Origin of the sequence: Halomonas jincaotanensis, assembly GCF_018448785.1 — a bacterium.
In the GTDB taxonomy this organism is placed as follows: Bacteria; Pseudomonadota; Gammaproteobacteria; order Pseudomonadales; family Halomonadaceae; genus Halomonas; species Halomonas jincaotanensis.
This window is the reverse complement of sequence record NZ_JAHCLU010000023.1, coordinates 1-56,678: the sequence shown is the minus strand read 5'-3', so window position 1 is coordinate 56,678 and position 56,678 is coordinate 1. Positions and strand designations below refer to the sequence as shown.

61 protein-coding genes (1 of these 61 running past the window's edge) are annotated in these 56,678 nt (G+C 60.6%); 27 read left to right on the top strand and 34 right to left on the bottom strand.

The annotated features are described in order from the left end of the window. From KG088_RS17100 to KG088_RS17075, 6 genes are all read left to right on the top strand, one after another. Positions 1-124 carry the 3' end of an ATPase gene (locus KG088_RS17100; protein ID WP_213827454.1) on the top strand. 335 nt of this gene lie to the left of the window's left edge, so only the last 124 of its 459 coding nucleotides appear in the window; its start codon lies beyond the left edge, outside the window; the stop codon is at positions 122-124. Positions 125-361: 237 nt separating this feature from the next. Next, positions 362-772: a hypothetical protein gene (locus KG088_RS17095; RefSeq protein WP_213827452.1), complete on the top strand. Its 411-nt coding sequence runs from the start codon at positions 362-364 to the stop codon at positions 770-772. A 123-nt stretch (positions 773-895) separates the two neighbouring features. Beyond that, on the top strand, positions 896-1,531 hold the full coding sequence (locus KG088_RS17090; protein WP_213827450.1) for a Spy/CpxP family protein refolding chaperone: 636 nt from the start codon (positions 896-898) through the stop codon (positions 1,529-1,531). A 77-nt stretch (positions 1,532-1,608) separates the two neighbouring features. Beyond that, positions 1,609-4,164 carry a heavy metal translocating P-type ATPase gene (locus KG088_RS17085; protein WP_250148341.1) on the top strand — a complete coding sequence of 852 codons (2,556 nt, stop codon included), beginning with the start codon at positions 1,609-1,611 and terminating at the stop codon, positions 4,162-4,164. Beyond that, entirely contained in the window at positions 4,161-4,421 is a 261-nt protein-coding gene (locus KG088_RS17080; protein WP_213827448.1) for a DUF2933 domain-containing protein, read from the top strand. The genes KG088_RS17085 and KG088_RS17080 overlap by 4 nt, the downstream gene beginning before the upstream one ends. A 182-nt stretch (positions 4,422-4,603) precedes the next feature. Continuing rightward, entirely contained in the window at positions 4,604-5,161 is a 558-nt protein-coding gene (locus KG088_RS17075; protein ID WP_250148340.1) for a DUF305 domain-containing protein, read from the top strand. A 651-nt stretch (positions 5,162-5,812) separates the two neighbouring features. On the opposite strand, the gene KG088_RS17070 is transcribed toward KG088_RS17075, so the two are convergent. After that, on the bottom strand, positions 5,813-6,361 hold the full coding sequence (locus tag KG088_RS17070) for an outer membrane beta-barrel protein (RefSeq protein WP_250148339.1): 549 nt from the start codon (positions 6,359-6,361) through the stop codon (positions 5,813-5,815). A 474-nt stretch (positions 6,362-6,835) separates the two neighbouring features. Then, positions 6,836-8,149: an ATP-grasp domain-containing protein gene (locus KG088_RS17065; RefSeq protein WP_250148338.1), complete on the bottom strand. Its 1,314-nt coding sequence runs from the start codon at positions 8,147-8,149 to the stop codon at positions 6,836-6,838. Positions 8,150-8,319: 170 nt separating this feature from the next. Between KG088_RS17065 and KG088_RS17060 the strand changes: the two genes are divergently transcribed. The 8 genes from KG088_RS17060 to KG088_RS17025 are packed head-to-tail and all read left to right on the top strand — an operon-like array spanning position 8,320 to position 17,054. Continuing rightward, positions 8,320-8,682, top strand: a complete 363-nt coding sequence (locus tag KG088_RS17060) for an NADH-quinone oxidoreductase subunit A (protein WP_213827446.1) — start codon at positions 8,320-8,322, stop codon at positions 8,680-8,682. A gap of 32 nt (positions 8,683-8,714) precedes the next feature. Continuing rightward, the gene (locus KG088_RS19700; RefSeq protein WP_250148337.1) at positions 8,715-10,553 is read left to right on the top strand and encodes a heavy metal-binding domain-containing protein; all 1,839 of its coding nucleotides are present in this window, start codon (positions 8,715-8,717) and stop codon (positions 10,551-10,553) included. Beyond that, complete coding sequence (locus KG088_RS17050) at positions 10,550-11,446, top strand: complex I subunit 1/NuoH family protein (protein WP_213827444.1); 897 nt, start codon at positions 10,550-10,552, stop codon at positions 11,444-11,446. Before KG088_RS19700 ends, KG088_RS17050 begins: the two co-directional genes overlap by 4 nt. Next, a complete protein-coding gene (locus KG088_RS17045) occupies positions 11,446-12,003 on the top strand; it encodes an NADH-quinone oxidoreductase subunit J family protein (protein ID WP_213827442.1) in 558 nt (185 codons plus the stop codon). Before KG088_RS17050 ends, KG088_RS17045 begins: the two co-directional genes overlap by 1 nt. Beyond that, on the top strand, positions 12,000-12,311 hold the full coding sequence (gene nuoK, locus KG088_RS17040) for an NADH-quinone oxidoreductase subunit NuoK (protein WP_213827440.1): 312 nt from the start codon (positions 12,000-12,002) through the stop codon (positions 12,309-12,311). Before KG088_RS17045 ends, nuoK begins: the two co-directional genes overlap by 4 nt. Further along, positions 12,308-14,206 (top strand): NADH-quinone oxidoreductase subunit 5 family protein, encoded by a 1,899-nt coding sequence (locus KG088_RS17035; protein ID WP_213827438.1) that lies wholly within the window; start codon positions 12,308-12,310, stop codon positions 14,204-14,206. The genes nuoK and KG088_RS17035 overlap by 4 nt, the downstream gene beginning before the upstream one ends. Positions 14,207-14,220: 14 nt before the next feature. Continuing rightward, entirely contained in the window at positions 14,221-15,690 is a 1,470-nt protein-coding gene (locus KG088_RS17030; protein ID WP_213827436.1) for a complex I subunit 4 family protein, read from the top strand. Beyond that, positions 15,690-17,054, top strand: coding sequence for an NADH-quinone oxidoreductase subunit N (locus tag KG088_RS17025; RefSeq protein WP_213827434.1), 1,365 nt, complete (start codon positions 15,690-15,692; stop codon positions 17,052-17,054). The genes KG088_RS17030 and KG088_RS17025 overlap by 1 nt, the downstream gene beginning before the upstream one ends. A 201-nt stretch (positions 17,055-17,255) precedes the next feature. On the opposite strand, the gene KG088_RS17020 is transcribed toward KG088_RS17025, so the two are convergent. From KG088_RS17020 to KG088_RS16990, 8 genes are all read right to left on the bottom strand, one after another. After that, complete coding sequence (locus KG088_RS17020) at positions 17,256-17,597, bottom strand: cation transporter (RefSeq protein ID WP_213827432.1); 342 nt, start codon at positions 17,595-17,597, stop codon at positions 17,256-17,258. Between the two features lie 76 nt (positions 17,598-17,673). Continuing rightward, the gene (lgt, locus tag KG088_RS17015; RefSeq protein WP_213827430.1) at positions 17,674-18,483 is read right to left on the bottom strand and encodes a prolipoprotein diacylglyceryl transferase; all 810 of its coding nucleotides are present in this window, start codon (positions 18,481-18,483) and stop codon (positions 17,674-17,676) included. A 224-nt stretch (positions 18,484-18,707) separates the two neighbouring features. Continuing rightward, the gene (locus tag KG088_RS17010) at positions 18,708-19,460 is read right to left on the bottom strand and encodes a copper resistance protein B (RefSeq protein WP_213827483.1); all 753 of its coding nucleotides are present in this window, start codon (positions 19,458-19,460) and stop codon (positions 18,708-18,710) included. 27 nt (positions 19,461-19,487) lie between these two features. Then, entirely contained in the window at positions 19,488-21,317 is a 1,830-nt protein-coding gene (locus KG088_RS17005) for a copper resistance system multicopper oxidase (RefSeq protein WP_213827428.1), read from the bottom strand. Between the two features lie 72 nt (positions 21,318-21,389). Beyond that, on the bottom strand, positions 21,390-22,142 hold the full coding sequence (locus tag KG088_RS19695) for an ATP-binding protein (protein WP_250148335.1): 753 nt from the start codon (positions 22,140-22,142) through the stop codon (positions 21,390-21,392). Further along, positions 22,143-22,724 (bottom strand): hypothetical protein, encoded by a 582-nt coding sequence (locus KG088_RS19690; protein WP_250148334.1) that lies wholly within the window; start codon positions 22,722-22,724, stop codon positions 22,143-22,145. Further along, positions 22,705-23,370 (bottom strand): response regulator transcription factor, encoded by a 666-nt coding sequence (locus KG088_RS16995; RefSeq protein ID WP_213827426.1) that lies wholly within the window; start codon positions 23,368-23,370, stop codon positions 22,705-22,707. The genes KG088_RS19690 and KG088_RS16995 overlap by 20 nt, the downstream gene beginning before the upstream one ends. A gap of 9 nt (positions 23,371-23,379) precedes the next feature. Beyond that, positions 23,380-23,868: a cupredoxin domain-containing protein gene (locus KG088_RS16990; RefSeq protein WP_213827424.1), complete on the bottom strand. Its 489-nt coding sequence runs from the start codon at positions 23,866-23,868 to the stop codon at positions 23,380-23,382. Between the two features lie 212 nt (positions 23,869-24,080). Between KG088_RS16990 and KG088_RS16985 the strand changes: the two genes are divergently transcribed. From KG088_RS16985 to KG088_RS16970, 4 genes are all read left to right on the top strand, one after another. Next, the gene (locus KG088_RS16985) at positions 24,081-24,731 is read left to right on the top strand and encodes a Spy/CpxP family protein refolding chaperone (protein ID WP_250148333.1); all 651 of its coding nucleotides are present in this window, start codon (positions 24,081-24,083) and stop codon (positions 24,729-24,731) included. Between the two features lie 119 nt (positions 24,732-24,850). After that, complete coding sequence (locus KG088_RS16980; protein WP_213827418.1) at positions 24,851-25,153, top strand: hypothetical protein; 303 nt, start codon at positions 24,851-24,853, stop codon at positions 25,151-25,153. 77 nt (positions 25,154-25,230) lie between these two features. Further along, on the top strand, positions 25,231-25,383 hold the full coding sequence (locus KG088_RS16975; RefSeq protein WP_213827416.1) for a hypothetical protein: 153 nt from the start codon (positions 25,231-25,233) through the stop codon (positions 25,381-25,383). Continuing rightward, on the top strand, positions 25,380-25,820 hold the full coding sequence (locus tag KG088_RS16970) for a DUF411 domain-containing protein (protein ID WP_213827415.1): 441 nt from the start codon (positions 25,380-25,382) through the stop codon (positions 25,818-25,820). Before KG088_RS16975 ends, KG088_RS16970 begins: the two co-directional genes overlap by 4 nt. Before the next feature lie 376 nt (positions 25,821-26,196). Here KG088_RS16970 and KG088_RS16965 read toward each other — a convergent pair whose 3' ends face one another. The 7 genes from KG088_RS16965 to KG088_RS16935 form a co-directional block, all read right to left on the bottom strand. Continuing rightward, complete coding sequence (locus tag KG088_RS16965; protein ID WP_213827414.1) at positions 26,197-27,090, bottom strand: DMT family transporter; 894 nt, start codon at positions 27,088-27,090, stop codon at positions 26,197-26,199. Positions 27,091-27,199: 109 nt separating this feature from the next. Next, entirely contained in the window at positions 27,200-27,628 is a 429-nt protein-coding gene (locus tag KG088_RS16960) for a GFA family protein (protein WP_213827412.1), read from the bottom strand. Positions 27,629-27,730: 102 nt separating this feature from the next. After that, positions 27,731-28,747 (bottom strand): NAD-dependent epimerase/dehydratase family protein, encoded by a 1,017-nt coding sequence (locus KG088_RS16955; RefSeq protein ID WP_213827411.1) that lies wholly within the window; start codon positions 28,745-28,747, stop codon positions 27,731-27,733. Between the two features lie 69 nt (positions 28,748-28,816). Beyond that, positions 28,817-30,109, bottom strand: coding sequence for a TRAP transporter large permease (locus KG088_RS16950; RefSeq protein ID WP_213827409.1), 1,293 nt, complete (start codon positions 30,107-30,109; stop codon positions 28,817-28,819). Positions 30,110-30,111: 2 nt separating this feature from the next. Continuing rightward, on the bottom strand, positions 30,112-30,624 hold the full coding sequence (locus tag KG088_RS16945) for a TRAP transporter small permease (RefSeq protein ID WP_319941467.1): 513 nt from the start codon (positions 30,622-30,624) through the stop codon (positions 30,112-30,114). A gap of 133 nt (positions 30,625-30,757) precedes the next feature. Continuing rightward, complete coding sequence (locus KG088_RS16940) at positions 30,758-31,732, bottom strand: TRAP transporter substrate-binding protein (RefSeq protein WP_213827408.1); 975 nt, start codon at positions 31,730-31,732, stop codon at positions 30,758-30,760. Between the two features lie 45 nt (positions 31,733-31,777). Beyond that, positions 31,778-33,064: a ribulose-bisphosphate carboxylase large subunit family protein gene (locus KG088_RS16935; protein WP_213827406.1), complete on the bottom strand. Its 1,287-nt coding sequence runs from the start codon at positions 33,062-33,064 to the stop codon at positions 31,778-31,780. A 206-nt stretch (positions 33,065-33,270) separates the two neighbouring features. Here KG088_RS16935 and KG088_RS16930 point away from each other — a divergent pair, with 206 nt between their 5' ends. The 3 genes from KG088_RS16930 to KG088_RS16920 all read left to right on the top strand — a co-directional run bounded on the left by KG088_RS16930 (position 33,271) and on the right by KG088_RS16920 (position 38,262). Then, positions 33,271-34,323, top strand: a complete 1,053-nt coding sequence (locus KG088_RS16930) for a LacI family DNA-binding transcriptional regulator (RefSeq protein WP_213827405.1) — start codon at positions 33,271-33,273, stop codon at positions 34,321-34,323. A gap of 24 nt (positions 34,324-34,347) precedes the next feature. Further along, the gene (locus tag KG088_RS16925; protein WP_213827403.1) at positions 34,348-35,664 is read left to right on the top strand and encodes a four-carbon acid sugar kinase family protein; all 1,317 of its coding nucleotides are present in this window, start codon (positions 34,348-34,350) and stop codon (positions 35,662-35,664) included. Between the two features lie 270 nt (positions 35,665-35,934). Further along, a complete protein-coding gene (locus KG088_RS16920) occupies positions 35,935-38,262 on the top strand; it encodes a putative bifunctional diguanylate cyclase/phosphodiesterase (protein WP_213827401.1) in 2,328 nt (775 codons plus the stop codon). A 39-nt stretch (positions 38,263-38,301) separates the two neighbouring features. Here the strand turns inward: KG088_RS16920 and KG088_RS16915 are convergent, their stop codons facing one another. The 4 genes from KG088_RS16915 to KG088_RS16900 form a co-directional block, all read right to left on the bottom strand. Then, on the bottom strand, positions 38,302-38,481 hold the full coding sequence (locus KG088_RS16915; RefSeq protein WP_213827399.1) for a hypothetical protein: 180 nt from the start codon (positions 38,479-38,481) through the stop codon (positions 38,302-38,304). A 57-nt stretch (positions 38,482-38,538) separates the two neighbouring features. Continuing rightward, positions 38,539-39,270, bottom strand: coding sequence for an MBL fold metallo-hydrolase (locus tag KG088_RS16910; RefSeq protein WP_213827397.1), 732 nt, complete (start codon positions 39,268-39,270; stop codon positions 38,539-38,541). Beyond that, on the bottom strand, positions 39,267-40,805 hold the full coding sequence (locus tag KG088_RS16905) for a diguanylate cyclase (protein WP_213827395.1): 1,539 nt from the start codon (positions 40,803-40,805) through the stop codon (positions 39,267-39,269). Before KG088_RS16905 ends, KG088_RS16910 begins: the two co-directional genes overlap by 4 nt. Positions 40,806-41,179: 374 nt before the next feature. Continuing rightward, positions 41,180-42,055, bottom strand: coding sequence for a LysR family transcriptional regulator (locus tag KG088_RS16900; protein ID WP_213827393.1), 876 nt, complete (start codon positions 42,053-42,055; stop codon positions 41,180-41,182). Between the two features lie 112 nt (positions 42,056-42,167). Here KG088_RS16900 and KG088_RS16895 point away from each other — a divergent pair, with 112 nt between their 5' ends. The 4 genes from KG088_RS16895 to KG088_RS16880 all read left to right on the top strand — a co-directional run bounded on the left by KG088_RS16895 (position 42,168) and on the right by KG088_RS16880 (position 44,990). After that, positions 42,168-43,070, top strand: coding sequence for a HalD/BesD family halogenase (locus KG088_RS16895; protein WP_213827391.1), 903 nt, complete (start codon positions 42,168-42,170; stop codon positions 43,068-43,070). Positions 43,071-43,083: 13 nt separating this feature from the next. Continuing rightward, the gene (locus KG088_RS16890; protein WP_213827389.1) at positions 43,084-44,367 is read left to right on the top strand and encodes a M24 family metallopeptidase; all 1,284 of its coding nucleotides are present in this window, start codon (positions 43,084-43,086) and stop codon (positions 44,365-44,367) included. A gap of 154 nt (positions 44,368-44,521) precedes the next feature. Then, the gene (locus KG088_RS16885) at positions 44,522-44,746 is read left to right on the top strand and encodes a BrnA antitoxin family protein (protein ID WP_213827387.1); all 225 of its coding nucleotides are present in this window, start codon (positions 44,522-44,524) and stop codon (positions 44,744-44,746) included. Further along, positions 44,706-44,990 carry a HigA family addiction module antitoxin gene (locus KG088_RS16880; protein WP_319941466.1) on the top strand — a complete coding sequence of 95 codons (285 nt, stop codon included), beginning with the start codon at positions 44,706-44,708 and terminating at the stop codon, positions 44,988-44,990. The genes KG088_RS16885 and KG088_RS16880 overlap by 41 nt, the downstream gene beginning before the upstream one ends. A gap of 83 nt (positions 44,991-45,073) precedes the next feature. Here the strand turns inward: KG088_RS16880 and KG088_RS16875 are convergent, their stop codons facing one another. From KG088_RS16875 to KG088_RS16835, 9 genes are all read right to left on the bottom strand, one after another. Then, positions 45,074-45,370: a type II toxin-antitoxin system RelE/ParE family toxin gene (locus KG088_RS16875; protein ID WP_213827385.1), complete on the bottom strand. Its 297-nt coding sequence runs from the start codon at positions 45,368-45,370 to the stop codon at positions 45,074-45,076. Beyond that, positions 45,370-45,609: a type II toxin-antitoxin system ParD family antitoxin gene (locus KG088_RS16870; protein WP_213827383.1), complete on the bottom strand. Its 240-nt coding sequence runs from the start codon at positions 45,607-45,609 to the stop codon at positions 45,370-45,372. The genes KG088_RS16875 and KG088_RS16870 overlap by 1 nt, the downstream gene beginning before the upstream one ends. Before the next feature lie 76 nt (positions 45,610-45,685). Then, positions 45,686-46,528, bottom strand: a complete 843-nt coding sequence (locus KG088_RS16865; RefSeq protein ID WP_213827382.1) for a nitrilase-related carbon-nitrogen hydrolase — start codon at positions 46,526-46,528, stop codon at positions 45,686-45,688. 114 nt (positions 46,529-46,642) lie between these two features. After that, positions 46,643-47,524 (bottom strand): glycine betaine ABC transporter substrate-binding protein, encoded by an 882-nt coding sequence (locus KG088_RS16860; protein WP_213827381.1) that lies wholly within the window; start codon positions 47,522-47,524, stop codon positions 46,643-46,645. A gap of 45 nt (positions 47,525-47,569) precedes the next feature. Further along, positions 47,570-48,301, bottom strand: coding sequence for an ABC transporter permease (locus KG088_RS16855; RefSeq protein ID WP_213827380.1), 732 nt, complete (start codon positions 48,299-48,301; stop codon positions 47,570-47,572). 6 nt (positions 48,302-48,307) lie between these two features. Beyond that, positions 48,308-49,477, bottom strand: a complete 1,170-nt coding sequence (locus tag KG088_RS16850) for an ABC transporter ATP-binding protein (protein ID WP_213827379.1) — start codon at positions 49,475-49,477, stop codon at positions 48,308-48,310. A 49-nt stretch (positions 49,478-49,526) separates the two neighbouring features. Beyond that, positions 49,527-50,192 (bottom strand): ABC transporter permease, encoded by a 666-nt coding sequence (locus KG088_RS16845; protein ID WP_213827378.1) that lies wholly within the window; start codon positions 50,190-50,192, stop codon positions 49,527-49,529. 402 nt (positions 50,193-50,594) lie between these two features. After that, on the bottom strand, positions 50,595-51,296 hold the full coding sequence (locus KG088_RS16840) for an LrgB family protein (protein WP_213827377.1): 702 nt from the start codon (positions 51,294-51,296) through the stop codon (positions 50,595-50,597). Beyond that, entirely contained in the window at positions 51,289-51,648 is a 360-nt protein-coding gene (locus tag KG088_RS16835; protein ID WP_213827375.1) for a CidA/LrgA family protein, read from the bottom strand. Before KG088_RS16835 ends, KG088_RS16840 begins: the two co-directional genes overlap by 8 nt. Before the next feature lie 165 nt (positions 51,649-51,813). Between KG088_RS16835 and KG088_RS16830 the strand changes: the two genes are divergently transcribed. After that, the gene (locus tag KG088_RS16830) at positions 51,814-52,962 is read left to right on the top strand and encodes a helix-turn-helix transcriptional regulator (RefSeq protein ID WP_213827373.1); all 1,149 of its coding nucleotides are present in this window, start codon (positions 51,814-51,816) and stop codon (positions 52,960-52,962) included. A gap of 411 nt (positions 52,963-53,373) precedes the next feature. Beyond that, a complete protein-coding gene (locus KG088_RS16825) occupies positions 53,374-53,646 on the top strand; it encodes a CopG family ribbon-helix-helix protein (protein WP_213827371.1) in 273 nt (90 codons plus the stop codon). A gap of 175 nt (positions 53,647-53,821) precedes the next feature. Here the strand turns inward: KG088_RS16825 and KG088_RS16820 are convergent, their stop codons facing one another. The 4 genes from KG088_RS16820 to KG088_RS16805 form a co-directional block, all read right to left on the bottom strand. After that, entirely contained in the window at positions 53,822-54,418 is a 597-nt protein-coding gene (locus KG088_RS16820) for an inorganic diphosphatase (RefSeq protein ID WP_250148330.1), read from the bottom strand. A gap of 250 nt (positions 54,419-54,668) precedes the next feature. Further along, positions 54,669-55,400 carry a Crp/Fnr family transcriptional regulator gene (locus KG088_RS16815; RefSeq protein WP_213827369.1) on the bottom strand — a complete coding sequence of 244 codons (732 nt, stop codon included), beginning with the start codon at positions 55,398-55,400 and terminating at the stop codon, positions 54,669-54,671. 491 nt (positions 55,401-55,891) lie between these two features. Beyond that, positions 55,892-55,993 (bottom strand): YjbH domain-containing protein, encoded by a 102-nt coding sequence (locus KG088_RS19685; RefSeq protein WP_250148329.1) that lies wholly within the window; start codon positions 55,991-55,993, stop codon positions 55,892-55,894. A 48-nt stretch (positions 55,994-56,041) separates the two neighbouring features. After that, the coding region (locus KG088_RS16805; protein ID WP_213827365.1) for a YjbH domain-containing protein at positions 56,042-56,678 on the bottom strand (637 nt) is incomplete at its 5' end.

Below are 56,678 nucleotides of genomic sequence, written 5' to 3'. Positions count from 1 at the left end.
CCGCTACCTGGAAGGACGCGCCGAAATCCCTGATGCCCGCGACCTGGTTCGCGAGCTCTTGAAGTTGGAGGAACACGAGGCGATGCGCCTGGCCCATCAGACCAACCGAGCCCGTGACATGTAGCCAGGCACTGAAAGGGGGCCATCTTCACTTTCGTTGTTCACAATCATCCTCGAATGATAGCAACGGCAACGCACGCACTGCGTCAGGATTGAAGGGGAAAAGACAGTATTTCATGGTAGCTAGAGCGCCCGACAACCCGGTTCATGCACACAAGTTTTCTGAGATCTTCAAGATTGATACAGATCAATAGAGAGGTAGCATCACTAGACTATGGTAAAGGAGCCGCTCCACAACAATTTGTCTGCCACCATGGCCAAGAGCACACTGAAACGCTGTCTCAGCCTTGCCCACGCCTTGCCGTGGATGCGTATCGAGATGGCCGCACTGATGCTGCTGGGTCTATTTATGATGGCGGCCCAGACCTCCGCCCACCACGTAACCTCCATCCTTCAGGGCGGCGTAGAGACCGGGCAACACATCAACGCCCCTCAAGATGCCCCCAGCTGCCACCACGGCCATGGCATGCGTCATCTCGCCGTTGCTCTGCCGCGCGTGACGCAGCAGGACATCAAATTCGCTACGGTTCACGAATCCCTGGGCGGTATGGACCCGGCTCCTTGGATAATCACCAGCATCGGCGTCCAGCAAGCGCTACCCGACCCTTCTCCGATTCCCGTCTATCTGCTGACACAACGGTTCAGATCCTGAGCCCTGAGTGACTTGCCTCATACCCAGTCGTCGTTGCACGGGATTGACCTGCGTGCAGCACGTAGCCGAAAGGATGTAAGCAAAGGCCCTGAATGGGCCCAATAGCTCGCTAGGAGAATGATCATGGAGATTCGCAAGCATACTCTCGCCCTCGGACTGGCCCTGGCAGTTGGTGTCAGCGGTATCGGCGTCGCCCTCGCACAGGGCATGCCGGACACTCAACCCGGCCAGGGAAACGGCATGATGGGGGGCAACAGCGGCCAAGGTGGCGCCGGGCCCGACATGACAGGTGGAATGATGGGCGGCAGCCAGGGAGGCATGGGCTCCGGCATGATGAGTGGAATGATGGGCGGCGGCCAAGACACCTTGGGTCCCGGCATGATGGGTGGCGGAATGATGCCCTGCCCGATGATGGGAGGCAACGGCATGGGCATGATGCAGGGGATGCTCGAGCCCGAGCAGCGTACCGAGATGCGCGAGCTGATGCAGGAGCACCGTCCCGCCCAATTCGAGCGCATGGGACGCCTGATGAACCTGCGCGATGACCTGATGGCGGAAATGCAGGGCGAGCGCCCCAACCCAGAGGAGGTCAAGACCCTGCATGGCCATCTGGCCGAGCTGCACGGCGAAATGATGGCCGAGAGGGTGCGGATGCGTAACGCCATGCATGACCTGATGACCGACGAACAACGTCAACAGCTTCAGCAGGCCACCCCCGAGAGTGACGTCGACCCCGAGGACCACGAGGCCCATCACTGACCGGGGGTGGCACAGACTCAGGCAACAGTTCGGCCATGGTTGGCCGTCCACTCGGCAACGCCCGCAGGAGACAAGCGATGAGCGACTCGCCCCCCAACTCGATCACCCTGACGGTGCCCAGCATGGGCAGTGACCACTGTGCCGGCATCGTGCGCAAGACGCTGGAACGCCTCGACGGCGTCGGCGAGATCCAGACCAATATCGCCAACCACCATGTCAGCGTGACCATCGACGAAGATGGGCCCGATGGAAAGGCACTGAAAGACGCCGTGGAGGGTGCCGGCTATGACGTCGCCGCCGTCAGCGGCGGCGGCTCCAACAAGCGTGAGGTGCGGCTGACGGTGCCGGGCATGGGCTCGGACCACTGCGCCGGCATCATCCGCAGCACCCTGGAGCGGCTCGAGGGTGTCGAATCGATCGACACCAATATCGCCAGCCACCGGGTGTCGGTCACCATCGCCGCTGACGGCCCCGACGGCGACGCACTCAAGAGCGCAGTGGAAGGGGCCGGCTACGATGTGGCCGCCGTGCAGGCCGACGAGGCGGAGGAGGCCGACAACGACGCCGAGATCGAAGAGGCCTATCTTTCCCAGGCCCGCAAGCGGCTGATCATCGCCGCGGTCCCCACTACCCTGATCATGCTGCTGATGATGCCGCACATGTTCTGGCAGCCAATCCCCGGGTATCTCGCCATCATCGCCGTGCTGGCCTTCCCGGTGGTGTTTCTCTACGGCGGTATCGCCACCCACAAGTCGACCTGGCGCTCGCTGAAGAACGGCACCTTCAACATGGACGTACTGATCTCCATGGGCAGCCTGCCGCCCTACCTGATCGGCCTGGTCGGCTTCGTCTACCCCATGACCTCGTTCATCGAGATGGCCGCCACCATCATGACCTTCCACCTGCTGGGGCGTTACCTGGAGGCACTGGCCAAGGGGCGCGCCTCCCAGGCCATCCGCCGCCTGATGACCCTGGGCGCCAAGACGGCGCGCGTGGAGCGCGACGGCGAGGAGGTCGAGGTGCCGGTGAAGGAACTGGCGCCCGGCGACATCATGATCGTGCGTCCCGGCGACAAGATCCCCACCGACGGCGAGGTAGTCGAGGGCGAGAGCCATCTCGACGAGTCCATCGCCACCGGCGAGTCGATACCCGTCTACAAGAGCAGCGGCGACAGCGTGATCGGTGCCACCATCAACAAGGAGGGGCGCTTGCGGGTCAAGGCAACTCGCGTCGGCGGCGATACCTTCCTGTCACAGGTGGTCAAGCTGATCGATCAGGCACAGGGTTCGCGAGTGCCGATCCAGGAGTTCGCCGACCGCATGACCGGCCGCTTCGTGCCGGCGGTGCTGGCCATTGCCCTGGCCAGCCTGGTGGCCTGGGCGGTGTTTCCGGATACCCTGCGGCCGATTCTCGACTGGGGCGCCACCTTCCTGCCCTGGGTGAACCCCGAGGCCGCCACGCCGGTACTGGCGATCCTCGCCGCCATCGCGGTACTGGTCATCGCCTGCCCCTGCGCCCTGGGCCTGGCTACCCCCACGGCGCTGATGGTCGGCTCCGGCATCGGTGCCGAGCGCGGCATCCTGATCCGCTCCGGCGAGGCGATACAGACCTTCAAAGACGTCAAGGTGATGGTCCTCGACAAGACCGGAACCATTACCCGTGGCGAGCCCAAACTCACCGAGGCCGTCGCCGCCGAGGGTGTCGAGGAGACGCGCCTGCTCACCCTGGCGGCGAGCGTGGAGAGCGCCTCGGAGCACCCCATCGCCCGGGCTATCGTCGACGGTGCCAGGGAGCGCGACGTGAAACCCGGTGAGGTCAGCGAGTTCCGCTCCACCGGCGCGCGCGGTGTGTCGGGCAAGGTGGACGATGAAACCGTGCTGATCGGCAATCGCCGCCTGCTCGAAGAGGAAGGCGTAACCGGCCTCGAGGCCCTGGATGACGCCATGGGCGAACTCGAGGGCAAGGGCCGCACCGTGGTGATCGTCGCCGCCGATGGCCAGGCGCTGGGCCTGGTCGCCGTGGCCGACACCCTCAAGCAGGAATCGATCGAGGCCATCCGCGGCATGCATGAGCTGGGCCTGCATGTGGTGATGATCACCGGCGACAACGAACGTGCCGCCCGTGCCGTGGCCGACGAGGTGGGCATCGACGAGGTACAGGCCGGCGTGCTGCCGGAAGGCAAGGTCGATGCCATCCGCGCGCTGCAGGAAAAGCACGGCCACCACGTGGCCATGGTCGGCGACGGCATCAACGACGCCGCGGCGCTGAAGCAGGCCAACGTGGGCATCGCCATCGGCGCCGGGGCCGACGTGGCCATCGAGGCCGCCGACGTGACCCTGGTACGCGGCGAGCTCACTGCCGTGGTGGACGCCATGCACCTCTCCCGCGCCACCTTCGGCAAGATCGTCCAGAACCTGATCTGGGCCAGCGCCTACAACGTGGCCGCCATCCCCATCGCCGCCATCGGCCTGCTGCACCCGATGATCGGCGTCATCGCCATGACCACCAGCTCTCTCTCGGTCATCGGCAACTCCTTGCTGCTCAAGCGGCGTTATGCCCGCGAGCAACCCCACCGAGAGCACTCCACTCCTGCCCAATCGGCCCAGTCCCAAGCCAAAGGAGACCGCTCATGACACAGCCATATTCCACCCAACGCCCCTCAGGAGAGACCGAATCGCAAAACGAGCCGTCACCACATACCGGGGCGCTCCATAAATGGATGATGACCGCCTGCGTGCTGCTGATGGGAGGCGCCGTGCTGCTGGTCATGTGGCGCGGGCAATCGCTGGCCAGCGGCGTCTGGCTGGCGCTGCCCCTGGCACTCTGTCTCGGCATGCACTTCATGATGCACCGTCATATCGGGCATCATCAGCGTGATCGTGATGAATAACGAGAACAACAATAGCCTGATACGGCAGTATTCACCCAAGGGAATGGACTTCCGACAGGTCACCGATGCTAAGTTGTGTAAGGTGGTGAAAAAGCTGAATGAACGCTTGGAGGCTGACGCCACAAGCGACGCACATCAAGCTCCGCGTTAAATCAATATTTACACACTAAGGAGGACCAGGGATGGACCAACAAAAGCAGATGATGGGAATGGGCTGGGGCAGATTTGCGGCCATGATTGCGACATCGACTTTCATCATGTTTTTCTTAATGTATCAGCTCGTCTATTCAATCGACCACGCAATGTTCAGTTTAAACCGTGTGATCGCCTCATTGGTTATGGGGTGCGTCATGACGATCGTAATGCTGTCCTTCATGTGGTCGATGTACAAAGGGGTGGGGACCAAAATCGCGGTTCTTGTTTTGGCCTCTCTCTTCGGCGTAATTTTTCTGTTCGCGAATAGAAGCCAGTTGGTGATCGGGGATGTCTACTTTATGAAGTCTATGATCCCCCACCACTCAATTGCCATAAACAGCTCGCGAAAGGCAAGCATTAGCGATCCGCGCGTTCGCCAGCTCGCGGATCAGATCATTGCGGCTCAGGTCCGCGAAATAGCCGAAATGAAACTGCTCCTGAATGACATTGAACAAAATGGAGAACGGGGAGAGGCGGAACTTCCCCCTCGTTCCACCGAGATAACACCAGGAATGGAGCGCAAGATCGAACAGATCGTGCAATGAACGAGCGAGCGGCCATAACGAATGAGCTTCGAAAGGTGGGAGCTCCTCAAGCTGGAGTCGTGAGTAGAGGTGAGTTCATGCCGCTCAAGTTCCGACCGACCCTTTGTAATGGCACTCACAAACCGTTACGCATTACGGTAGTTTAACCAAAGCTTTGATAATGTGATTTGCTTGCCATTCAACTGGTATCTGCGGCCCCTTCAGCGTCAGGCTTTGGAAGTAAAAAGAATGACAGGACTTTCGATGGGTATTGGGGTGGAGATATCGATTCTGACGAAAAAAGGCGCCGGACCCGACACCGGGTAATTGCGACGAGGACATCGATCTCTTCGCCTCGGTATCACCTTCAAATAGCTGCAACGCCCCTGTATGTACCTGGGGCGACTAAACGCTTCAAGCAGAAATCGCCCGGGTCTCCACCGGCTTTCAAATAAATATTTCCGGGTTTTTCGCCTTCGAACAGGTGCTCGTGTGCCTGAACCATCTCGGGCCATCCAGGCAAGTGAAGGAGTATAGCTACACAGAGGCCTTCCCCGAGCTGCAGCCCGGGGAGTTAAACGGCTTCCGGCAGCTCCATGGGCGCGGCACCAAAGGTGGCCGACTGGCCAATGGCCTGACGCCCATCATTTCAAACCAGCGCCTTGACGTGGTTCAGAAGTTATAGCCCAGGCCAACCGTATAGGCCCAGACCCCGTCGTCCTGAAACGCATCGGTAGCATCATCGGTGTCGCTGAACAAGAACTGGTACTCAGCGCGGGCGAGGAAATAGGTCTTGGTCTGAACATAGTACTTTATGCCCGTTTCCAGACCCGCGAAGGCGCTGTCCTTGACGCCGTCGCCGTAGATTCCGCCAAGGCTGGCGCCGATGAAGGGCCGCGCACGATCATCGAGGAACTGATAGTTGAGGTAACCACGAGTAGAGCCGTTCCAGAAATCATCTGTGACGCCTTCACCTTCGATATCAGCGTAGTTGACGCTTTGCCGGACACCGGCAACCATGTTATCCCGCAGATACCAACCGAGGTCGCCGGTCACGCCGAAGTTGCCGCTATTGAAATTCCGGTCGTTACTGCCGGTCCCGGAGATAGAAAATTCACGGTCGCCCTCCTGTGGGCCGAACTCTGAGGATTGGGCGGATGCTGCCATAGGCAGTGCACCGAGAAGACAAAAAGTGATTGCCGCAGTGTTGACTCTTATCATGAGGAGCTCCTTGTTAACATTGTATTTCCATAATGCGCCATTAGGTAACTGTCGCGGATCGTGACGCGACGGATTCTACGGCGGTCAACCGACGCGAATGCACACCGTCATGGTCGTTGTCTGACCGCTTGGGCGTATGTGCGTTAGCTCACACGAGGATGCTGGAAACTTTCAACATGTCCCTTCGCTGTGAGAATCTTTGTCGGTAGCCTTCAACATAGCACGAATGCGGTCAATGTGGACTTGAGAATCTCTAGCCCGCAGGGAGATCGATGAGGCAGATCTTTTGTAAGCAATGGGATGGAGTCCTCCCCACCCTACACCGGCGTCGTTGCGCCACACTGGTGGGTGAGTGCATTACTACCGGCCTGAAGATAAGGTGAACTCCCCATGAACATTAGCCGGGTCGGCGTCGATATCGCAACGTCTGTCTTTCATGTGCACGGCGTGGGTCGCCATGACCAGGTGCAAGAGTTATGAAACATATTCCTTAGATCGCACTTTTGATAATTTATCTTCCAGGAGGAGTACAGGCGCGAATCCGCCGCCTGGCGTACGAAAGTTGGTGGTCTGTCCTCGATAGACCCTTGCCGCTGCTAGGAGCAAAGCGCCGCGGTAGGTATACAGACGCACGTCGACTTTGAGCATTTCTCGCTCACCGTCAACGAGAACCAGGCGCTCAGAGGGAGGCACATAGGCCTGAGCAATATAGTCGCTTTCCAGTATCCGGGAAAATGTACTCTTGGTGAGTTTGCTGCCCCGATACACCCCCTTGCTGCCATGACCTGACGCAGGTTTGAAGAACCACTCTCGTCGCCGTTTCCAAAGAGCATCAGCGTTATCAGCGGTAACTTGTACGGTGCGAGGGATACCAGAGCGAAGTAATTCGGCATTTTCAGGGCTCAAGCCCCAACCCGAAAGGGTCTCGAAATCTGATAACACAGACAGATTTCGTTTGTCCGCGAGCAATGCGTGGGCATGGGGGTTGGGGGTTATGACCGCGCCCCCCTCCAACCAGGCAGACCGCAAGGCGGCGTGTTCTGGTTCATCGAGCCCGAAGTCCACCAGGCGATTGTAAACCAGATCGATTCGCTTGCTGCCTCCATATAGTGTTTCTGACTCATACTGGAGGTCAGCAGGTGAGAGTACGAGGACATCGATACCATTACTTCGCAGTGACTGCTGCGCCAGCCTGAATTCAGGGTAGAGGTATTGCCCGGTGGGCTGGTCATCGACGATCGCTATCCTTTCAGGGCGTCCGCTGCCACGCTGGGCCTGCCATTCACTCTCGAACTGTGCTGTCACTGCGGCATCGAAGTCTTCCGCCCCGGCCACATGCGTTGAGTCACCGCAGCATGGTAATTGGGCCCGTGCCAGCATGGCATTGAGGAACGCCCCCCCGGCATTGGTATTGATTTCGATGAGGCGAGGTCCCTCCTCGCCAAGATGAAAATCATAGCCCATGAAGGCACCCACGGGACCTGGATTGAACTGTGCACTTTGCGGGGCCCAGGACAGTACCCGTCGCCGATAGGCGGGGAGCGCGGCAGCGGCCTCGAGAGCATGAACAACAGCCCTCATTTGGTCCAAATCATGAGGGGGAACGAAGACGGCTACACTTGAGAAGAAATGATTCCAAACCGAGTTTGTCAAGAAATCGTCAGCGTCATCACCCAACTGATCGGCGAGAGCCCGGGTGATTGCTCGTCGATCGAGAGTGACGCAGGCACAGTGCTGGTTTAGTCTTTCCGCTTCTGTCTTTTCTGAAAAATCGTCAGGTTTTTGCAAGAGTTTTCCTTTGATTCCGTTCACACCGAACTACAACGTGTGCATATATCGCCCTAAATGGGCAGCATTGCTCTACCATTAAGGTGCGTCAAGCGTTCGGTCGATGGGCCGAGCAACGGCCACCGAATCATAGATTTCACCGACGTGTAATGGGCTAAGCTGGAGGAATCATGAACGCTACGCAGCAATACGTTCTGCTACTTGGCCTGGCGCTAGGTACCGTGGGTGTGGTGCTGTGCCTTTACGGTCTGGCCCGCAGCATGGGACCGACACTCAGGGAGCCGGGCAAGGACGTACCGGCAAGCGCCGGAGTGCTGTCGCGGGATCCGGTGTGGGGACGCTATCACGCGCGATATTACGGTTACGCATTGCTGTTTTTGGCTTTCGACATGGAGATGGCCTACATGTATCCCTGGGCCGTGGTGTACAAGCAGGAGGGACTGGTTGCCCTGCTTGATATGGGCGTATTTCTTGCCATTCTCTTTCTCGGTCTGCTCTACGGATGGAGCCAGGGCGCTCTAAGGCGGCAGTAATGTCTGAGGCGGCAGTAATGTCTGAGGCGGCAATGACACTTGCAGGCGCGCGCAAGGGGCGCCCCTCTATTGTGCAGAGGCTGGTTGGACGGGCCCTGGCGCGCAACCTGAGCTGTCTGATTGTCCCGGGGCCGGAAGTGGCCCTGGCGCACGGTCTGGACGTGGCAGCGGCAGGCATGCGCATCGCCGACACGCCGCGCGACGCGGCTGTGCTCTTGGTCATCGGGGAACTGTCACAGAAACTGGACGAAGCCACGGCGGTGCTCTATGCGCAAATGCCCCGTCCGCGCGCCATTCTCGTGTTGGGTGGGCCGTCACCCCCATCATTACCTCACGCCGATGTCTCCGCGGGCCTCTCGCAAGCCGAGCTGATCGACGCGACCGGTCGGCTGCAGCGGGCGCTGGCCGAAAGCGCCTTCGCAGCCTCGCCCGAGGATTTCGACGCCTCAGTCCTGCAAGCCAGGACTGAGTATGTCTGTCCCATGCACCCGGAAGTGGTCGAGGACGAGCCGGGCACCTGCCCCAAATGCGGCATGGATCTGGTAGCTCGCGAAGCCGGGGACTCTGCTCCTGAGAGCGGCCACGATCATGAACACGAGCATCAGCACCATAGCCACGAGCACGAGCAAGAACAGTGCCATGATCACGACAATGCCGGGACCGGATATACCTGCCCAATGCACCCGGAAGTTGTTCAGGACGAGCCGGGCAGCTGCCCCAAGTGTGGCATGGATCTGGTAGCCCGTGAGGACGCGGAAGACGAGAGGACCGGAGACGAGGCTTCCGGGCACAGCCTCGATCTTGAGCATCACCATGATCACGCACATCAACACGGTGGATCCGACGGTCATTCAGAGCATGAATCTTCCGACCATGATCACATTGGTCATGATCATGGCGCCTCGGGATTTATGTCGATGATTGAAGTCACCAAGGACCTGCCTCGCAGCGCCGATGGCTTGGCGATGGACTGGATCGAGGTGCCGTTCGGTCCCTGCTTCCCCGGCCTGCCGGGCGGACTGAAGCTGACACTGACGCTCGACGGTGACGGCGTGACCGAAGGGCAGGCGACATCCTTGGTGGGCATAACCAACGAAGGTGAAGATGTTGAAGAAAGTGAAGAGATGAATGCCCAGACATTCATCGAGCATCTGGCATCGACTATGCCACTGGCACCGGTAAGCTACCGCCTGTTGGCCTGTCTAGCAATCGAGCGGGCGGCCGGGGTGAATGACGATCCGTCGACCACGCAAGCAAGGAACGGTGCACTTGAGCGTGAGCGCATCGCCAGTCACCTTGGTTGGCTGGCTCAGATGGGACGTCAGCTCGGCTTCGCCTGGCTGACCCAACAGGCTGCGACTCTGCAACTGCAAGTCAGAGAGGCTAACCGGGACAGGCTTGCTGCCCTGGAGCCAGCGCTGCGCGTATTGGATACCCGTCTCGGGCGAACACCTTTGCTCAAGGCAAGGCTGAAGGGTATCGGTGTACTGTCAACGGCATCTTCTGATCTACGCGGCCCTGTCGCGCGTGCTGCCAACGAAGGCGGAGATGCCTGGGCGCGCCTGTGGCAACGCCTGGCCGAAATAACGGCCAGTCTCGACCTGATCAAGTCGAACGGGGAGCCCGAGCTGCCATCCCTGCGCAACATTGTCGAAGGGTCAGGAACCGGTGAGGCAACCGTTGACACTCCGCGCGGCGAGGTCCGGCTAAGTCTGAAACTCGAGCGTGGCCAGGTGACATCGTTCAAGCTGGACACCGCCTGCAGCCACCATATCGGCCTGGTTGCGAAGCTCGTCGAGGGCCGCGAGCTGGGCGATGCCTTGGTGGCGGTCGGGTCGCTTGATCTCTCGCCCTGGGAGGTGAGCTCATGACTATCGCCGTGGTGTTGCTCGCCCTGCTGGTGTGCGCCTGGCTGCTTGCCGTGATCGAGGCCTGGCTTACGACCGGCCGCCTGCGCCCCGCCGCGCCGCTGCTTGCGGGCCTGTCGCACCTGGGCCGGGAGTCCCTCCTGCCGCGCAAACCCGACCGGCTGTTCTTCGAGACCGCGCCGGTGCTGTTGCTGGTGGTGGCCGTGCTGGGCGCCGCGGTCCTGCCCCTGGCGCCAGGACTGGTCATTGCGGACCTGGCCACCGGCGCCTTGTTCGTCAACGCGGCACTGGCCTATGTACTGGTTGCGCTGATCATGGCCGGCTGGGGCCCGAACGGGGCCTACGCCATGGTCGGTGGTTGGCGCTTCCTGGGGCAGCTGATCGCCTACGCCATGCTTGTCGTGATGCCCATCACCGCCGTGGCCATGCGCGCCGAGTCCCTGCTGACCAGCACCATCGTCACTTCACAGGCCGGCTTGTGGAATATCGTCTACCAGCCGCTCGGCTTCGTGCTGTTCTTCATCGCCGCGATGGCGCTGGCGTTCCGTGCGCCCTTCGACCTGCCGACCGCCCCGGGAGAGCTGGCCGGTGGCGTGGACGCCGAATACACGGGCGTGCGCCTGGCGGTACTGCGCCTGGCGCGGCTTTTGCTGGTGATCACCCTGGCCGCCGCTACCACGGTGTTCTATCTCGGCGGCTGGCACGGCCCACTGTTGCCGCCCTGGGCGTGGAGCCTGATCAAGACCCTGGCCGTGGCCGTGTCGATGCTGCTGGCCGGCCACTATCTCCCGCGCATCCGCGAGGCGGACCTGTTGGGCTGGTGCTGGAAGCTGGGGATTCCCCTGGCGCTGCTCAATATCCTGATCGTCGGATTGATGATCCTGGTGGTGCCTTGATGTTCTTACAGGCCTTTTTTGTCGCCGTGTTCGGCCTGGCCGCGATCGGCTTCGGCGTGGCGGTGTTTCGGACTGCGTCCATGGTGCGTTCCGCCCTGGCGCTGCTGTTCTCGCAGGCTGCGATCGGCTGCATGTTCCTGGCCATGCAGAGCGAATTCCTGGGCGTACTGCAGATCATGATGATGGCCACCGAAATGAGCATTATGGCCATCTTCATGGTGATGTTCATGATGGATCCTGGCGGGCTTGGGGGCATGGACATGAGCCACCAGAAACGCTTCTCGATCGGCGCCGGGGTGATTGCCGCCGGCGCCGCCTTCGCGGTGGCGCTTGTGTCCGACTGGGGACCGGTGACAGCCGCGGCGCCGGATGCCGCAATGCAGACCCGCGAGTTGGGCATCGAGATGCTGGGGCGGTCGATGCTGATCTTCGAGACTGCCGCCGTCACCATCCTGACCGCGATGATCGCGGCCACGGCCGTGGCCATTCCGGTGCGCGAGCCGGCCTGTAACGACGACAAAGACAAGAACGACAAAGACAGGGAGGCCTCAAGATGACCCCGGTCCTGATCGTGGCGCTGCTGACCGGCGCCATCCTTTTCGGTATCGGCCTCTATGGCGCACTGTCACAGACCAACCTCGTCATGATCATGATGGGTGTGGAGCTTATCCTGGCGGGCGCGCTGGTGAACCTGGTGGCCTTCTGGCGCTTCCTGCATCCCGAGAACTACGCCGGGCAGATGTTCGTGCTGGTGGTGATGACGGTCATGGCGGTGGAGATGGCGGTCGGCTTCGGCATCGCAATCGCGCGCTTCCGGGCCAAGGGCTCGGTCGAGATGGAGGAGGCGGGGGATCTCAAGGGATGAACGAGGTAGCGCTGCCGATAGTGTTCCCCCTGCTCGCGGCCGTGGCGATTCTGGTGCTGCGACGCATGGCACCCGCCCTGGCCCTGGGCGGCGCCATGTTCAGCCTGGCGGTGAGCCTTCGGCTGCTGGGCCGAGTCGCCGACGGACGGCTCGAAACGCTGCTTCTGCCGGGCCTGCCGGATATGCCCTTGCGACTGACAGCCGAGCCGCTGACGGCGCTGCTCACTGTGGTGATCGCCACGGTGGGGACCTTCGTACTGATCCACTCGGTCGGCTATATGAAGCGGGAATCCGGCCTGCCCCGATTCTATGCCGTGATGTCCCTGTTCCTCGCCGCGATGCAGGCCCTGGTGCTGGCCGGCGACTGGATTCTGCTGCTGGCGGCCTGGGAGTTGATCGGACTGTGCAGCTATCTGCTGATCGGTTTCTGGTTCCAGCGACCCGGGGCTGCGAACGCCGCCAGCCGCGCCTTCCTGTATACCCGCAGCGCCGATCTCGGCCTGTACATCGCAGTATTCATCCTCATCGGGTCGGCGGGCACCAGCGAGATCGCCGCCACACTAAATGTCGGCGGAAACGTAGCGGTTGCTGCCGGGCTATTGCTGCTGCTGGCCGCCATGGGCAAGTCCGCCCAGGTTCCCTTGCAGGACTGGCTCATGGGCGCCATGGCGGGCCCGACGCCGGTCTCGGCGCTGCTGCACTCGGCCACGCTAGTGGCCGCAGGTGCCATCCTGCTGATCCGCGTGACACCACTGCTGGCGCCGGAGGTCCTGCTCGCCATCGGGCTGGCGGGCGGCATCACCACGGTGGCAGCCGGTGTGATTGCACTCGCCGAGCGTGATCTCAAACGCCTGCTCGCTGCCTCCACCGCCAGTCAGTATGGCCTGATGCTGATTGCGGTCGGCGCCGGGGTGCCGCTGGCGGCCCTGTTGCATCTGGTCGTCCATGCCGCCATCAAGAGCGCCCTGTTTCTCGCCGCCGGCGATTTCCAGCATGCGCGCGGCGGTACCGGTTTTGATGGGCTAGAGAGCGTTGGCCGCGTCAGGCCCTGGACCTTCGCCGGCTTTGCGCTGGCGGCATTGGCGCTGACGGGCATCCCGCCGCTGAGTGGGTTCTTCTCGAAGGACATGGTGATCGCTGCCGCGCTGTCCGCACCTGGCGCCGCCTGGCTCGCCCCGCTGGCACTGGCCGGAACCCTGCTGACTGGTGCCTACCTGGCGCGGGCGCTGCGCCTGCTGTGGCGCGGTGCTGGCGGAGCCCGGCCGGTGGCCGGTGCCGTCTGGATGAACGTGGGTATATGGGGGCTGGTGATTCCGGCCGCCGGCCTGGGCCTGGTCTTTGCCCCCATCGAGGCGCTCCTCGGCCTGCCCGCCCCTGAAGCCGAAGGCACAGCGGCCGTGCTGCTCGGGCTCCTCGCCGCAGTGGGCGGCCTGGCACTGGGCTGGCTGGTGCCCGCTCGGCACCTGCTTGGCCCTATCCACCCGTGGGCGCAATCGGGGCTAACGGTCGCGGGCGGACTTACGGCCTTGGTGGGGAGGCCCGCAATGGCCGTTTCCCGTGGCTGTGAACGTTTGGAAGACCGCCTGTATGCGACCGCGCTTCGTGTCGGCCGTAGAGGCCTGACCATTGCCCGGGGCTGCGAGCGCCTGGAACGGAGCCTGTATGGGGTCGTGCTGGGTGCCGGCCGTGCCAATCTGGCCATGGCGCACCTGGTGCGCGTCGGCGATGAGCGCCGCATCGACGGACTGATCTTCGCCCTGGTAGCCGGCGTGCGCGCCTGGGGAGGCCGCGCTCGCGCCCTGCAAAGCGGCCTGATTCACCATAGTCTCGCCATCAGCGCCGTGGTCACCGCCCTGATGCTGGTCATCCTGATTTTGGCTTCATTGAGCTTCTAGAGGACAGCCCTACCATGCTACCACTCGTCTCCATTACCCTGTTCTTGCCGCTCGCCGGTGCCGTCCTGATTCTGTGCCTGCCGAGGCCGACAGCGCGGACCGTACATGGCATCGGCATTGGCACCGCGGTCCTGACCCTGGCCGGTGCCCTGGCCATGTGGCTGGAGGGAGTGAGTGGCGCGGACTTTTCCCAGGTCGATGAACTGGAATGGATCCCGGTCATCGGCGCCGCCTACCGGGTCGGGGTTGACGGCATCAGCCTGCCGCTGGTGCTTTTGAGCGCGGTGATGTTCCTGGTGGCGTTCATCTTCGCCTCGTCGCTTCGCGAACGCCCGCGCGCCTACGTGGTCCTGATCCTGCTTCTCGAAACCACGGCAATCGGGACCTTCACCGCCCTCGACGCACTCCTGTTCTATGTGTTCTTCGAGGTCTCCCTGGTGTCGATGTACTTCATGATCGCCGGCTGGGGGCATGAGGACCGGCAGCGCGCGGCGCTGATGTTCTTCCTCTACACGCTGCTGGGCAGCCTGCCATTGTTGCTCGCTATCCTGGGGCTTTACCTCGGTAGCCCCGAACCCAGTTTCGATATGCGTGCCTGGATCGCCGACCCGCCTCTGAGTGGAGCAGCGGCCATGTGGGCGTTGATCGCCATGCTGATCACCTTCGCGGTCAAGATCCCCGCGGTGCCGCTGCACACCTGGTTGCCTGCCGCCCACGTCCAGGCGCCAACCGTCGGCAGCGTCATCCTCGCCGGCATTATGCTGAAGTTCGGCACTTACGGCCTGATCCGCTTTGCCCTGCAAATGACCCCCGAGGCCTTCCGCGAAGCGGGAATGGTTATCCTGGTCTTCGGCGTCGTCAGCGCACTCTATGGGGCCTTTGCCGCCCTGGCGCAGACGGATCTCAAACGCCTCGTGGCCTATACCTCGATCAACCATATGGGCTATGTGATTGTGGGCGTTGCCGTGGCCGCGCTGACGCTCGACCCCTCGGTGCGTGCCGTCGCACTGGACGGCGCGGTGTTGCAGATGTTCAGCCACGGCCTGGTCACCGGGGCCCTGTTCTTCCTGGTGGGCATGATCCAGGAACGCGCCCATAGCCGTGAAATGGGCGCGTTCGGCGGCCTGCTCAAGACGGTCCCGCTTCTAGGCTGGTCATTTATATTGGCTGCCTTTGCGTCCCTGGGTCTGCCAGGTCTGGCGCACTTTCCGGCCGAGTTCCAGATATTTCTCAGCACTTTGGGTAGTGTACCCGCAGCGGTTGTCGTGGTGCTGGGCATTGCCATCATTGCCGGCACCTTTCTCAAGGCGATCCGCGAAACCTTCCTCGGCGAGCCCCGGCAACGGTGGCATGCCATGCCGGACCTGAGCACACGAGAACTGCTAGCCGTAGCGCCGCTCCTGGTACTCACCGTCGCCACCGGCGTAGCACCGTCCTGGGTGCTTGACGTCATTCACCGGACCACATCGTCGTTGGTGCTGTAATGGGCCATGACCTCGCATTACTGATGCCAGAGATCGCCGTGCTGTTGACGGCCGTCGGCGTGCTGATCGCGGAAATGCTTCGCCGACCTCGAATCTCGCTGTCCATCGCCGCCGCGGGCTTGCTTGTCGCCACGGGCTTGACGGTGCCCTTGCTCGGCACGGAGACCAACGTGTTCGGCGGCAGCTTCCGGATCGACGCGCTGAGCATCTGGGCAAAGCTTATCCTGTTGCCGGCCACCGTACTGTCTCTGCTGCTGGCACGAAACGACGTCGGCGGCACCGCACGCGAAGGCACGGTCTACAGCCTGATGTGCCTGGCAACCTTCGGCGCGCTGGTGCTGGCCGGGGCAGGCGATGTCATGTTCCTGGTGCTGGGCACGCTGCTGACCAGCCTGGCCACCTTCGCGCTCGTCGCCTATCCGGACGACGACTCGGCCACCGAGGCCGCCATGAAATTCTTCGTGTTCGGCTCGGTTGCCGGTGCGGTCATGATCTTCGGGCTCAGCTACTGGTTCGGCGCCACCGGTTCCACGCTGCTCGCCGATCTGGCGCGCACGGACGCGGTACCGCTGGCCGCCATCCTAGGGCTGGTGGCCGTCGTCGTCGGTCTCGGCTACAAGGCGTCACTGGTTCCGTTTCATTTCTGGGCACCCGACGCCTACGAGGGCGCGCCGTTGTCGATTGCCGCCTACCTGTCCGTCGTGCCCAAAATCGGTGCCCTGTTCGCGCTTACCCAGGTGGTGAGTGATGTGCCAGCGAACAGTGGCTGGCCGGCCGTCATGGCGGGCCTGGCCGTGCTGAGCATGACCTACGGCTATCTCGCCGCGCTGGTGCAGGACAACGTCGTCAGGTTGTTGGCTTATTCATCGATTGCCCAGTCCGGTTATTTCCTTCTGGGCATCGTGGCGGTGGGCTCAAGTGAGCTTGCCTTGCCGTCGATCATTCTGTTCGCCGCCGCCTACGCCGCCATGAACCTGGGTGCCTTCGCCGTTGTCGCTTTGACAGGAAGGATCCTGAGCGATTTCAACGGGCTGGGGCGCACACGGGTGCTGATGGGGATCGCCATGGTGATCTTCCTGCTGTCGCTGGTCGGCATCCCGCCACTTGCCGGCTTCGTCGGCAAGTTCCTGCTCTTCGCTGCCGCCATCGATGTCCAGTTCACCTGGCTGGCCGTCGTGGCGATCGCCAACAGCGTGCTCTCGCTCGCGGTGTATCTGCGCATCGTCGTGCCGATGTACCGGCGAGGGGAGAGAGCATCCGCCGCACCGCACACATGGCCCAGCATCGTAGTGATGATCACATTTGCAGCCACGTTCATCATCGGCCTGGCCGCTCAGTTCTTTCTCGCGGGACTGGTAAGGTGATCGCACTCGCTATCAAAACGACCGAGACATAGAACACGCGAACTGGCCGATACTGCTTGGTTCCGTCCTTTAGGTGTCGGGTCCCGCGTGATTGATTACCCGCTTGGCAAATAGCGCTACATTAAGTTCCGGCGCGGACCAAGCATATCTTTATGCTGCGCTCACCTTCAGGCCAGCTTTACGCATGAATATGGGTACCATTCAATGGCAGCTCCAAGGTTCCTTCTTGGCATTATCCTTCACATTCTGATCGACAAAGCGATAATGCTCTTCCTTGAAGCGGGTCCACCAATCATGGCTTATTTCGATAGCATGTTTTTCCAGAATTTCTTCAACACAGTCGAGACAGAGGCGTGAGGCATCATAGGCCAGGTGCAGCTGTCGTTTCTTGTCATCGAACGAAACATTGTCTATCCCGTAGAGCTTATCGATATCCGCTACAGCCGCGTGAACCGCATTCAGATCTCTGGAATCAAGCTTTAAGTGCCGGTTAACCAAGGTAGTTTCTGAGACTCCCAAGCGGTGCTCTCGATGTTGTTTCATGACAACCTCCGTAAAGTGCAATATCGATAAGGCTTTTCCAACCTTATCGCCATGTCTCCCATGGCACTGGCATCGCTCAACGACCCGATAAAGCAACCACGGTTTGCTGGCGGCGATACGCCACGATGACCAACAGCACGCCGACAACCATCATCGGCAATGTCAACAACTGACCCATGGTGAGCCAACCAAAGGCGATGAAGCCCAGTTGCGGGTCGGGAAGACGCACGAACTCCACGCTGAAGCGGAAGGCGCCATACAGAAGCAGGAACAACCCCGAGATGAAGCCTTGCTGCTGCGGTCGCCGCGACAGCCACCACAGCACGGCAAACAGCACCACGCCTTCTAAAGCTAACTCATAGAGCGCTGATGGGTGGCGCGGCTCAGGTCCCACTCCCATCATGGGAGGGAAAACCATCGCCCAGGGGACATCGCTTACCCTCCCTGGCAACTCGTGGTTGATGAAATTGCCGAGGCGACCGGCACCCAGGCCGATCGGCACCAGCGGTGCGATGAAATCGGTCAGTTGCAGGTAGGCTAGACGGCGCTTGCGCGCAAACGCCAGGGTCGCGACCAGCACTCCGATCAAGCCCCCATGGAAACTCATACCCCCTTCCCAGATCCGCACCAGCCAGAGCGGATCAGCGAGCCACTGCTCGCTTCCGTAAAAGAGTGCGTAGCCCAGCCGTCCGCCGAGTACCACCCCTAGCGCGGAGTAGAAGATCAGGTCGCCGATATCATCGTGGGTCAGCCCCAAGCGATGGGCCCGGCGTCGCCCCAGCCACCAGGCGGCGACGAAACCCACCACGTACATCAGGCCGTACCAATGGATCTGGATCGGTCCTAGGGAAAATGCCACAGGGTCGATTTGTGGATAGGCAATCATGGCATTCTCCTCGTGGCTCCTGGTCGCCGAAAATTGACTTGGTCCTGCTTACGTCGGCACCAAGGACTCAAGTTCATTGCTGTGATCATTCTGGGCTTTCTACCTGAACGCATCCTGAATCCGGCCTGATGATCATTTGACCAAGGTCAAATGATCATGGAAAAGCAGGCTCAATCGAGAACGCCACCTTTCGGTGGCGCCAGGTAACGAAAACACAATGAAGGTCAGAACATCAGCCTCACCCCCGCCACCACGCCGGTATCTTCTGTGGCATCACCGCTGGCGCGTGCGAGATCGGCGGTATCGCCGTATTGTTTTTCCCAGTAGGCACCGACGTAGGGAGCGAAACGGCGGGTCACCTCATAGCCCAGACGCATACCGACTCGCACCGAATTGAGCCCTTCGCCGACGCCGAACGCCTCGACGTCGCTGGCAGCGACGGCAATTTCGGTACGTGGCTGCAAATAAAGACGTTGTGTCAGGCGCAGGTCGTACTCGCCCTCGACGCTTGCCGAGACGTCGCCCTCGTCACTGACCTGCAGGGCCAGGTCGGTCTCGATGCCATAGGGCATGACCCCTTGCAGGCCCACCACGCCGTAGGTTCGCTCGGCATGGTCATCCGAGAACACCCCGCCCTGGTAGCCGATGCCGCCCTGCAGCTCCCAGAAGTCGGCGACGAGTCGGCTGTAGAGCAGCTCCAGCGACTCGAACTCGGCATCCTCGCCGTCGCCCTGGACGTTCTCACCTTCGGACTTCAGATAGACGCGGTTGACGTCACCGCCGTACCAGGCCTGGAAGTCCCAGACCAGCGCCTCGTCGCCCTTGTCGGGCACGGCGTACTCGAGTCGGTCGAACAGCGCCATGGCCATGTTGTGTTCCACGACCGGTGACGGCCAGCCGGCCGGGGCATCGTAGCCGTCTTCCGCCTGAGCGACGGAAAACGTCAGCATGGCCAGCACGGCGCCGGCCGCTGTCATGGGAATGTTGATAGTCATGCCTTCTCCTTACGAAACCTTGACGACCCGGAACATGCCGGCATCCATGTGGTAAAGCAGGTGACAGTGGAACGCCCAGCTGCCCTCGGCATCGGCGGTGATCAGTGCCGAGACGCGCTCGCCGGGCTTGACGTTCAGGGTGTGCTTGCGGGGGATCAGCTCGCCCTGGCCGTTTTCCAGCTCCATCCACATGCCGTGAAGGTGGATGGGGTGCTCCATCATGGTGTCGTTGATCAGGATCAGGCGCAGTCGCTCGTCCTTGTCGAAGTGAATGGGACCCGTCACCTCGCTGAATTTCTTGTCATCGAAGGACCACATGTAGCGTTCCATATTGCCAGTGAGGTGCAACTCCAGCTCCCGTCCCGGTTCACGTCGGTCCGCCCAGGGGGTAAAGGCCTTGAGGTCGCGGTAGACCAGCATCCGGCGCTCGTCGGGATCGATACCGATGCCGGCCTGATCGTAGCGAGAGCCCGGCTGCGCCGCCCCTGCCGCCAGCATGCCGCTGGCCTTCATTCCGTTACGCTCATCCGACATGCCCGCCATGCTGGAGTGATCCATGCCCTGCATGTTGGCGTGATCCATGCCCTGCATGCTGGTGTGGTCCATACCCTGCATGTTGGAGTGGTCCATACCTTCCATGCCGGAGTGGTCCATGCCCGCCATGCCGGAGTGGTCCATGCCCGCCATGCCGTAGGCCCCCATGGCCTCCATGCCACGATCAGCGATCTGGCGGCGCTCTGGGATCTCCGCCTCCATTCCCTCACGGGGCGCAAGGGTGGCGCGCGCATAGCCGCTGCGGTCCATGGACTCGGCGAAGAGGGTGTAGGCCGTGTCGTCCTCGGGCATGACCAGTACGTCATAGGTCTCGGCCACCGCAATGCGAAACTCGTCGATGGGGACCGGCTGTATCGGCTGGCCGTCGGCCGCCACCACGGTCATCTTCAGCCCGGGGATGCGCACGTCGAAGTAGGACATGGCCGAGCCGTTGATTACCCGCAAGCGAATACGCTCGCCGGCCTTGAACAGCGCCGTCCAGTTTTCTTGGGGCGAGTGACCATTGAGCAGATAGGTATAGGTGCTGCCGGTCACGTCGGCGATATCGCGCGAGCTCATGCGCATTTTCGCCCACATGCTGCGCATCTCGGCGGTAGCGGAAAATCCCTTCTCGCGCACGTCGGCGAAGAAGTCGGCGATGGTGCGCTCCTGAAAGTTGTAGTAGCCCTCGGCGGTCTTCAGGTTACGGAAGACCGACATGGGGTCCTCGAAGCTCCAGTCGGTAAGTAGCAATACGTGCTCACGGTCGTAGCGGAAAGGCTCACGTTCGGCAGCATCGATGACCAGCGGCCCGGCATGACCGAGCTGCTCCTGCAGGCCGGAGTGGCTGTGATACCAGTAGGTGCCGTTCTGGCGCACCGGGAAACGGTAGGTGAAGGTCTCGCCCGGGGCGATGCCGGCGAAGCTCAATCCCGGCACGCCATCCATGCCTGGCGGAAGAATCAATCCATGCCAGTGAATGGACGTTGGCTCGTCGAGCAGGTTGGTGACGCGCAGTACCGCATCCTGCCCTTCCTTGAGGCGGATCAGCGGCCCCGGACTGGTACCGTTGATGCTGATGGGGTGGGTTTGCTGGCCCGCGATCGGCAGCGACTCACGGCGGATGGCCAGTGCCACCTCGGGGCCTTCCTCGACGCCCTTGGCATAGGCGTTGGTCTGCCCCCAGGGATCGGCCCAGCTGGGACGTAAGCCAAGCGCGGCCGCCGACCCCAGCCCCAGTGCCGCACCGCCTTTCAGGATCTGACGGCGTGACAGCGGATGCGTGATGACTCTGGATCTTGCCATGTGTGACTCCCGTCAATGTCTCGTGAAGCCCATGGTGACGGGAGAAGCTGAATCACAGCTGAAAAAAGGCGGTCACATCAAACGTTCTTTGAGGGGAATCGTCAGTTCGACTCTCAAGCCACCCAGGGGACCGATGTCGAACCTCACCTGACCTGAATACCGAGGCATGAGTTGCGTCAGGATCGACAAGCCCAGCCCGTATCCGGGCTGACGCTCGTCGAGGCGCATGCCTCGCTGGCCGAGGCTAGACAGGTCTTGCTCTGCAACACCTGGCCCATCATCCTCGACGGTGATCCTGAGCGCTCCGTCCACCGCCACTCGGCAGATCACCTCGTGGGCCGCCCATTTCCCCGCATTGTCGAGCACGATGCCGAGCATCTCGGTAAGATCCTGGGACTCGATTGCAACCCGCCGGTCCCTATCCTCAGGCAGGGTCAGATGGAATCGCTTGTCCGGATAAATGCCACGAAACATCTCGATCAGCCGCGTGCCGTCACGATGAAGGCAAGATAGACGCCCGGCATTGGGGCCTGCGATACGAGAACCCCTGAGTTCAACATCCAATTGGGCGTGAATATATTCGAGACGCTGCACCAGCTTCTTGCGACGAACCTCATCAATGGGGCGCGAGCCTCGCAGTACTTGAGTTACCGCCGCGAGCGGCGTCTTAAGCGCGTGCGACAGGTTCGCCACCGAGTCGCGGGAGCGTTGCAGGCGACTATCGATCTCATCCATGAAGCGGTTGAGTTGCACGACCAGGCTGTCCAGCTCGGACGGCACATCGAGAGACAGCCGCTCACGCTCACCGGACTGAAGTTGTCCCAACTAGTCGCGGAGCCGAGAAAGCGGTATCAGTCCACGGTTGACCGCCAGCAGGTTCAGGGTGACCAACAGCACCAGCAGCCCAGCGGCGATGCCGGCGACCCACCAGTGAAGCCGCTGTAACCCCGCCTCCACCTGGGAAAAATCCTCACCCACCAGCAATACACCGGGTTGCCCGTCCCGCGTGAAGTGGCGTCGGTAGACGAGCAGATGTCGTTCGCCTTCCTTCACCTCGATGAGGGCATCGTCTGCCTCATCGAGCAGGGGCGCCAGGGTAGCCTGCCAGCTGTCATCCGACGCCGAGGTATCGCCACTCAGACGGAGCACGTAGAGATGGTGGAAAATCTGATAGCCCCGACTCGCCGAGTCCAGTGCCATGGGAATAGCGAGGCGGTCCTGCTGCAATTGCTCGATCGCATGATCGGCTTCCCGCTCAAGGCGCTCCCCGAGGAAGTCGCGGGCCAGATCCTGCAACAGGATGCCATGCAGAAACCACGTCGCCACCGCCACCAGCAGAGCAATGCCGGATAGCCAGGCCAGCAACCGGAACCGCAAGCTGCGTCGGTCAATGCGAAACGAAGACATACCCTTGCCCGCGCCGCGTCTGGATAATCGACTTGCCAAGATGGCGCCGTAGCCGACCGATATAGACCTCCACCAGGTTCGGCGCTGCCGCATCTTGTCCCAGAGCATAGAGCTGATCGATCAGCTTCTCCTTCGAGTGAACGCGATCGGGATGGTGCATGAGGTAGCGCAGCAGGCGAAATTCGGTACCTGTCAGCGGTTGCCAAGAACCCTCATCGATGCGCACGCACTGGTTGGCTTCATCGAGGCATACTCCATTGAGCACCAGTTCCTGCGACATGCTACCCGAGCGACGACGCAGCAGCGCCTTGAGTCGTGCGAGAAGCTCTCCCTCGTGGAAGGGCTTGGTGAGATAGTCATCCGCGCCCCCCTCCAGGCCATCGACCTTGTCTTCCCAGGTGTCACGGGCGGTGAGGATCAGCACAGGAAGGTCATGCCCTTCCTTGCGCCATTCCTTGAGTAATTCAAGGCCGGAACCGTCTGGCAACCCGAGGTCGAGAATCGCCAGCACATAGTGTTCGGTCGCCATCAGCGACCTGGCCACTTCTAGTGAAGTGGCCAGGTCAACACGGTAACCGCTGTCCTTTAGACTCTCGGCCAGGCTCTCTGCGAGCAGGTCGTCATCTTCGAGTAGCAACAGTTTCATGCGGGAGAATCATCCCTGGAGATCAATGTTTCCTGACATGCCGGCCTCATAGTGCCCCGGGATGTTGCAGGCATACTCCAGGTCGTCGACGTTCTCCGGGGCGGTCCAGACGAGTTCTGCCGTCTCGCCCTTCGCGATGGTCACCGCCGGCATGTTGCCACCGTGTTCACCTTCGGCCATGTCATGCCCGCCATGTCCACCATCATCGTGCCCGCCACTCATTTCCTGCATCATCTTGCGGTGCGCTTCCTGCGCCTCGGCATCACCGATGACGAACTCATGCTCGAGATTACCGGTGTTGACGATCTCGAACTTGATGGTTTCGCCTGGCGCAATATCGAGATTCTCCGGGTCGAACCACATGTCGCCCGCCTCGAAGCTGATGGTGCGATCGATATCGGCATTGCTCGCCGTAGCGTGGGAACCGCCGTGCTCACCGGCAGCGAAAGTCGTCGTCGTGGTCAGGCCAAGTGCCAGGGCCAGCAGTGTCTTGCGCATCGTGTCACCTCTTGAGTCGCGTCTAAGAGACTCGTTTATACCGCACAAACCTGAAACGAGACTGAACCCGTGGCCGCAGGGTTGCAAAGGGAAAAAGCCTTACTTGACCATGGGGCGACCCACAGGTTGTAAGCTTATAGCTGAAGCTAGCCCCGCCTTCACCAACTAGGGAAGGCGACTTCTCTACCATCAGCAAGATGAGGGGAAATACCATGGTTAAGCACAAACAGTTTCTCGCCTTCGCTCTAGCCGCCAGCATGGGGATCGTCACCAGCGGCGCCGTTTCTGCTCAAGGTATGCAGCAGGGCACCCAAGGGCCTGAGGGCATGATGATGGGCAGCGGCCAGGGCGGCACGAGCTCCAGCATGATGATGGGTGGCGGCCAGAGTGGCATGGACTCCGGCATGATGATGGGAGGCGGTCAGGGCGGCATGGGCTCCGGCATGATGATGGGAGGCGGCCAGGGCGGCCAGGGCGGCATGGGTCCCGGCATGATGATGGGCGGCCAAGGCGGGATGATGCCCTGCCCCATGATGTCCGGCATGGGCGGCATGGGCGGCATGGGCGGAATGCTCGACGAGGAGCAGCAGAGCTCCCTGCGCGAGATGCGCCAGGAGCACCGCTCCGCCCATTTCGAACGCATGGCCGAAATGATGAATCTGCGTGACGACATGATGCTGCTGATGCAGGCGGAGCGCCCGGATCCGGAGGAGGTGAAGGCTCTCCATGGTCAAATGGCCACCCTCCACGGTGAGATGATGGCGGACAAGGTGCGTATGCATAATCAGATGCAGGACCTGCTGACCGAAGAGCAGCGTGAACAATTGAAGCAGGGCGCCTCCTCTCGCAAAAGCCAGCAATGACCCCTGGTGCCCGCCGCCTGGCGGGCACCCCTCGACCATCCCACTCTTTCTTGCGCTGGATCAATGCGGCGACTCGCATGACTGACTCAGAATGACGCAAGGACGACGAGGCAATCACCATGACCGTTCAGGCCATACCGCTGCATCGCAAACGAGAAACACGTCTTCTGGCGTTTTTGCTCGCGCTGCTGCTGTCAGTGACCAGCCTGGTCGGCCATGCGGCCATGGACGCCTGCGCTTCCGATTGCACGACGGCTCAGGTCGAGATGGTGGATAACCCCGATCACGAGTGCAGCGCCTGTGCGACATTGGTTGCCACTCCCATCATTGCCTCTAAGAGCCTCGATCCTTTGGCCGAGGCCTCCCATCCGGCCGTGGTCGAATACATTCACCTACCGCCCCGGCAACCTCCTAGACCCTGACGGCGCATCTGCTACCTCGGTGGTGCTGCCAACCGCCCGCCGCCGAAACTCCCCGCTTTTTCGTCAGGAGTCACACCATGATGACCACCGACTGCTTCGCCCTGATGGGTTCCATGGGTTGGATGGGCTGGCTGATGCCGCTCGCCGTCCTGCTGCTACTTGGCCTCGGTATCTCCGCCCTCGTAAAATACCTGTTTACGTCTCGTCACACCCAGGAGGATCACTCATGAATCGTCATACCACTTCCTTGTTGCTCTCCGGCGCCCTGATGTTCGGCGCCGCGACCGCCCAGGCCGCCATGCCGGACGAGGCCACTCTCTACAAGAATCCGCAGTGCGGCTGCTGCGATGGCTATGCCAGGCATCTCGAGAAGATGGGCATCGCGGTCACCGTCATCGATGACGCCGATCTCGGCCAGATCAAGGAAGCTTCCGGCATCCCCTACGGACTCGGCTCCTGCCACACCGTCGAAATGGGCGAGTACGTGATCGAGGGTCATGTGCCGCTGGCGGCGGTGGAGACGTTGTTCGAGGAACTGCCGGCCATCGATGGCATCGGCCTGGCCGGCATGCCCATCGGCACACCTGGCATGCCCGGACCTCAGCAAGAACCTTATGAGGTTTACCAGTTCACCGACCGACAAGATGCAGCCTTCATGAGCCTCTGAAGGGGGATATCCAACGCATTGCCAACAAGACGTGGCCTCGGCCAATATCGGGGCGATTTTGTGTTCCACTCAAGATCTGGGGAAACGAGTTTGGGTGATCAAGCCGGCCAACTATCGGCAATTTCCTACACGCTTGGTTAACGTGCGTTAATGTTTGGTCCCCTATATAGCAGTTACGGTATTGATATAGAGCTATGGAAGGCTCAACAAGGAAGGTCGAGCAGGGACAGCTCAATGTACCCATGGATGTACGGACAGGATGTCCCGTGATGAGATAACATGGAATAAAAGTTAAAAGCCCGACCTGTGAAGGTTGGGCTTTCTTTTATTTCAGCAGCGCGTTGACCGTATAGAACATAATTCACGAGGCGTTTATTCAGCCGCGCCGGGTGGCCAGATAGATCCCCGCCCCGATGATCAGCACGGCACCGAGATAAGTCTCGATCAGCGGCACGTCGCCAAATACCAGATAACCGGAGAAGGTGGCCCAGACGATCTGCAAGTAGAGGAAGGGGGAGACCAAGGAGGCAGGTGCGCAGCGCATGGCCATGATCAGCCCAAGCTGGCTGGCGGCGCCCAGGGTGCCTACCACCATGAACAAGGGGATATCGCCTGTGGCGATCGGTGACCAGAAGAACGGCACGATAAGCGAGCTCATCAAGGCCCCGGCCAGGCCCGCGTAGAACAGCGAGGCCAAGGGATGATCGTTGCGTCCGAAGCGTCGTGTGGCCAGCTGATAGAGCGAAAAGCAGAAGGCCATGCCGAAGGGCAGCAGGGCCGCGGGTTGGTCCCGCCATTCCACAGGGCCGATGGCGATCACCACTCCGATGAAGCCAGTGGCGACGGCCAGGCCGCGTGCCAAGGTGACGCGTTCCTTGAGCAGCGGAATCGCCAGCAGGGTAACCAAAAGCGGGGTGCTGAAGTTGATCACGTAGACCTGCAGCAGGGGCAGCTCGCGGAAGGCAAGAAAGGCGAAGGTACTCGCGCCCAACAGCAGCAGCCCGCGCAGGAACTGTCCCGGCAGTGACTCGACGGAGGCCATGATTTCCCGACAGCGGGGCCAGCCAAGCATCAACAGGTAGGCTCCCAGCACCAGCATATGGCCGGTATAGCGTGCCCATACCACCTGTACCGGAGAGTAGCTCTGGGTGAGCCACTTCACGCCGGTATCGAGCATGGTGAACAGCAGCCCCGCAGCGAGCATGAAGGCAATGCCTAGCAGCGGGCGGTCGGCTGGCAGAGGCAGTGCGCGAATCGGTGACGTTGCCATGGGCCCTACGGACAGAAGAAGGAGGTCTAATACTAGCAGGCTAACGAGCTGGCGCTAAGCACTGCCGCGCCATAGACCACCATGGCCTCGCGCCTGGCTCTTGATCAGTTCACGAAGTGTCCTTGGTGTAGGCCTCGATCACGTCTCGTCCGGTCAGGTCCCGGGTCGAGTTGGCGAAGGCATACCAGTGTGGCTTCTCGTCGATAAATATCTGGGTATCGAAGGTCCAAGCCTCTCCGCCGTCGACAAGACCGGCCGGGATGCCATAGTGGCCGCCTTCCTTGAACCGATAGAAGAGGTGGGTGCCGCAGCGACGGCAGAATCCGCGCTCAGCAATGTCCGACGAGGCGTAAACGGTAATGTTTTCCTCGCCCTCGATTTGCGCCTCGTTGACGGTTTCGAGAGCCAGCAGTGGGCCGCCTCCCCAGGTGCGACACATCTGACAGTGGCAGGCCGCCACGTTCTGCCGGTTCACTCTTACGCTCATGCTCACGGCACCGCAAAGGCAGTGACCGCTAGCTGTGATCAAGTCTTTCACGATGAATATCCCTATACATTGCCAAATCTGGCTCTTGCGACCGGACCCCCATGACCCGGTCAACTTCGAGTCAACAGACAGCTGTCTTCACGGTCGACCTCTTCATGGTCGACCTGAAGGCCGAAGCCGTTGCATCAGCGTAGTGACACTCGAACGCTTTGTCTCTCGAGGAGCGTTGTCCTTCAACCACTGCCAGTAGTCCCGGAGCCCCTCGCGGATCTCGGTGTACTTGGGCGCGAAACCGAGCTCCTGCTGGGCCAGCGAGATATCCAGGGGCGCTCCTCGGACGACGAAGGGGCCGGGACCGAGCTGGACATTGGACCGTTTGCCGATCATGTCCGCCACATGCTCGACGATCTGCAGATGATCGACGGTGACCCCGCTTGAGATGTTGAAGTTACGGTGCGTCACGCTCTCCTTTTCGAACAGCTTGACGATCCCGGCCGCCGTATCGTGGACATGGGTCCAGTCCAGGGCCTGCTCGGCGCCATTGGGCGCCTGGATATTGTCGAGCCCTTCCAGCGGGCCGAACAGGGCCTGATAGACCAGGTGCATGGCCGAGGGGCGCTTGCCGGGGCCATAGACAAAGAACAGGCGGGCATTGCGTACGTCCATGCCAAAGGTGTCGCTGTACTGCACGCCATAGAGCTCGCCGGAAATCTTGGTGGCGCCATAGAGGTCGGTCGCCTTGTAGGGCGTCGCTTCGTTCTGGGGGCCCGGGGCATCGCCGTAGACGGCGCCGGAACTCATGTTGACGACCTTGTCGATACCGAGGATGCGGCAGATCTCGAGCACATTCAGCGTGCCCATGGCGTTGATCGAGATGTGCTTGAAAGGACGCGTTTGAAAGTTCGGACCAGCGATGACCGAGACGCCATGGATCACGCCTTCCAGCTCGTCCCTGTGACGCAGGAATAACTCGAACATGCTGTGATAGTCGAGCACATCGACGCTTTCCAGCACCAGCTTGTCGCGAACCTCTTCCAGATAGTCGAGCCCCAGCCGATCGAAATGGCCGGCGGCCATGTCGCAGAGGATGATCTGTTTGCCTTGCTTGGCCAGTTGGTAGGCCACCCAGGAGCCGACGTGGCCGAGCCCCCCCGTGATGAGAACAGACATGATGTGAATCTCCTCGGTTGTCTTGGACAGGCGACGTCGTCTCGAATGCACGTGCCAGTCCTGGTTGATCTAGTTGAGCACCAGGTTGGGCAGAAACATGACGATTGCCGGGAAGCCGATGATGATCAACAGCACCAGGAACAGCGGGATGTAGAACGGCATGGTTTCCCGTACCAGGCCGGCGAAGGACATGCCGGTGATCTTCTGTATCGTGAACAGCACCGTACCCACCGGAGGCGTGATCAGACCGATCATCAGGGTGAAGATCATCACCACGCCGAAATGCACCGGATCGATGCCGTATTGCACCACTACGGGCACCAGCAGCGGGGTCAGCAGAAACAGCGCCGGTACCGAATCGATGAACAGCCCGATCAGCAGGATGAACAAGGCAAGCAACAGCATTAGCGCCAGCGGGTCGGTCACGGTGGCCAACAGGAAGTCGGCCACCAGCGAGGTGACCTGGTAGCGTGCCAGTACCCAGCTATACAGGGCGCTGCCGGCGATGATGAACAGCAGGGCCGCGGTATCGATGGCGGTGGCACGCAGGATGCCCAGGAATTCCCGAAAGCTGATCGAGCGATAGACCAGAAACGCGATGATCATGCAATAGAGCAGGGCGACCACCGAGGCCTCGGTGGGCGTGAACACGCCCGAGAGAATGCCGACGATGATGATCAGCGGCGTCAGCATCGGCAACAGGCCCCGCGCCATGGCCTGGGTGAACTCGCGCATCGTCGCCCTCGCCCGGGTAGGGAAACCGCGACGGTGAGAGATGATGGCCACCATCACCATCAGGCCCGCCCCCATGAAGAGGCCGGGAATGATGGAGGCCAGGAAGATGGCCGCAATCGAGGCGTTGGCCAGGGCGCCATAGATGACCGCCGGGATGCTGGGCGGAATGATCGGGCCGATGGTCGCCGAGCTGGCGGTGACGGCCGCGCTGAAGCCGGTGGGGTAGCCATCGTCTTCCATGGCCTTGATTTCCAGCGCCCCCAGCCCACCGGCATCGGCGACAGCCGAGCCCGACATGCCGGCGAACAGCATGCTGGCCACGACGTTGACATGACCCAGGCCGCCCTTGAAATGACCGACCATGGTGCGGGCGACATCGAAGACGCGATCCGAGATGCCGGCGCTGTTCATCAGCCGCCCGATCATCAGGAAGGCCGGAATCGCCAGCAGGGTGAAACTGTTGACTCCATAGAGGGTGCGCTGGGCGATCATCTCCATGGGAATGTCCTCGAAGCCACGGGTGTAACCGAGCACCAGCGCCGAGGAGGCGATCATGGCGAAAGCCACGGGCACCCCCAGCATCAACAGGACGATCAGGCCGACGAACATGATGACGAAGACTTCCATGGTCAATCACTCCTGCTGTCTTCGGTAACGGGGAGGCCACCCGTGAGTCGCCGGTAGAGATCGCCGAGCAGTAGTCCGATCATCAGCAGTGCGGAAATCATTTGAATCAGATAGATATAGGAAAAACTCATGCGGAAGGTACTGGCCATGATCCCGGCGGTGCGATCCATCATATTCCAGGCCCCGACCACCAGCATCAGCAGCACCAGCACGCAGATCACGTCCGCCACACTGGCGGCAATGTTGCGCAGAGCGGGACTCAACACGTCGGTGACGATGGTGATGCGAATATGCTCCTGGTAACGCAGTGCCAGCACGGAGCCCAGGAAAATTTCGGCCAGGAAGAGATAACGCGAGGCTTCATCGGTCCAGGACACCGCCATGCCCAGGGCATAGCGTGAGATGACCTGCACGGCCATGATGACCAGCATCAGGGCGAAGGCCGTCATGACGATGCCGGTCAGCAATCGCCAGAAAAGCTCGATCGCACGGGTAATATGTTCCGTGGTATTCACGGGCGCCTCCGTCAGGATAGGGTCGCCGGAAATTAGCCTTGGGCGATCCGACGGGCTGTGTCACACGTCGGATCGCCCGCCTTTTTCCTCTTTTGCGCACACCTTGTTGCTATCCGCTACGTGCTTCTGAGCACTACTCGACGAGCGACAGGACGTACTCGCGTACTGAGGGATGATAGCTGTCGGCGATGTCGCGAATGGCCGGTTCGGCGGCACTGCGGAAAGCGTCCACGTCCGGGTCGACGACGGTCATGCCGAGTTCCTCGAGTTGCTCGAGCAGGTCGGCCTGGCCGTCGGCGACCATTTCGTTACCCCAGGTGGTGGCTTCCTCGATCGCGCCGAGAATGATCTCGCGATTCTCGTCGGAAAGGCCCTGGTAAAACTCCTCGTTCATCAGCCAGTGGAAGAAGGAATAAACGTGTTCGGTGCGGTTGATGTGGCTTTGCACCTCGTAGATCTTGCCGGCATGGATGAGATCAACGGGGTTTTCCTGCATCTCGATCACGCCGGTCTGCAGCGAGGTGTAGACCTCGGGCCAGGCGATGGGGCTCGGGAGGGCGCCGATCTCTTCCCAGATCTGGATCCAGGGCGCGATCTCGGGTACCCGCATGCGCACCTCCTCGACGTCTTCGGGCGTATTGACGGGAAAATTGGAGGTCAGGTTGCGTGGGTTGCGCGCCGACAGCCCGACCAGGCGCATGTTGCCGTTGGCGATCAGCTGCTCGTTGATCAGATCGCCGGTCTCGCCGGAGTAGACCTCCCTGGCTTCCTCGTTGGAGCCATAGACGAAGGGCAGGTCGGCAGCGGCGAACTCCTCGGCGTATAGCGTCATGGGCATCGAGCCACCCAGCGCAATGGCGTATTCGCCGTAGCTGGCGCCTTCGAGGTGGTCGCGTTCGCCGCCCACCTCGGTCCCCAGTAGCGTGATCGAGAATTCGCCGTCGGTCTGTTCCTCGATGTTCTCCTTGAGTCGCTCGCCGACCTTGAACATGGCGTGCGAGGGCTCAACGTGAATGGCGATGGCCAACTCCTCGGCCGTGGCCGTCGTCGCGGTGGCGAGAGACGCGAAGCCGGCGAGAACGATACCGCTTGCGGTTATTGTCTTCATGGTGAGGCCCCTGTGGGATGTGAGCGTGGGTGGCGTGTCATGGATTCATCCTGAAAACGGGCTGCGAAACGCCCGCAACGCGACGGCAAGGTCGGGTTCCTGTCTGGCATGGTCTTCCAGGGCCACGCCGCGGGATGTGGCCTCCCAGGCGGCGCGGATACTGCGACAACCGGCGGCGACGCCATCGGGATGGCCCATGATGCCGCCGCCGCAGGTGAAGATGAGATCGGTCGAATTCAGCGCCTCGAAGGTAGCCGGCGCCTGGTGAACCGTCTGCGCCGACGAGAACACCGGCATTGCCCGGTCGTCTCGGCCCGCTCTTTCCAGCAACGGGGTGAGGCAGGCGCGTGCTGAGTCGATCACCGAGGCATCCGCTTCGGCGAACTTGCTGCCCAGGCCGTTGACGTGCAGATGATCGGCCCCGGCAAGACGCAGAAGCGCCTGGTAGGCGCGAAACTCGAGGCCGATCTGCGGGTGACGATAGAACAGGCCCCAGCCGTTGCGGTGGCCGTGTATCGGCAGCTCTGAATGACGCCGCAGCGCCACCAGCGAGGCCATGCCGATCCAGTTCACGCTAGCCATGACACAGGTGCCGCCATGGTCCCGCACCAGGTCGTGGCGTTGGCGCATCTCGTCGATGTCGCCGGTGATGTTGAAGGCGTACATGGGCTTTCGACCGGTGCGCTGGGCATGTTCCTCGATGACCCGCATGACCGCCGGGACGCGCTCGGCCAGCGGCGAGTAGGGTGGATCGGCAATCAGCTCGTCGTCCTTGATGAAGTCGATGCCCGCCTCTACCAACTGCTTGACCAGTGCTGCCGTTTCCCCGGGCGAGAGGCCGACGCTTGGCTTGATGATGGTGCCGACCAGCGGGCCGGCATCGACCCCGGCCAGTCGTCGTGTGCCCCCGATGGAAAACTGCGGCCCCGGAAAGGGCTCAATGAAGTCGTCGGGCAGAGCGATATCCGTCAAGCGGATGCCTGAAAGTTCACGCAGTTCGGTGAGGTTGCCCAATACCGTGGCGAGCAGGTTGGGCAAGCTGGCGCCGATATTCTCCAGCGGCCACGACAGGCTGACCTTCGCTCGGGCATAGCTGTCGCCGGGCAGCGCACCGGGCAGGGACGGGGTGGAGACAGTCTCGAGAGGCGTCACCGATTCGACGCGCGCGGCATGGCGTTCATGCAATGCCTCCGTTTCCCCGGCGAGCTTGAGAAAGGTACCCGAGGATTGCTCGCCGGCCATCGCCGCCGCGGCTTGCGTGGCATCGAGTGGTGTTTCAATGACATAGCTGGCGTTGACCCGGGTCGAAGCCGGTCGTGGCGTGTTAGACACCCTTCGTTGCTCCTTGATCTGCCCGATTGTTGTCGTTTTAGGGCTGGGCCGGATTGTTGTCTTCCAAAGCTGGGTCGGGTTGCTGTCTTTCTTTCAAAGCTAGTTCGGAATGTTGTCTTTGACGCTAGTTCGTGTGGCTTGGTAGCGCTACCATTTCTTAACCATAGTATAAGCTTGGGGGATCGCAACCCAGTCAGGATGAGGCCATGACCATCGCGACCGAAAAGTCGGACACACCGGGGCGTCGGCGTCACCGAGGCGAGCACCGGGTCACCATCGAGGATGTCGCTAGACAGGCGGGTGTCGCCCCGATCACGGTGTCGCGAGCCTTGAACACGCCGGACAAGGTCTCGCTCAAGTTCCGTAAGCGGATCGACCTTGCGGTAGAAACCCTGGGGTACGTCCCGAACCTGATCGCCGGCGGCCTGGCCTCCGCCGGCATAAGGATGATCCCGGTGATAGTGCCCTCGCTGTCGATCCTGACGTACATCGAAGTCATCCATGGCATCCAGCAGACGCTCGAAGCCTCCGGCTATCAGGTACTACTCGGCTCGACTGACTTCAACCTGGAACGCGAGACGGCGTTGGTCGATTCGGTGTTGGGCTACTCACCTTCCGGCGTGATCCTGACCGGCCTCAAACACTCCGACAGGACGATACGCCGCCTTCAGTCGTGGGGAAGACCGGTGGTCGAGATGATGGAGCTGGGTGAAGGTGGCATCGACATGAATGTCGGCGTGGACAACACTCAAGTCGGGGCGACCATGGCGCGACATCTTCTTGAACGGGGCTATCGGCGCATCGCCTACCTGGGGACGGGCATGACACACGACTATCGAGCCATGCAACGCTACGAAGGGCATCACCAGATACTCAGGGAGGCCGGCGTAGAGAGTGAGCGGCTGTTTCAACACGACGAGCCGTCCTCCTATGACATCGGACGTCAGCTCTTTCTCGAGGCGCGGGAGGCGTGTCCCGAGCTGGAGGCGCTGCATTTTGCCAACGATAATCTCGCCGCAGGGGCAATACTGGAAGCCAACCGGCGAGGAATCCGTGTGCCGGAGGATATCGCCATCGGCGGCTATCTGGGCCTGTCCTTGAGCGAACACCTGACTCCCCGGCTGACCACCGTGGCCGTGCCACGTTTCGAGATGGGCGTCGCCGCAGCCAGGTTGCTCCTGATGCGACTGGAGGAGCAGGCGTCTATTGCAACGCAGCTGGATATCGGCCACCAACTGATGGTGCGAGAGAGCACCTGAACGCGTCATTCGGAGGGACATTCCATGCGCCGACCACTGGTGGCCTTCTACGGAGATGATTTTACGGGATCGACCGAGAACCTGGCTCAGTTCTGCCGCCATGGGCTGCGTGGCCGATTGTTTTTTTCCACCGACAACCATGAGGCCGTTCTCGACATGGCCTCCGAGCTGGACATCGTGGGGCTGGCGGGGACGGCCCGCGGGTTGGCGCCGACGGCGATGACTGCCGAAGTCGAGCCTGCCCTGGCGGTTCTCGAGGCAATCTCGCCACAGCTGATGCAGTTCAAGGTCTGTTCGACCTTCGACTCCTCCCCGACCATAGGCAGTATCGGTCACGTGCTGGACCTTGCCCGGCAGCGCTGGCCGGGATGTGCGCTGCCCGTATTGCCCGCCACGCCTAGCTTTGGTCGTTTCACGGCGTTCTCGCAGCTTTTTACGCGCTACCAGGGTGAGATCTGCCGATTGGACCAGAATCCTGCCATGGCCCATCACCCTTCGACCCCGATGCTGGAAGCGGACCTGCGACGCCATCTGGCCGCACAGACCGCGATTTCCTCGGCGGCGGTGACCCTGCTCGACTATCGCGAGGCGGACGGGGGCTGGCAACAGCTGGTCAGTGCCACCGAAGCACAGTGCCTGGTGGTCCTCGACGCGATCGATCAGGCCGAACTTCAGCATGCGGCCGAGCTGGTTCTGAGACTCGCCGATCAACGTGCCACTTTGGTCGTCGCCGCGCAGGGCCTGGCCGATGCCCTGGGGCATCGTTGGGCGAAGGCGCTGGGCGAGCGCTCTGTGCTGCCGACCACCTACGCCGCGGTCGATAAATGTCTGGTGTTGTCCGGAAGTTGTTCCCCCCAGACCCGTGACCAACTGGCGCATTTCGAGACCCAGGGGGGAGTCATCCTCGGAGTGTCTCCTGCGGAGGCACTTGAGGATCCCCGAGGGACGGCGAGTCGCCTGTTTGTTGAAGTGTTAAACGGCTTCGGCCAGAGTCATGGCGTCGCCGTTGCCTCGGCTCGTGGAGAGGCGGGTCTGGTCGCAGGTGTCTCTGCCGATCGTCTGTCGCTGGCGCTGGGAGAAGTGTTCGCCACGCTCGTAGGCCGGCTTTGTAACGTCGGCGATATTCAGAGGGTCGTGTTCGCCGGCGGAGATACCTCGAGTCATGCCATGCGCCTGATCGATGCCGACGCCCTGGAGATCGTCGCTTTCGACGAGCGCCAAGGCGGACACTTGTGCCGCTTGGTCGCCACAGCGCCTTCCATCGATGGGTTGGAAGTCGTGTTGAAGGGCGGACAGATAGGCAGTGAGGATTTCTTTTCCCGGGTTCAGTGCGGTACGTGACAGACGGAAACTCGACGTCTTGCAGGCCGCAAGCCTGGCGCATGTTTCGCTGGCGCCGGCTGTGGCGCGAGATCGCCGAGCAGCATGCTTCCTCGTGATGCAGTAGATAATCCAGGTATCATGGTCTGTCCGGTTGCGTGGTATTAAAGTGTGATAACCACTAGTCTATGATGAGTTAGGAAAGTAAGCTCGCTGCTAGTGTTTGCTATCAATGGATCGGTAAGCCATATCCCAATAAAGCAGCGTTTGAACACAATGGACAGCCGAGCAGTGCATATCTCGATACGCATGATGCTGGTCGGGATCACCTACTATGTAGGGGCCTGGTTCGGGGTCAACCAGACCATCACGGCCGAAGGCATCGCCATCTTCTGGCCTCCCAACGCCGTGCTGCTCGCCGCCTTTCTGCTCTTTCCTCATCGGCAGTGGCCGTTGATGGGTCTGGCCGCATTGGCAGCAGAGCTTATCGCTGGTGTACCCGGCTTTCCCCTGTGGGCAGCCCTGGCCTTTGGCCTGGTGAACCTGTTCGAAGCGTCGCTCGGTGCCTGGCTGATTCGCTATTTCGTTTCAGGACGCTTCGATTTCGACAAATTGTCGAATGCTGCCACCTTTGTGCTGTTTGGTCCGCTACTGGCATCGGCGTCAGCCGCCCTGTTCGGCGCGGCAATATACGTGTTACTGGGACGTGCCGACAGCAGCTACTTGTTGTTGTGGCGGCTCTGGTGGTTCGGCGATGCCTTGGGTCTACTACTGCTGACACCGCTACTTGTCACGCTGTGGCGACGTCTGCAGAATCGTCCCCGTCTATTCCTTCCACGCTTCAAACGCTCTGAAACAACGGCGCTTGTGGCGATCGCCCTGTTGCTGGCCACATTGGTTTTTTTTCAGGGTGCCGAAATAGTTGAGGATTTTGTATTTACGCCGATTTTGCTGATCCCTCTCGGTATCTGGTCGGCGTTTCATTTCGGCTTGCTGGGTGCCAGCCTGACCGTCGTGCTGATTGCGATTCTGGCGGTTGACCATTTGATGGGTGGCTTGAATCCCTATCCCAGTATCACGCCCCAGCAAGCGGTTTTGTTGACCCAGGAGCACATCGCCATCATCGCGGTTGTATCGCTAGGGCTGGCGGTCATGTGGCATGAAATTTCCCAGCAACGCCGAACGATGCAACAGCAGGAAAACGACCTGCAGGCCCACAATGTTCTTCTCGAACAGCGCATTGTCGAGCGCACCAAAGACCTGGAGCATGCCAACCAGTCGTTGCAGGTGGCCAACCAGCGACTCACCTACATGGCGCAGCATGACATCCTGACCGGCCTGCCAAATCGGACCCTGTTTACCGACCGCCTGGACGTTGCCATTGTGCAGGCGAAACGCTCGGGCAAGCCTCTCGCCCTTCTTTTCATGGATCTTGACCGTTTCAAGAACGTGAATGATGTCTTCGGACACGCCTTGGGCGACGGTGTGCTGAGCGAGGTGGCCATTCGACTCGCGACTTGCGTGCGTGCCAGCGACACAGTCAGCCGCCAGGGGGGCGACGAGTTCACCGTGATCCTAACGGAGCTCGACCACATCCAGGACGCCGCTCGCGTCGCCGAGAAACTCCTCGCCGTCGTCGCCTCTCCCTTCATTATCGATGGGACGGAAGTGGTCGTGGGTATCAGTATCGGCATCGCCTGCTTTCCGGAAAACGGTCGGGATGCCACGGCGCTACTGAGCAACGCCGATGCCGCGATGTATGTCGCCAAGAAAGAGAGCCGTCATCACTATCAGTTCTACTCGGCTAGCATGAATGCCTGGGCGCAAGGACGATTGACGCTCGAGAGTGATCTGCGCCATGCCATCAAACGCGATGAGCTCTTCGTGATGTATCAGCCCCAGGTGGATCTTGCCACAGGCGCAATAGTGGGGCTCGAGGCGCTAGCACGCTGGCGCCATCCAACACAGGGGCTCATTTCACCCGACACGTTCATTCCCCTGGCGGAGGAATGCGGATTGATCGTGACGATCGGTGCCTGGGTTTTGGAGACAGCCTGCCGTCATCATGCGTTATGGGTGGCCGAAAACCTTATCGTCGGCACCGTGGCGGTCAACGTGTCGGCTCACCAGTTCCGCCAGCCTGAATTCGTCGAGAAGGTGGAGCAGGTGTTGGTGCACAGTGGCCTGTCCGCGGCTCACCTCGAGCTCGAAGTGAGCGAGAGCGTGGTCATGCAGGATTTGCACGAAGTGATGGACAAGCTGGAGAAACTACACAGGCTTGGCGTCAAGCTGGCCATTGATGACTTTGGCACGGGCTACTCGAGCTTGAGCTATCTCAAGAAGTTTCCGATCCACCGGCTGAAGATCGATCAATCGTTCACGCGCGGTTTGCCCGGTGATCGCGAGAACAGCGCCATTACTCAGGCCATCATTTCCATGGGACGCAGTCTGGAGCTCGACGTATTGGCCGAGGGCATCGAGACACGCGAGCAGGAAGCCTACCTTCGCTCTTTGGCCTGTCACAGGGGACAGGGATATCTCTATGCCAGGCCCTTCCCCGCCACGGAATGTGCGGACTACCTGCGTAGCCACGAGGCCGCGCTGCTCGTTTCGAGATGAAAGGGACGTTTTCCTGTCCCACCCTCAGCGTCGCCCCTGTCAAGGCGGTGATGCCCGCGTCGTGAAACCGCCGACCTCGGGCGTACCGACGCGATTCGTCGAGCCGCTGTCCCAAGGCAGTCCGATCAGTGCAATGTCGACCTCGGCCGGATCCTCGATCTGCGGCAATCGCAGGCCGGTGATGAAGGTGGCCTGAGGTCCCGCCAGGAAGGGGACCATGTTGGCGACCTCCTCGGGACGGCCAATGCGGCTCCAGTTACCATACCCGCCTCCGTTTCAGCAGCCTTTTTCCTCCAGCCACTGGCGGATGATCTCGTGATGACGCTGGCCGTCGTAACTGGGGAAATGGCCGCCATGCACCACGCGTACCGGCAGGTCATGGAGCCGCTTCATCGAGCGCACATAGTCGTTGGCATCGGCATGGTAGGTATCCTCGATCAGCGGGCCATCATAGACGATGTCCCCCGAGAACAGGATGCCGGTGCGTGCTTCCCAGAGCGCAATGCCGCCCGGCGAGTGGCCCGGCGTATGGATGACCTCGAAGACGCGATCCCCGAGGTCGATGACGTCCCCGTCTTCCACCAGTCGGGTCGCTGGTGCCGACTTGACCGAATAGGTGGCGGCCTCGAAGGGGCTCGGCGGCAGGCGGTCGAAGATGTCGTCGGTCACGTAGGGGTCGGCCAGGGTCTCACGCCGGCCGGGGTGGGCGAGGATGTCCGCCTCGGCACGGTGCACCACGCGGTGGTCGAACTCATGGTGGCAGCCGATGTGATCGAAATGCGTATGGCTCGCCACGGCGACCAGCTCGCGCTCGGTGACGATTGGCACCCACTCGCGCAACGACACCACGCCCATGCCGCTGTCGACCAGCATGTCGCGCTCCCGGCCTCTAATGTGCCAGATATTGCAACGATAGAACGTCTGGATGAACGGCTCGCCGATATAGGTGATCCCGTCACCCACGGCCTGGGTGGTGTACCACTCGTCGGGTCGGGCGCGAATCATCATAGGATGGCCTCCGCAGGGGCTGGCTGGGTAAAGATGCTCAAGTCCGCCGGGTCGGCGCTGAGCGGCAGGCGCATGCCAGGTTCGGGGCGGGCGGACGGTGGCAAATGGGCGACCAGCAGGGTGTCCGGGCATCGTTCACTGCGCAGGTGGCAGCGGAGGTGGGTGCCGAAGAAGGCGCTATCCACCACCGTCGCCATGCCCAGCTCCCAGCCGGTTTCATCGCCGTGCAACTGCTCGGGGCGTAGGCAGATCATGTAACTATTTCCTTGGTCTTCTGGGCAGTCGTAGTTTCTGATGGAGGCCAACTTCTTTATCAGGGTCTCAAGGTCGGCCTCTTCAGTGTGCGCGCTAGCGATACCGATGGTGACGCTCAGACACAGCTCGCTCAATTCTTCCTTCAACGGCAGCTTGGCGGCCTCCTTCTTCAGGCGTTCCGCCACGGTCCGGGCGTCGTCGAGGCTGATATCCGGCAGGGCCACCATGAACTCCTCACCACCGAAACGTCCTATCACATCCATGGGTCGGAGGGATTGCACACAGGCCCCCGCGATTTCGGTCAGCACCCAATCTCCATGACTGTGGCCCCAGGTATCGTTAATGGACTTGAAATGATCCACATCGATCATGAAAAGGGTGAACGGCGTCTTTTCCAATCGCGAGCGCTGCAGCAAGGCTTGAGCCCGGTCCATAAAATGACGTCGACTATCCAGGCCCGTCAGAGCATCCCGCTCGGCGACGATACGCAACTGCGCTTCCAGCGATTGTCGATGAGCGATTTCCTTGAGCAGCTGGTGATTTTTATCACGCTCTTGGTGGAGCAGGGCAAATTGCTTGCGCTGCAGGCTCTCCAAGCGCCGTAAGGCAAAGAAACCCACGACATTGGTCATGATCAGCAACAACGCGATACGAAGCGCCACCACCGGAGCAATCTCCGCAACCAGCACCGCGGACGCCAGGAAGCCAATGCTCAAATAGAGACTGGCGATCATCGCCACCGTCAGCAGGTTGGGGATCAGTAGGTAGAAAGCCATGGTGGCCACCACCACAGCGGTGACCTGGGTGGAGAGACTCTCGGGGCGCAAGGGGACGATCAAAATGATTGCCGTCGCCAGTAGCCAGAGCGGCAAAGCGTGCAACCAAACTTTGCGGTAATAGTTGCCCCAGCGCCCGATAACGAATGCCAAAAGCAGGCAGACGCTAGACACCACGACACGCATGGCGATCAGTAGATAAAACGCTCTGGTCAAGCCGAGATAGTAGTAGTCCGAAATAGCAAACATACCAAAGATCAAGGCCACCAGACTCAGCGAGAGACAAGACTCAAACCGCACTCTCAGCTTGATGGCCCTGCGATACATGACCTCCCTGCTATGTTCGTAAAACTGTCCAGTCAACCAATGCACGCGGTATTGCGCTTTTAGTGACGACAAAGGCCCATTCTCCCTGTGTAAAACGGCGATCGCTTTATGGGGTCGGTCAGCGAAGCGTCTCCGCACTGCCTCGGCTGACGAATGAGCCCTTGGCAACAGCGCCACACCTTTGTATTTTTAATACTTTTAAATTAACAAAATATTGTATAAAAATAACAAGCCGATTGAATCATTGGCAATAACTTTCTTGGCGGCTAAGGGCAAGGATCCGGACGCCTGTTAGCAGGCGCTAACCTTGGAGCCCACATACTAGCTAGCATCGGCCAGATTTTCAGCCGCATGCCCTGCAAATACTCTAAAAGGGGGAGGTCACCCTGTCGGCTACCCGCCATCGGCCAGGCACGCGCCACACATATTCACGCGCTGGTCATGGAACTGGAAGAGCACGACGCCAAGGAGTTCCTGGAAATATAAGCGAAGACAGGGGATCTAAAGAACGACAGAACTATCGCGGCATCGCTGACACCAGGCGGCAAGCCTCAAGCCCCCAGATCGACGCTCTTTAGCGAATCCCCATTCGTCACTATCTTGGTCAGGATTTCACAAAAAGTGGTGAAGGCTTCACTCATCTGCCCTGGGGTTCGATGCAGTTCGATCTCGACATACTCGAGCACCGGAAGGCCTTCCTCCACGCCCACGATGCGACATCCTGTCGGCACGCTGCGGGGCGTCTTCACGGTCAGCGCCAGGCCCGCCTGCACGGCGATATTGATGGCGGTGGGTGATGGGCTGGTATAGCAGACGTCCCACTGGCGATTTGTGCGGCCCAGGGCGGCAAAGGCGTGGGCGCGAAAGATACAGCCCTCGGGGTTGAGCGCCAGGGGCAGGCTATCCCATCGGTCGAGCCGCGTGTTGTCGGCCGCGATCCAGACCATTTGCTCACGGCCGAGAAGTTGCCCGGTCTGGGTGGGCGCATGGCGTACGGCGAGTACCGCATCCAGCAGACCCTCCTGGAAGCGGCGGACCAGGGTGCCGCTGATATCGCAGGTGACCTGAATGCGTACCTCCGGAAACAAGTCGGCCATGCGCGGCAACAACTCGGGCAGGTAGGCAATGGCCTGCTCCTCGGAGATACCCAGGCGTATGAGCTCACCTTTGCGTTCGGCGCCAAGCAGGCGCTGGGCCTCGTCCTGAAGCTTCAGGATCTGGCGTGCGTAAGGCAGCAGCCGGCCACCTGCCGGAGTCAGTAATACGCTGCGGCTCGTGCGCTTGAACAGCGATTCGCCCATGCGGTCTTCCAGGCGTTTGATCTGGAGGCTAATGGCGGATTGGGTGCGGTTAATGATCTTACCTGCCGCGCTGAAACCCTCGCACTCGGCCACCGCGACAAAGGCTCGTAGAAGTTCGGTATCCATAACCTATGATTTCCCGAAATGATTTTCATATCAACCATTCATTTCTATGATCAATCAACCCCGACTACTCTGTTCGTGTGTCATTTATTATTATCTGTTCAGGTGTCGACTTATGTCTTTCCCCGCTGAAGGCTCCACTAGCACGATTACTGACGATCCAGCACGTTCGCTTGATGGGCTCATTGATCTCGAACGCTACCCCATTACATCACTGCAAGGGGCCCAGGGCCGCGAACTGGTCGAAGAGTGCCGTCGCCAGCTGGCGGTCGACGGTTGTATCGTGCTCAAACATTTCGTGCCCGAAGCGGCGCTAGCCCGCCTGGAGCGTGAAACAGTGCGCTTGTCGCCCGAGGCGCACTACAACCAGAACGAGACCAACCCCTACAATTCCGATGGCGATCCTTCGCTGCCGGCCACGCATCCGATGAACCGCTTCGGCGACCGCACTAACGGCTTCGTTGCCGGCGACCGTATCGACGACAGCACCATCATTCGCCAGATCTACCAAAGCCCTGAGTTTCAGCGTTTTATCGCCACCGTGGTAGGCATGGACGACATCCATGAATACGCCGACCCTTTGGCGGGCCTGGTGATCAATGTGCTGCGTGAAGGCTGTCAGCATCCCTGGCACTACGATACCAACGAGTTCATCGTCACCATGATGACCAAGCAGGCCAAGGGCGGCGGGCGCTTCGAATACTCGCCGGGTATTCGCAGCCCCGAAGGCGAAAACTTCGACGCGGTCGAGCGGGTGATCGATGGCGATCGTTTGACGCTCAAATCGCTGGAGCTGCAACCGGGTGATCTACAGATCTTCTTCGGTCGCTATTCGCTACACCGCGTCACGCCGGTCGAGGGCGACCGCGAGCGCCATACGGTGATCTTCGCCTACGCCAAGGAGCCCGGTTTCATCGGTCGTCCCGAGCGGGCCAAGCGCATCTTCGGGCGGATGGCACCGATCCACGAGCAGCTGCTCAAGGACGGCATGCAGCGCAGCGACAATCTCCAGGATTAAGGCGAAACTTTTAATGAACCAAGTAGAATTCGAGCAGCTTTCCGATCGCGAGCCGGATAGCATCCCGGTGGTCCCCTCCGCCCCGATGGGCAACGGCGACAGCATCCCCACGGCCTTCGACCCCAAGCAGCTGCGCGCCGGACGCCTGGCGAGGCTGCGCAACATGATGGCTGAGCAGGGCTATGCGGCGGTAGTACTCTTCGACCCGAACAACCAGCGCTACGCCACCGGCTCGCGCAACATGTTCGGCTACTTCCTGCGCAATTCCACGCGCTACATCTACGTGCCGCTGGACGGCCCGATCATCCTCTTCGAGTACCCGGGCAGCGCCCATATATCGACCTGGCTCGAGACGATCGACGAGGCGCGCACCTCCAAGGTGGTGTGGTCCGCCGTCAACCAGCGTGACAACCTGTCGTCCGACCCTTTCGGCATCGAGATCGCCGAACTGGTCAATGCCCACGGCAAGGGCAACTGCAAGGTCGGTCTCGACCGCTGCACCTTGAACCTGGCGCGCTCGCTCGAGGCCCAGGGCCTGGACGTGTTCGACTGCATGCAGGACACCCTGCACTGCCGTCGCATCAAGACGCCGGAAGAGGTCGCCTGCCTGGCGCAATCGATGGCCGGCAGCGAAGCGGCGGTGGCGGAAGTGGAAGCGGCGATCAAGCCGGGGCTCACCGAGAACGACCTGTTCGCGATCATGTACGGCAACGTCATCAAGCAGGGCGGCGAGTTCATCGAAACCCGTCTGTTGTCCTCCGGGCCGCGCACCAATCCCTGGTTCAACGAGGCCAGCGATCGGGTGATTCGCCCCGGCGAACTGGTCGCGCTGGATACCGATACCATCGGTTGCCATGGCTACTACTCCGACTTTTCGCGCACCTTCCACGTCGGGCCAGGCAAGCCGACCGGTTACCAACAGAGCCTGTACCGGATGGCCTATGAACAGGTGCATCATAATATGGCGATTCTCAAGCCGGGGATCAGTTACCGCGAGATCGCCGAACGCGCCTGGAAGATCCCCGAGCGCTTCCTTGATCGCCGTTACCCCTCGATCATCCACGGCGTCGGCATGCACGGCGAAACGCCACTGGTCGCCCATCACATGGATTTCGACCGCTTCTCCAAGGATGGTGAGCTGGAGCCCGGCATGGTGGTCTCGGTGGAAAGCTATATCGGCGAAGTCGGCGGTGCCGACGGCGTCAAGCTCGAGGAGGAGGTCTTGGTCACCGAGACCGGCATCGAGAAGCTCAGCCGCTACCCCTTCAGCGAGGCGCTGCTGGGCCGCGAGTTCTGAGGCCAGCAGCGCGATGACGGAATATGACCGCGCCCATCCTGCCCCGGAAGAGCGTGGTCAGCAGCAGGTCCCTTTATTATGATCCCTTATAGAGCTGGCGAAGCTATACGGATCATCTCCGCGCGTAAAGCTGACAAGCGTGAACGAAAGATTTATGAAGGGTACAGGCATGTGTGATCATTATGATTTTTGCGATTCGGTCAAGAATTCATATGCTAGAAAGCTCAAAAAGCAGGTCACGTTAAGGCTCGACGAAGATACTATTGAGTATTTCAAGAAGCTTGCCGATGAAAAAGACCTTCCTTACCAGAGCCTCATAAACCTCTATCTCAGAGATTGTGCCCAATCGCATAAAGATCTCAAGATTGAGTGGGAGTGAACAAGTAGCTCAGCTAACGATAGCCCGCCATCAGCTCGCGGATCAGCGGGGTGTTGGCCTCGGCCAGCCGTTCGCAGTGCGCGAGCGTCATGCGCTTAGTCCTGAAATGGCACTTCGACTTGCTCGCTTGTTTGGCAATTCTCCGGAGTTCTGGTTGAATGCACAGCGTGCGGTTGATTTATGGATTGCAGCGCGAACGGTCAAGGAGGAAGTCGACCGAATAAAACCATTACACGCTGCATAACTAGCCCAGCAGTTTTGCTCGTTGGAGAACGCCTCGCTGAAGATGCCGGCCCAGTCCGGTGTCTGAACCGCAAGCGTTCCCCTTTACAGCAAGTGCTCGTCTGGCAACATGCGTTGGTGCAGGATGCGGATGATTTCAACTACATTTCCCCGGGAATGCCGATAGAAAATGACATGGCTTCCTAGGGTGTATCGACGGTAGCCAAGTCTGATCTCGTCACTAGGTTGGCCGATTCCCGGATTTCCCCCGAGAAGATGAAAGCTTTCATCGAATTGAAGGACATAGTGATTTCGTTGATCACGCCCCCATTCCCGCTCCGTGTAGCGTGCAATGCCCTTGAGGTCAGCCTTGGCTTTCCTTGAAAGCTTGAAATTCGGCATTAGCGACTTTCGTTGTCCAACTCATTGACGAATGCGTCATAGGAATAGTCTTCAAAGCCGCTGTCTTCACCTTCCTTGAGCGATTTGCGGAGTTTAGTCAGGCGGGTTTCAGATTCCTCGAGCAGTCGCAACCCTGCGCGGACGATCTCGCTGGTTGAGCTGTATCGACCGCTGTCGAGCTGTTCAGTGATGAACATATCAAAATGCTGGCCTAGAGTGATGCTGGTGTTCTTTGTCATGGCGCACCTCGCAGTACCAATTATTGGTATATTCTGGTCCAGCTAGCCCGACAACGCAATGAACTGGCACGTTCGATCAACGATACCCCGCCATCAGCTCGCGGATCAGCGGGGTGTCGGCGTCGCGCAGGGTAGGCAGCTCGAAGCGTGCCTTGGCGATGGCGGTGCGTGAAAGCTCGGCGGTAATCAGCATCTCGCGGTCCTCGGCCTCGGCCAGCCGTTCGCCGCGCGGCCCCAGGATGCGCGAGCCACCCCAGAAGTGATTCTTGCCCTCGCTGCCGTAGCGGTTGGCCATGATCACCGGCGTGCCGTAGGTCATGGCGTAAAAATGCAGGTTGAGCGCCCAGTTCTGCTCATTGGAGAACGCCTCGCTGACGATGCCGCTGGCCGAATTGATCGGCGCGCAAAGCACGGTGGGGCGGGGCAGCAGGGCGGCATGCACCAGCGCTGGATTCCACAGATCGGCACAGATCAGCTGAGTGGCCGACCAGCCAGGGCGCACGGTGGTCTGCGTTAGCGCGTTGCCGTGGGTGAACCATTTGCCTTCTTCAAGCCCGCCGTAGGTCGGCAGGTTGAGCTTGCGATGCACCGCGACGATCTCCCCATCCTGGAGGATGGCCAGGGCGTTGTAGTACTCCCCGGGGCTTGCCTCCTCGACGAAGCCCACTACCGCCTGCATCTCGCCGGCGGCCCGAGCCAGCCGGGCGAGCAGCGGATCCTCCAGCGGCATGGCCACCTGCATTACGTCGCTGCCCAGCCCGTAGCCGGTCAGTGAGAGCTCAGGAAACACCAGCAACGCCAGCTGGCGCTCCCGGGCCTCGGCAATCATCTCGAGATGGCGTTCCAGGTTGAGGTTGATATCACCCAGTGAGGTGTTGATCTGAGCGGCGCCAACGCGCAGCGTATCCTGGTAATGCATGGGAAAACTCTCAAACCCTATGGGACAGCTCTCAAACGTACATGAAAGAAGGCCGCCCCGGGGCGGCCTTCTGGTAAACGTCGTGATGGCGACGCGTCATATGGGTTGACGATGTTACATCAGCTCGTTGTCTTTCAGGAAGGACTCGGCCACATCCTCGATGGTCTCGCGCTCCACGTCGACGCGAGCGTTGAGCTCGGCCATGGTGTCGTCGTCAAGCAGCGCCGACAGCTTGTTCATCTGCTCGGCGAGGTCCGGGTTCTCATCCAGCGTCTCCTGGCGCACCACCGGGGTCAGGGCGTAGGCGGGGAAGAAGCCTTCATCGTCTTCGAGAACGCGGAAGTCGAAGGCCGGAATACGCCCATCCGTTGCGAACACCAGGCCGACCTCGACATCGCCATCGCGCAGCGCCGGATAGACCAGGCCGGTGTCCATGCGCTGGATATCGCCGCGGCTGACACGGAAGTCATAGGCCTCCAGCAGCGGGCGCCAGCCATCCTCGCGTGCATAGAATTCAGCATTCAGCGCGAAGCTCAGCTCCTCGCCGCCGTTGACCGCCTCGGCCAGATCGGTCAGCGTTTCGATGCCTCGCTCCTCGGCATCATCCTCACGCATGGCGAGGGCATAGGTGTTGTTGGCATTGGACGGCTCGAGCCAGACCAGGCCTTTTTCGCCGTCCAGTTCCTTGACGCGCGCGTAGGTCTCGTCCGGCGACAGCGGCTCGGTGACGTCGTTATAGTTGATCAGTGACGTACCGGTGTATTCCCAGTACATGTCGATCTGACCATTCTCCTGTGCCTGTCGCAGGATGGCCGAGCCCATTCCGGCGCGCTTTTCGATATCATAATCCAACCCTTCGAGGTACTGGGCCGTCATGCTGGTCAGGATCTGCTGCTCGGTGAAGTTCTTGCCGCCCACCACGATCTCGGCCTGAGCGGCGGTCACGCTGCTGGCCAGGGCGAGGCCGGTCAGGGTGGTCGTCAATGTCTTAATCATATTGTTTGTCTCCTGCTTGTCGATTGGCGTTGTTTCAAAGGAATGTCAGGCACGCGCGGGATTGACCCCACGCGGCACGACAAGAAACGCGATGGTCGCGACCAAGGCATCGACGACGATCGCCAGCAATGCCGTGGGAATGGCACCGGAAAGCATCATCACCGTGTCGTAAAGGTCGATGCCGGTAAAGATTAGCTCGCCGAGGCCCCCCGCCCCAATGAGAAACGCCAGCGGCACGGTGCCGACATTAATCGCCAGGGCCGTGCGGATGCCGGCAAAGATCACGTAAAGGGCGTTGGGCAATTCAACTCTGAACAGGCGCTGGGTCGGCGACATGCCGATCCCGGCGGCGGCCTCCATCAGCGCCGGCGACACCCCCTTCAGGCCCACGTAGGTGTTGCGTGCAATCGGCAACAGCGTGGCGACGAACAGGCCGAAGACGGCCGGGACGATGCCGATGCCCAGAAAGCTCATCGATAGGGCGAGAACGGCCAGGGTGGGAATCGTGGTGCCGACGTTCAACACCTGCATCAGCGACTCCGCCACCTTGGCCATGCTGGGGCGCGACAGCAATATCCCCAACGGTATGGCGACAGCGATGGCCAGGCCGCCCGAGATAGCCGTCAGCTGCAGGTGCCCGACCAACAGATACTGCACGTCGGGCAAGTAGAAACTGAAATCGTCTATCAGGCCGCTGCTCTGTGCCCATGCCCCGGTAATGAATATCAGCACAGCCAGCAGGGCGGTTACGGCCCCCCTCAGCGATCGAATCGGCATCGGCGTTCACTCCTTCACGGCATTGCTGTCGGGGCGAATGCTGGCGCTGTTTTCGGGTCGCGAGCGGAAGCGCGCACCCAGATGGTGTGTCATCGCGCGCTGGGTGATCTGGCCGCTTACGCGGCCGTCCTCATCGACACAGGGCAGCCAGGTGGTGTCGTTGGCAAACATCAGCGAGGCAACCTTGCGCAGGTCGTCGTCCAGCCTGACGATAGGCGGCGCACTCTGGAAATGGTCACGGCAGTAACCCTTGGTGGTGCGGGCAACGGCGCGGGTGATCATGCCGGCCGGTTGGTGGCGGTCATTCACCATCAGGATGGAGTTCTGGTACCCGAAGTCGTCGATGCGCGATAGCGCCGTTTCCAGCGTATCGTCGGGATGCACGCTGCCGATGTCGGTACTCACCACCTCGCTCACCTTGACCAGGTTCAAGCGTTTGAGCGCGCGATCTTCGCCCAGGAACGACTCGATGAACGCATTCTTGGGCGCCGCCAGCAGGTCATCCGGCGTGGAGTACTGCACCAGCTTGCCTTCACGGAACACGGCGACGCGATCGCCCATCTTGATCGCCTCATCGATGTCGTGGCTGACGAACATGATGGTCTTCTTGAGTTCCTGCTGCATCTTGAGGAACTCGTCCTGAATCACCGCGCGATTGATCGGGTCGATGGCACCGAAAGGCTCATCCATCAGCATCACCGGCGGATCGGCGGCCAAGGCGCGAGCCACCCCGATACGTTGCTGTTGTCCACCAGACAACTCGCTGGGATAACGCTTGAGAAACGCCTCGGCATCCATGGCGATCATGTCCATCATCTCACGCGCGCGCTTCTTGTAGCGGGTCTTGTCCCACCCCAGCAGCTTGGGCACGATGGTGATGTTTTCCTCGATGGTCATGTTGGGAAACAGGCCGATCTGCTGGATGACATACCCGATATTGCGACGCAGATCCTGGGTATTCATGCCGCTGGTGTCCTCATCATTGATGAAGACCTTGCCCGAGGTGGGGCGAATGATGCGGTTGATCATCTTCAGCGTGGTAGTTTTACCGCAGCCCGACGGGCCGAGCAGAATACAGATCTCACCGTCAGGCACGTTCATGCTGATGTGATCGGCAGCGACCACGGCCTCTTTAGGGGTCTCGAAGACTTTGGTCAGATTGTCGAGTTGAATCATAGGGAACCTGTGTTCTGGTGAGCCGCAAGCGGTTCGCGTAGGACGCGCCTCAGTCGGCGGAAGCGTCAAGTTCCATGCCCTTGGGCGTCAGGCGCTTCTGCAGCGCCAGCAGAGAGAAATCGACGATGATCGCAAGCAGACTCACGGCGATCGAACCGACGATCAGCTGGCGCGGGTCGGATTGGGAAATGCCGCGACTAATGAAAGTCCCCAGACCACCGGCCCCGATATACGCCGCGATCGCCATGACCCCGATATTCAGCACCACGGCCGTGCGTACCCCCGCCATGATGACCGGGACTGCCAAGGGAATTTCCACCATGCGCAAGCGCTGGTTCGAGCTCATGCCGAGCCCGCGTGCCGCTTCGCGCAATGCCGGATTGACGTTGTTGATCGCCGTATAGGTGTTACGAATAATCGGTAATTGCGAGTACAGCAGCACCGCCAGCACGGCCGGCACATAACCGATCCCCTGGCCGAAGATCGAGAGTATCGGGATCATGATGCCGAACAGCGCGATCGACGGAATGGTGACGATAATCGAGGCGACATACAGCACGGACTTCGCCAGATTTTCGTTCTTGGTGATGGCAATGCCGATGGGCACGCCGGTCAGGGTGGCGATGCCCACGGCAACCCCGACCAATGCGATGTGCTCCAGCGTCCGGCTGCCGAGCAGCTCAATATTGTCGATGGCATATAGCAGCAGTTCCAAGCGACGGCTCCTCAGTTGGCAGCGTTGTCAGGTTGGCAGCGCGGATATCAGCAGCGTTTCCGACGACACGAAACGGTTCGGTTTGCCCCAAGGGTCAACCAGAGTTCACCCCCCGCGTGGCAAACAAGCTGCTAGTGAGCGCCAAGTCGTGGGTAAATACTCAAGTCATTGGAAAATATTGATGTACACGCTGCGTTGCAAAAGCCAGCCTAGCAGATGTGACCATCTATTTTTTACGTAAATTGATTACGATTTAAAATTTCAAACATTAATGATAGACATACCAGCGCGCTCGCCCCGTCCGTGTCAAGGAAGGGGGGGGACGGACGGTTGGGGCTGCTATCGGTCGTGATTTAGGTGTACTTCTGCGACATGGTGAAGCGCTTTGGTGAGTAAGGCAGATTAGCTGCCCAGCAGGGAAAGGAAGAGCGGCACCAAGGCGATCGTCAGAATGGCATTCAGGATCATCCCGAGGCTTGCGAAGCTGCCGGTGATCTCGGAGATCTGGAAGGCGCGGGCGGTGCCTATGGCATGGCTCGCCAGACCGAGGGCGAAACCGACTGCCCGAGGGTCACGGACGCCGGCGGCGCCGAGGATCGACGGTCCAAATACCGCACCGAAGATGCCCGTGGAGATGACGATGACGGCAGTCATACCGATCGCGCCGCCCTGGCCCTGCGCGATCTCGACCGCGACGGCCGCGGTCGCAGATTTCGGCGCCAGCGTCGCCAGGAGCGCGGAGTCGGCCCCTGCGGCGAGCGGCAGTGCGAGGGCCGTGCTGATCGCCACCGCCGAACCAACCACCAGCGTCATCCCCAACGGTGCCCACGCGTCCCGGATCAATCGCGCCTGCCGGCAGAGTGGGACCGCAAGTAGCACAATAACGCCGCCGAGCGCCTGGTGGAGAATGGCGGCTTGGGAGTAGAAGACGTCATACGGCAAACCGGAGACCACCAGCACTGCGATAACCAGCAGGGTGGCGGCAAGCACCGGGTGGCCGATCGCGGGTCGCCCGAACCGGACCCAGAGCGCCGCCGCTGCGAGATAGGCGGTCACCGTGAGCCCCAGCCCGAAGAGGGGATGAATGAGAACTGTCTCAAGCATCAGATTTCCTCTTGTCGGTGAGTGCCAGGAGGACTTGCGCAAGTTGGCCGGTGATGACGAGCACCAGCGCCGTGCCGAGAAAAATCGCCACCGCGACGTGCAGCCACGCCGCCGAGAGCAGAGCGAGATGGGCCACGACGCCGACGGCTGCAGGCACGAAGAACAGCGGAAACCACGGCGCGGCCAGATCAAAGAGACGCTCGAAGTCCGGATGCGGCCTGCCCTTCCAGGCGAAGGCCGATGTAAGGACGGCAAGACCCAAGGCCGGTCCGGGTACTGGCCAGCCGATCGTAGCCGCGAAGGCATCGCCGAAGATCACCAGCGCAACCAGAATTGCGAAAGAGGGAAGCATGATCAGCCCTCCAGATTCTCTGAAGAAACCAGGCGTGCCGGGAAGAAACCGTCTGGAACACGGAAATGATGACGCAAGAAAATTTCCTCCGCCTCACCAGTTCGGGTGAGTCGAGAAAAATAATCACGCTATAGTTAATTTCTAACCGTCGATTCTTCGAAACCCATGATTGCACGCGCCGAGATAGACCGGCTGATACCCACGATCTACGAAGCCTCGGCAGAACCCGAGGCGTGGCTCGATGTGCTTGAAACAATCCGCCGCGGCGCCGATATCAGCACCGCGTTGCTTGGCATCCTGCCCGCTGACCAGATGTGGCAAGGCATTATGTGGGGCGCAAATCTCGATCCGGCTTCCATTGACGATTGCCTACGATACGGCGTGATCGATCGCTCGGTGTTTGCTCAAGCCCTGACGTATATGCCTCTGGGTTCCCTTGCCGACCTTGGCGCTGCCGGCGAGCGGGCGGTCTACAACGATCCCGGAGCGCAAGCGCTTCTGCGTGCGCAATCGCTGACCGAAGGGCTGTTTGGACCGGTTACGCGCGACAGTGAGCAGATCACCGGTTTGGCCTGCTTGAACGAAAACAGCCGGGGCGCACTGGATGCTAGTGCCGTCCGGTGGATCGAGTCACTCGTGCCGCATATATCGCGGAGTCTTGCCATTTCATGGCATATCGAGCAGCTGCAACGCGAAGTTACGTCCCTTCGAGCTGCCCTCGGACAACTTGTGGTAGGCGTGATGAGCGTCACTGCCGGGTTGATCCTGCGCTACACGAACGCTGAAGCCGAACGTATCCTCAGCTTAGCCGACGGCCTCGCGCAACATGGCAAACGACTCCGGCTTGTCGACCACGACGTGAAGGCCCAGCTGCACGCAACCGTAGCCCGCTTTGCGACGCGGTCGGTCGGCGCCGGCCCGCCTTGCCTCTTTGTCCCGCGCCCCTCCGGCGCGCCGAGCTATACGCTCGTGGTCGCGCCGGCCGGGGCGTCCGCGTCAGCCGGCAACCCTAGCGCGGCGGCGACCCTGTTCGTCACCGATCCGGTCGGACCGAAGGCGCTGCCCGGCCCGGTTCTTCTGGCCGAAGGTCTCGGCCTGACCGCGACCGAGGCCGAGGTTGCGCGGCTGGCCGCGATGGGGCGCGGGATGGGCTTCGTGGCCGAAAACCTGGGGATCAGCCTGAACACGGCGCGCACCCATCTGAAGGCGATCTATAGCAAGACCGGCGTGCACCACCAGGCCGCGCTAGCCCGCACCATCGCTGACCGATTTCCCCCGATTGCCGGCTTGAACGGTGAAAAGTCGGAAGCGTAGAGCCACATGCAATACACATGCAATATAAGTGGCGTGGTGTGGCGTAGAAGACGAGGGATCGTGGGTCCATGCCTCCAAGCAAGCCAGCGGCCGTTCTGTTCCGAATGGGGGACGTTTAACGGAACCTGGACGCTGATTGAGCAGTGAAAGCCTGGGCAAAGCGCACCGTCAGCGGGCGTGGGATCAGATCCCTGTATCCTGAAAGAGGGCGATCTTTGACGCGATGCCGAAAACATAGCCCAAGCATATCAACAGGACGAACCCGGCCACGATCGCGAGGCCCCTCCGATACGGCCGCCATGGTGCCGACAAGTCAACGCCCAAGGCGCGCATCACGGTAAGCATGTTGGACGGACGGGAGCGGAGAAGCTAAGGCATCACTTGGTATTACTACGTAATAGGAAGCCTACTATGGCAACGTCCCTCAAGATCGACGACACGCTAAAAGGGCGCGTCCAGCACCTCGCCAGCCAGCGCCGCCGCTCGCCCCACTGGATCATGCTCGAGGCCATCCAGCAATACGTCGAGCGCGAGGAAGCCCGCGAGAGCCTCAAACAGGAAGCCTTGGCCTCCGGGGCGACCTATCAAGAAACCGGCCGGCATCTGACCGGCCAAGAAACTCGCACCTGGTTGAACATCTGGGGCACCGAGGACGAAAGAGCGGTGCCTGAGTGCCACAAGTAGTCGTCACCGAAGGCGCGGCAGAAGGCTTGGAGCGATGCCTGAAAGCTCGCTACTTGTGCAAGAACGCCATGATCCCCCACAGCGTGGCGAGCCGTGCTTTCCCCCCTTTCCTTTCAGGCCTTCCATTGCCAGCGGTCTTTCACTTTCACGCTGGAGTGAGTGAAAGATGGTTGCCTTACTCGGCGCTCTGATAGGCCTCGAAGGCCGAGGACAGGATGTCGCGGGCCTTACTGGCGTCGCCAAAGCCGTCAAGCTCGATGTCGCCGCCGTCGGGTAGGTCCTTGTAGACGCGGAAGAAGGCGTTCAGCCGCTCCACTTCCATGGCTGGCAGGTCGTCCATCTCGTCGATCTCGGCAAAGGTCGGGTCCACGTCATCGGCCGGCACGGCAATGATCTTGTCATCGGTTTCGCCGTCATCGAGCATGCGCAGCACACCGATGGCCTTCACCTTGATCACCGCGCCGGGATAGATGGGGTCGCGGGTCAGCACCAGGGCATCCAGCGGGTCGCCGTCACCGCCTGCCGAGCTGGTGATCGAACCGTAGTTGGCCGGGTAGCGCACCGGCATCGTCACATAGCGGTCGACGATAAGCTGGCCGTGCTCGGCATCGATCTCGTACTTGGTGAAGCTACCGGCGGGAATCTCGTTGACCACGTGGAAGGTCGCCGGCGCATCGTCGGTCTGAGGGTAGTCGAAGACGTTCTGGGCGTGGGCAGTGGAAGCCGCCATCAGGCCAGCGGCAAGCAAGGGCAAGGTCGCGCGTATCATCATTTTGGGTCTCTCGTCGGGTGGAGGAATCTCGGCCGTGCACTGCCAAGACTCTAGCGACCCACCATGACTCAACGATGACAATCCACATGCTGCCCGCCGCTGTCTTTTAGATCTCCACACCGCTGCAATCTCATGCCCTTGGCTCGGGCGACAACACCCATCGCTTTGGCGATATAGGCGGCGTCGCCAGTTTCCAGTGCACCAGCAAGGAAAACAGGGCGGCAACAGGAAATAGCTGAGATTGGCCGTTTTAACATTGCGGCTCGATATTCTGCTGTTGATAATGAAGATAATTGGATCTGAATCCTGAGAATGCCTTCATCTTTTCCCAGTCAAGAATAATTAAACGTTTTCTCTCAAATGCTAACAAACCATCCTTGCGCATTTGCTGTACCACTCTGTTGATATGCACGTTGGTCAGGCCCATCGCCTCGCCGAGTGCTTCCTGGGTTAAGGGAAGTTCAAAGCTATTGTCCTGCGTGAGCCCGGCTGCATGCGAGCGCAACAATAGCTCACAGAAAACATGGGCCGTCCTTGCATCCGCGGTACGGCTTCCCGCATTTACCAGCCATTCCCGCAGGATCGCCTCATCAACGAGTGTCGACCAGAAGAGCGCACGCGTGAGCCGAGGAAAGTTATCTAGGATATTAAGTATTTCCTTGGCGGGGATGCGAGCGAGCTTCACCGGAGTCAGCGCGCGGATCGAGTGATCCATCTCGTCAAGAATCGTAATGTGGATGTCGCACATATCGCCGGGAAGGAGAAATGCCATGGTATGCTGGTCGCCCTGATCAAGAAGCTTGTAGCGGCACGCCCATCCCTCTTCAATAAGGTGAACGTAATCAGGCTTTTCACCTTCGACTATGATGTCTTCGCCTTTTTCATAACAAATGCTTTCCTGGGCGGCATGGTTCAACGCTGCTTTCTCTTCATCAGAGAGGTCAGCGAAGTTGCTTAGCTTGTGCAATAAGGGTTGTATCATTGTTCTCTCCATCGTCGGCTTATTGACTTAAGGAGTTACTGAACAATTTTATTCTTATCCGCTGAAACGCTACGCGTGGCCAGATAATTCCCACAGTGGTCGTTATTTGTTCCCTAAGATATATTAGTATACCTGCCTGCCGGATTATCCGCCGCATTAGGGAAGTAAGAGGGCGACTGCGCCTCGATCAGCCATTGGTATGGCGCCAAGGGCAAGTCTCTGGACCAAGAGCCGCTCCCGGCGAGAGTTATGCAGCGTTTGCTACCCCCCATTAACGATTCCTACTACTCCCAGCTCTTGTCGTAATCCTCCCAGTAACGGCCAATGTCGCGTCATGGGTGATGCCATACAGGAGGGTGTAGCGGCGGCCGAGGCGCGCACCGCCATCGCGGGTGAGCGGACGCCAGGCGATGTTGGCACGCTCCCGCCGAGTCGGTGGCGGCGACCAGCGCGGCGCGGTCATGTAGGCTTTCGCGCAGCGGCAAGCCGCGCTACTGCCATTCGAAGCGGAAGGTGTCGATCTCGTCATCCGCTTTGGCATTGAGGATTCGCCCGGCACGCCCCTCACTCTGCGCCGACGAGCGAAAGTGCACCGGCTCCGCCTCCCCTGCGCAGGTCACTTCCTCGGCGCGTAATACGGTTCACCCGTACGCCGGCGTTTTCGTCAATGCCTGACTTGTTGCCTCCCAATCGTCGAAGGGCGCAGCACCGATCGGCAACGGTTCAGGGTCGTTCTTGACCTGACCCAGCCCGGCCGGATCAATGTCATAGCTGATGCCACCCATCGCCGTATCACCACGCTGCCAACCGCCGTGCAGCGAGAGGTTATCGGCCACCGCTAGGCGGGCGCCCAGGTTAACGCGGGTCTCTTGAATCTGTGGGTTGTCCCGAGGCTCGTTGCTGTAATCGTTGCCCTCGTATTCGAGCTGCAAGATCAGCGGGTCCCAGGGCGTCTGATATTCGACCCCACCGAAGAAGGCCATGGGGCCGCTGAACAACTGGTCGATCGCAAACTCGCCCCCGAAATCTCCACCGGCCCGTTCCGGGCGTTCATCGAAGCGCTCGAGCACTCGGCTCACCTCGCTGCATAGCGTGGCAAAACTCTTGTAGGCGGTCAGTGGTAGCCAGCTGTACCTGATCCGACGCCAGAGGATTTCGATCAGGTTCGGCTCCGGCGAGTAGGCCGACAAATGGATGACAAGAACGCGATGATTCAACCACTCCAGCCGCTTTCGCCCAAAGGCATGGGAACGATGCATGCTGGCGTTATCCAGAATG

Coding starts and splice junctions, on each gene's coding strand:
- KG088_RS17090 (WP_213827450.1), top strand. CDS start 896: ATGGAGATTCGCAAGCATACTCTCGCCCTCGGACTGGCCCTGGCAGTT.
- KG088_RS17085 (WP_250148341.1), top strand. CDS start 1,609: ATGAGCGACTCGCCCCCCAACTCGATCACCCTGACGGTGCCCAGCATG.
- KG088_RS17080 (WP_213827448.1), top strand. CDS start 4,161: ATGACACAGCCATATTCCACCCAACGCCCCTCAGGAGAGACCGAATCG.
- KG088_RS17075 (WP_250148340.1), top strand. CDS start 4,604: ATGGACCAACAAAAGCAGATGATGGGAATGGGCTGGGGCAGATTTGCG.
- KG088_RS17070 (WP_250148339.1), bottom strand. CDS start 6,361: ATGATAAGAGTCAACACTGCGGCAATCACTTTTTGTCTTCTCGGTGCA.
- KG088_RS17060 (WP_213827446.1), top strand. CDS start 8,320: ATGAACGCTACGCAGCAATACGTTCTGCTACTTGGCCTGGCGCTAGGT.
- KG088_RS19700 (WP_250148337.1), top strand. CDS start 8,715: ATGACACTTGCAGGCGCGCGCAAGGGGCGCCCCTCTATTGTGCAGAGG.
- KG088_RS17050 (WP_213827444.1), top strand. CDS start 10,550: ATGACTATCGCCGTGGTGTTGCTCGCCCTGCTGGTGTGCGCCTGGCTG.
- KG088_RS17045 (WP_213827442.1), top strand. CDS start 11,446: ATGTTCTTACAGGCCTTTTTTGTCGCCGTGTTCGGCCTGGCCGCGATC.
- nuoK (WP_213827440.1), top strand. CDS start 12,000: ATGACCCCGGTCCTGATCGTGGCGCTGCTGACCGGCGCCATCCTTTTC.
- KG088_RS17035 (WP_213827438.1), top strand. CDS start 12,308: ATGAACGAGGTAGCGCTGCCGATAGTGTTCCCCCTGCTCGCGGCCGTG.
- KG088_RS17030 (WP_213827436.1), top strand. CDS start 14,221: ATGCTACCACTCGTCTCCATTACCCTGTTCTTGCCGCTCGCCGGTGCC.
- KG088_RS17025 (WP_213827434.1), top strand. CDS start 15,690: ATGGGCCATGACCTCGCATTACTGATGCCAGAGATCGCCGTGCTGTTG.
- KG088_RS17020 (WP_213827432.1), bottom strand. CDS start 17,597: ATGAAACAACATCGAGAGCACCGCTTGGGAGTCTCAGAAACTACCTTG.
- lgt (WP_213827430.1), bottom strand. CDS start 18,483: ATGATTGCCTATCCACAAATCGACCCTGTGGCATTTTCCCTAGGACCG.
- KG088_RS17010 (WP_213827483.1), bottom strand. CDS start 19,460: ATGACAGCGGCCGGCGCCGTGCTGGCCATGCTGACGTTTTCCGTCGCT.
- KG088_RS17005 (WP_213827428.1), bottom strand. CDS start 21,317: ATGGCAAGATCCAGAGTCATCACGCATCCGCTGTCACGCCGTCAGATC.
- KG088_RS19690 (WP_250148334.1), bottom strand. CDS start 22,724: ATGTCTTCGTTTCGCATTGACCGACGCAGCTTGCGGTTCCGGTTGCTG.
- KG088_RS16995 (WP_213827426.1), bottom strand. CDS start 23,370: ATGAAACTGTTGCTACTCGAAGATGACGACCTGCTCGCAGAGAGCCTG.
- KG088_RS16990 (WP_213827424.1), bottom strand. CDS start 23,868: ATGCGCAAGACACTGCTGGCCCTGGCACTTGGCCTGACCACGACGACG.
- KG088_RS16985 (WP_250148333.1), top strand. CDS start 24,081: ATGGTTAAGCACAAACAGTTTCTCGCCTTCGCTCTAGCCGCCAGCATG.
- KG088_RS16980 (WP_213827418.1), top strand. CDS start 24,851: ATGACCGTTCAGGCCATACCGCTGCATCGCAAACGAGAAACACGTCTT.
- KG088_RS16975 (WP_213827416.1), top strand. CDS start 25,231: ATGATGACCACCGACTGCTTCGCCCTGATGGGTTCCATGGGTTGGATG.
- KG088_RS16970 (WP_213827415.1), top strand. CDS start 25,380: ATGAATCGTCATACCACTTCCTTGTTGCTCTCCGGCGCCCTGATGTTC.
- KG088_RS16965 (WP_213827414.1), bottom strand. CDS start 27,090: ATGGCAACGTCACCGATTCGCGCACTGCCTCTGCCAGCCGACCGCCCG.
- KG088_RS16955 (WP_213827411.1), bottom strand. CDS start 28,747: ATGTCTGTTCTCATCACGGGGGGGCTCGGCCACGTCGGCTCCTGGGTG.
- KG088_RS16950 (WP_213827409.1), bottom strand. CDS start 30,109: ATGGAAGTCTTCGTCATCATGTTCGTCGGCCTGATCGTCCTGTTGATG.
- KG088_RS16940 (WP_213827408.1), bottom strand. CDS start 31,732: ATGAAGACAATAACCGCAAGCGGTATCGTTCTCGCCGGCTTCGCGTCT.
- KG088_RS16930 (WP_213827405.1), top strand. CDS start 33,271: ATGACCATCGCGACCGAAAAGTCGGACACACCGGGGCGTCGGCGTCAC.
- KG088_RS16925 (WP_213827403.1), top strand. CDS start 34,348: ATGCGCCGACCACTGGTGGCCTTCTACGGAGATGATTTTACGGGATCG.
- KG088_RS16915 (WP_213827399.1), bottom strand. CDS start 38,481: ATGGTCCCCTTCCTGGCGGGACCTCAGGCCACCTTCATCACCGGCCTG.
- KG088_RS16910 (WP_213827397.1), bottom strand. CDS start 39,270: ATGATGATTCGCGCCCGACCCGACGAGTGGTACACCACCCAGGCCGTG.
- KG088_RS16900 (WP_213827393.1), bottom strand. CDS start 42,055: ATGGATACCGAACTTCTACGAGCCTTTGTCGCGGTGGCCGAGTGCGAG.
- KG088_RS16895 (WP_213827391.1), top strand. CDS start 42,168: ATGTCTTTCCCCGCTGAAGGCTCCACTAGCACGATTACTGACGATCCA.
- KG088_RS16890 (WP_213827389.1), top strand. CDS start 43,084: ATGAACCAAGTAGAATTCGAGCAGCTTTCCGATCGCGAGCCGGATAGC.
- KG088_RS16885 (WP_213827387.1), top strand. CDS start 44,522: ATGAAGGGTACAGGCATGTGTGATCATTATGATTTTTGCGATTCGGTC.
- KG088_RS16875 (WP_213827385.1), bottom strand. CDS start 45,370: ATGCCGAATTTCAAGCTTTCAAGGAAAGCCAAGGCTGACCTCAAGGGC.
- KG088_RS16870 (WP_213827383.1), bottom strand. CDS start 45,609: ATGACAAAGAACACCAGCATCACTCTAGGCCAGCATTTTGATATGTTC.
- KG088_RS16865 (WP_213827382.1), bottom strand. CDS start 46,528: ATGCATTACCAGGATACGCTGCGCGTTGGCGCCGCTCAGATCAACACC.
- KG088_RS16860 (WP_213827381.1), bottom strand. CDS start 47,524: ATGATTAAGACATTGACGACCACCCTGACCGGCCTCGCCCTGGCCAGC.
- KG088_RS16855 (WP_213827380.1), bottom strand. CDS start 48,301: ATGCCGATTCGATCGCTGAGGGGGGCCGTAACCGCCCTGCTGGCTGTG.
- KG088_RS16850 (WP_213827379.1), bottom strand. CDS start 49,477: ATGATTCAACTCGACAATCTGACCAAAGTCTTCGAGACCCCTAAAGAG.
- KG088_RS16840 (WP_213827377.1), bottom strand. CDS start 51,296: ATGCTTGAGACAGTTCTCATTCATCCCCTCTTCGGGCTGGGGCTCACG.
- KG088_RS16835 (WP_213827375.1), bottom strand. CDS start 51,648: ATGCTTCCCTCTTTCGCAATTCTGGTTGCGCTGGTGATCTTCGGCGAT.
- KG088_RS16830 (WP_213827373.1), top strand. CDS start 51,814: ATGATTGCACGCGCCGAGATAGACCGGCTGATACCCACGATCTACGAA.
- KG088_RS16825 (WP_213827371.1), top strand. CDS start 53,374: ATGGCAACGTCCCTCAAGATCGACGACACGCTAAAAGGGCGCGTCCAG.
- KG088_RS16820 (WP_250148330.1), bottom strand. CDS start 54,418: ATGATGATACGCGCGACCTTGCCCTTGCTTGCCGCTGGCCTGATGGCG.
- KG088_RS16815 (WP_213827369.1), bottom strand. CDS start 55,400: ATGATACAACCCTTATTGCACAAGCTAAGCAACTTCGCTGACCTCTCT.